57 protein-coding genes, 2 tRNA genes, 1 pseudogene and 1 riboswitch (1 of these 61 only partly in view) are annotated in these 55,590 nt (G+C 62.9%); of the genes and pseudogenes, 13 read left to right on the top strand and 47 right to left on the bottom strand.

The genetic code is table 11. The features are described from left to right. The 3 genes from smc to G502_RS0105265 form a co-directional block, all read right to left on the bottom strand. Positions 1–71 carry the beginning of a chromosome segregation protein SMC gene (gene smc / locus G502_RS0105275; protein WP_022727614.1) on the bottom strand. It extends 3,418 nt beyond the left edge of the window, so 71 of the gene's 3,489 nt are visible here — the first part of the coding sequence; its start codon is at positions 69–71; the stop codon falls past the left edge of the window. Positions 72–130: 59 nt separating this feature from the next. Continuing rightward, on the bottom strand, positions 131–751 hold the full coding sequence (locus G502_RS0105270) for a DsbA family protein (RefSeq protein WP_022727613.1): 621 nt from the start codon (positions 749–751) through the stop codon (positions 131–133). A gap of 187 nt (positions 752–938) precedes the next feature. Continuing rightward, positions 939–1,454 (bottom strand): DUF721 domain-containing protein, encoded by a 516-nt coding sequence (locus G502_RS0105265; protein ID WP_022727612.1) that lies wholly within the window; start codon positions 1,452–1,454, stop codon positions 939–941. 78 nt (positions 1,455–1,532) lie between these two features. On the opposite strand from G502_RS0105265, the gene mutY reads away from it, so the two are divergent. Next, complete coding sequence (gene mutY / locus G502_RS0105260) at positions 1,533–2,624, top strand: A/G-specific adenine glycosylase (protein ID WP_022727611.1); 1,092 nt, start codon at positions 1,533–1,535, stop codon at positions 2,622–2,624. Between the two features lie 29 nt (positions 2,625–2,653). Here the strand turns inward: mutY and G502_RS0105255 are convergent, their stop codons facing one another. The 8 genes from G502_RS0105255 to G502_RS0105220 all read right to left on the bottom strand — a co-directional run bounded on the left by G502_RS0105255 (position 2,654) and on the right by G502_RS0105220 (position 9,368). Then, positions 2,654–3,691 carry a site-specific DNA-methyltransferase gene (locus G502_RS0105255; RefSeq protein ID WP_051152075.1) on the bottom strand — a complete coding sequence of 346 codons (1,038 nt, stop codon included), beginning with the start codon at positions 3,689–3,691 and terminating at the stop codon, positions 2,654–2,656. Between the two features lie 173 nt (positions 3,692–3,864). Continuing rightward, a complete protein-coding gene (gene rnhB / locus G502_RS0105250; RefSeq protein WP_022727609.1) occupies positions 3,865–4,506 on the bottom strand; it encodes a ribonuclease HII in 642 nt (213 codons plus the stop codon). A 35-nt stretch (positions 4,507–4,541) separates the two neighbouring features. Further along, entirely contained in the window at positions 4,542–4,721 is a 180-nt protein-coding gene (locus G502_RS0105245) for a hypothetical protein (protein WP_022727608.1), read from the bottom strand. 163 nt (positions 4,722–4,884) lie between these two features. Continuing rightward, a complete protein-coding gene (locus G502_RS18735) occupies positions 4,885–6,009 on the bottom strand; it encodes a PA0069 family radical SAM protein (RefSeq protein ID WP_051152073.1) in 1,125 nt (374 codons plus the stop codon). Positions 6,010–6,153: 144 nt separating this feature from the next. Then, positions 6,154–6,351 (bottom strand): hypothetical protein, encoded by a 198-nt coding sequence (locus G502_RS0105235; protein ID WP_022727606.1) that lies wholly within the window; start codon positions 6,349–6,351, stop codon positions 6,154–6,156. Positions 6,352–6,757: 406 nt separating this feature from the next. Continuing rightward, positions 6,758–7,645 carry a LysR family transcriptional regulator gene (locus G502_RS0105230; RefSeq protein WP_022727605.1) on the bottom strand — a complete coding sequence of 296 codons (888 nt, stop codon included), beginning with the start codon at positions 7,643–7,645 and terminating at the stop codon, positions 6,758–6,760. A 180-nt stretch (positions 7,646–7,825) separates the two neighbouring features. Beyond that, positions 7,826–8,791, bottom strand: a complete 966-nt coding sequence (gene trxB, locus G502_RS0105225; protein ID WP_022727604.1) for a thioredoxin-disulfide reductase — start codon at positions 8,789–8,791, stop codon at positions 7,826–7,828. 214 nt (positions 8,792–9,005) lie between these two features. Then, positions 9,006–9,368 (bottom strand): helix-turn-helix domain-containing protein, encoded by a 363-nt coding sequence (locus G502_RS0105220; protein ID WP_026986581.1) that lies wholly within the window; start codon positions 9,366–9,368, stop codon positions 9,006–9,008. A 332-nt stretch (positions 9,369–9,700) separates the two neighbouring features. Here G502_RS0105220 and G502_RS0105215 point away from each other — a divergent pair, with 332 nt between their 5' ends. Beyond that, positions 9,701–10,201, top strand: a complete 501-nt coding sequence (locus tag G502_RS0105215; RefSeq protein ID WP_022727603.1) for an Lrp/AsnC family transcriptional regulator — start codon at positions 9,701–9,703, stop codon at positions 10,199–10,201. A gap of 72 nt (positions 10,202–10,273) precedes the next feature. Here the strand turns inward: G502_RS0105215 and greA are convergent, their stop codons facing one another. From greA to G502_RS0105195, 4 genes are all read right to left on the bottom strand, one after another. Beyond that, positions 10,274–10,750 carry a transcription elongation factor GreA gene (gene greA / locus G502_RS0105210; RefSeq protein ID WP_022727602.1) on the bottom strand — a complete coding sequence of 159 codons (477 nt, stop codon included), beginning with the start codon at positions 10,748–10,750 and terminating at the stop codon, positions 10,274–10,276. A 118-nt stretch (positions 10,751–10,868) separates the two neighbouring features. Then, on the bottom strand, positions 10,869–14,129 hold the full coding sequence (gene carB / locus G502_RS0105205; RefSeq protein ID WP_026989094.1) for a carbamoyl-phosphate synthase large subunit: 3,261 nt from the start codon (positions 14,127–14,129) through the stop codon (positions 10,869–10,871). Positions 14,130–14,295: 166 nt separating this feature from the next. Then, entirely contained in the window at positions 14,296–15,294 is a 999-nt protein-coding gene (gene dgcA, locus G502_RS0105200) for an N-acetyl-D-Glu racemase DgcA (protein ID WP_022727600.1), read from the bottom strand. Positions 15,295–15,320: 26 nt separating this feature from the next. After that, a tRNA-Gly gene (locus G502_RS0105195) sits at positions 15,321–15,394 on the bottom strand. Between the two features lie 176 nt (positions 15,395–15,570). Between G502_RS0105195 and apaG the strand changes: the two genes are divergently transcribed. From apaG to G502_RS0105180, 3 genes are all read left to right on the top strand, one after another. Next, positions 15,571–15,963, top strand: coding sequence for a Co2+/Mg2+ efflux facilitator ApaG/CorD (gene apaG / locus G502_RS0105190; protein WP_026989092.1), 393 nt, complete (start codon positions 15,571–15,573; stop codon positions 15,961–15,963). Positions 15,964–16,113: 150 nt separating this feature from the next. After that, entirely contained in the window at positions 16,114–16,743 is a 630-nt protein-coding gene (gene folE, locus G502_RS0105185) for a GTP cyclohydrolase I FolE (RefSeq protein WP_169513649.1), read from the top strand. Between the two features lie 88 nt (positions 16,744–16,831). Beyond that, on the top strand, positions 16,832–18,277 hold the full coding sequence (locus tag G502_RS0105180; protein ID WP_022727597.1) for a TrkH family potassium uptake protein: 1,446 nt from the start codon (positions 16,832–16,834) through the stop codon (positions 18,275–18,277). Positions 18,278–18,283: 6 nt separating this feature from the next. Here G502_RS0105180 and G502_RS0105175 read toward each other — a convergent pair whose 3' ends face one another. From G502_RS0105175 to wrbA, 8 genes and pseudogenes are all read right to left on the bottom strand, one after another. Then, positions 18,284–18,856 (bottom strand): hypothetical protein, encoded by a 573-nt coding sequence (locus G502_RS0105175; protein ID WP_022727596.1) that lies wholly within the window; start codon positions 18,854–18,856, stop codon positions 18,284–18,286. Then, entirely contained in the window at positions 18,853–20,004 is a 1,152-nt protein-coding gene (dapE, locus tag G502_RS0105170) for a succinyl-diaminopimelate desuccinylase (RefSeq protein ID WP_022727595.1), read from the bottom strand. The genes G502_RS0105175 and dapE overlap by 4 nt, the downstream gene beginning before the upstream one ends. Before the next feature lie 14 nt (positions 20,005–20,018). Then, positions 20,019–20,879 carry a 2,3,4,5-tetrahydropyridine-2,6-dicarboxylate N-succinyltransferase gene (dapD, locus tag G502_RS0105165; protein ID WP_022727594.1) on the bottom strand — a complete coding sequence of 287 codons (861 nt, stop codon included), beginning with the start codon at positions 20,877–20,879 and terminating at the stop codon, positions 20,019–20,021. Positions 20,880–21,005: 126 nt separating this feature from the next. After that, entirely contained in the window at positions 21,006–21,698 is a 693-nt protein-coding gene (locus G502_RS18730; protein WP_051152072.1) for a pyrimidine 5'-nucleotidase, read from the bottom strand. Positions 21,699–22,104: 406 nt separating this feature from the next. Further along, the gene (locus tag G502_RS0105155) at positions 22,105–23,076 is read right to left on the bottom strand and encodes a glutathione S-transferase family protein (RefSeq protein WP_022727592.1); all 972 of its coding nucleotides are present in this window, start codon (positions 23,074–23,076) and stop codon (positions 22,105–22,107) included. Positions 23,077–23,116: 40 nt separating this feature from the next. Beyond that, positions 23,117–23,419 carry a pirin family protein gene (locus G502_RS22930; RefSeq protein ID WP_437123810.1) on the bottom strand — a complete coding sequence of 101 codons (303 nt, stop codon included), beginning with the start codon at positions 23,417–23,419 and terminating at the stop codon, positions 23,117–23,119. Between the two features lie 87 nt (positions 23,420–23,506). Beyond that, positions 23,507–23,848 (bottom strand): annotated as a pseudogene (locus G502_RS22925) (pirin family protein); the annotation flags it as partial. A 29-nt stretch (positions 23,849–23,877) separates the two neighbouring features. Beyond that, positions 23,878–24,483 (bottom strand): NAD(P)H:quinone oxidoreductase, encoded by a 606-nt coding sequence (gene wrbA, locus G502_RS0105145; RefSeq protein ID WP_026989090.1) that lies wholly within the window; start codon positions 24,481–24,483, stop codon positions 23,878–23,880. A gap of 155 nt (positions 24,484–24,638) precedes the next feature. On the opposite strand from wrbA, the gene G502_RS0105140 reads away from it, so the two are divergent. Both G502_RS0105140 and G502_RS0105135 read left to right on the top strand, forming a co-directional pair. Further along, a complete protein-coding gene (locus G502_RS0105140) occupies positions 24,639–25,571 on the top strand; it encodes a LysR family transcriptional regulator (RefSeq protein WP_022727590.1) in 933 nt (310 codons plus the stop codon). A 235-nt stretch (positions 25,572–25,806) separates the two neighbouring features. After that, positions 25,807–26,355 carry a GNAT family N-acetyltransferase gene (locus tag G502_RS0105135; RefSeq protein WP_022727589.1) on the top strand — a complete coding sequence of 183 codons (549 nt, stop codon included), beginning with the start codon at positions 25,807–25,809 and terminating at the stop codon, positions 26,353–26,355. A 19-nt stretch (positions 26,356–26,374) separates the two neighbouring features. Here G502_RS0105135 and G502_RS0105130 read toward each other — a convergent pair whose 3' ends face one another. From G502_RS0105130 to aroA, 14 genes are all read right to left on the bottom strand, one after another. After that, positions 26,375–26,851 carry a TspO/MBR family protein gene (locus G502_RS0105130; protein WP_022727588.1) on the bottom strand — a complete coding sequence of 159 codons (477 nt, stop codon included), beginning with the start codon at positions 26,849–26,851 and terminating at the stop codon, positions 26,375–26,377. After that, positions 26,851–28,161: a bifunctional folylpolyglutamate synthase/dihydrofolate synthase gene (locus tag G502_RS0105125; protein WP_022727587.1), complete on the bottom strand. Its 1,311-nt coding sequence runs from the start codon at positions 28,159–28,161 to the stop codon at positions 26,851–26,853. Before G502_RS0105125 ends, G502_RS0105130 begins: the two co-directional genes overlap by 1 nt. Next, positions 28,145–29,173 (bottom strand): acetyl-CoA carboxylase, carboxyltransferase subunit beta, encoded by a 1,029-nt coding sequence (gene accD, locus G502_RS0105120; RefSeq protein ID WP_022727586.1) that lies wholly within the window; start codon positions 29,171–29,173, stop codon positions 28,145–28,147. Before accD ends, G502_RS0105125 begins: the two co-directional genes overlap by 17 nt. Next, positions 29,170–30,015, bottom strand: a complete 846-nt coding sequence (trpA, locus tag G502_RS0105115) for a tryptophan synthase subunit alpha (protein ID WP_022727585.1) — start codon at positions 30,013–30,015, stop codon at positions 29,170–29,172. Before trpA ends, accD begins: the two co-directional genes overlap by 4 nt. After that, positions 30,012–31,226, bottom strand: a complete 1,215-nt coding sequence (gene trpB / locus G502_RS0105110; protein WP_022727584.1) for a tryptophan synthase subunit beta — start codon at positions 31,224–31,226, stop codon at positions 30,012–30,014. The genes trpA and trpB overlap by 4 nt, the downstream gene beginning before the upstream one ends. Positions 31,227–31,410: 184 nt before the next feature. Next, positions 31,411–32,061: a phosphoribosylanthranilate isomerase gene (locus G502_RS0105105; RefSeq protein WP_022727583.1), complete on the bottom strand. Its 651-nt coding sequence runs from the start codon at positions 32,059–32,061 to the stop codon at positions 31,411–31,413. Continuing rightward, the gene (locus tag G502_RS0105100; protein ID WP_155957798.1) at positions 32,058–32,855 is read right to left on the bottom strand and encodes a hypothetical protein; all 798 of its coding nucleotides are present in this window, start codon (positions 32,853–32,855) and stop codon (positions 32,058–32,060) included. Before G502_RS0105100 ends, G502_RS0105105 begins: the two co-directional genes overlap by 4 nt. 89 nt (positions 32,856–32,944) lie before the next feature. Next, a complete protein-coding gene (gene pyrF / locus G502_RS0105095) occupies positions 32,945–33,661 on the bottom strand; it encodes an orotidine-5'-phosphate decarboxylase (RefSeq protein WP_022727581.1) in 717 nt (238 codons plus the stop codon). A gap of 62 nt (positions 33,662–33,723) precedes the next feature. After that, positions 33,724–34,662: a bifunctional Delta(1)-pyrroline-2-carboxylate/Delta(1)-piperideine-2-carboxylate reductase gene (gene lhpI, locus G502_RS0105090; RefSeq protein ID WP_022727580.1), complete on the bottom strand. Its 939-nt coding sequence runs from the start codon at positions 34,660–34,662 to the stop codon at positions 33,724–33,726. 36 nt (positions 34,663–34,698) lie between these two features. Further along, entirely contained in the window at positions 34,699–35,040 is a 342-nt protein-coding gene (locus tag G502_RS18720; protein ID WP_162140947.1) for a LapA family protein, read from the bottom strand. A gap of 55 nt (positions 35,041–35,095) precedes the next feature. Continuing rightward, positions 35,096–35,374, bottom strand: coding sequence for an integration host factor subunit beta (gene ihfB, locus G502_RS0105080; RefSeq protein ID WP_022727578.1), 279 nt, complete (start codon positions 35,372–35,374; stop codon positions 35,096–35,098). Positions 35,375–35,674: 300 nt separating this feature from the next. Then, a complete protein-coding gene (rpsA, locus tag G502_RS18715) occupies positions 35,675–37,486 on the bottom strand; it encodes a 30S ribosomal protein S1 (protein ID WP_281170020.1) in 1,812 nt (603 codons plus the stop codon). A 43-nt stretch (positions 37,487–37,529) separates the two neighbouring features. Continuing rightward, complete coding sequence (cmk, locus tag G502_RS0105070; protein ID WP_022727576.1) at positions 37,530–38,207, bottom strand: (d)CMP kinase; 678 nt, start codon at positions 38,205–38,207, stop codon at positions 37,530–37,532. Positions 38,208–38,238: 31 nt separating this feature from the next. Continuing rightward, positions 38,239–39,570 (bottom strand): 3-phosphoshikimate 1-carboxyvinyltransferase, encoded by a 1,332-nt coding sequence (aroA, locus tag G502_RS0105065; protein WP_022727575.1) that lies wholly within the window; start codon positions 39,568–39,570, stop codon positions 38,239–38,241. Positions 39,571–39,757: 187 nt separating this feature from the next. On the opposite strand from aroA, the gene G502_RS0105060 reads away from it, so the two are divergent. Together G502_RS0105060 and G502_RS0105055 are read left to right on the top strand one after the other, a co-directional pair. Then, positions 39,758–40,102 carry a TIGR02300 family protein gene (locus G502_RS0105060; protein ID WP_022727574.1) on the top strand — a complete coding sequence of 115 codons (345 nt, stop codon included), beginning with the start codon at positions 39,758–39,760 and terminating at the stop codon, positions 40,100–40,102. 124 nt (positions 40,103–40,226) lie between these two features. Continuing rightward, positions 40,227–40,302, top strand: a tRNA-Ala gene (locus G502_RS0105055). 64 nt (positions 40,303–40,366) lie between these two features. On the opposite strand, the gene G502_RS0105050 is transcribed toward G502_RS0105055, so the two are convergent. The 5 genes from G502_RS0105050 to G502_RS0105030 all read right to left on the bottom strand — a co-directional run bounded on the left by G502_RS0105050 (position 40,367) and on the right by G502_RS0105030 (position 45,205). Beyond that, positions 40,367–42,061: an acyl-CoA synthetase gene (locus G502_RS0105050; RefSeq protein WP_322098852.1), complete on the bottom strand. Its 1,695-nt coding sequence runs from the start codon at positions 42,059–42,061 to the stop codon at positions 40,367–40,369. Between the two features lie 12 nt (positions 42,062–42,073). Continuing rightward, entirely contained in the window at positions 42,074–42,874 is an 801-nt protein-coding gene (locus G502_RS0105045; protein WP_022727572.1) for an enoyl-CoA hydratase, read from the bottom strand. 56 nt (positions 42,875–42,930) lie between these two features. Beyond that, positions 42,931–43,380 (bottom strand): OsmC family protein, encoded by a 450-nt coding sequence (locus tag G502_RS0105040; RefSeq protein WP_022727571.1) that lies wholly within the window; start codon positions 43,378–43,380, stop codon positions 42,931–42,933. A gap of 29 nt (positions 43,381–43,409) precedes the next feature. Continuing rightward, positions 43,410–44,549: a glycine cleavage T C-terminal barrel domain-containing protein gene (locus G502_RS0105035; protein ID WP_022727570.1), complete on the bottom strand. Its 1,140-nt coding sequence runs from the start codon at positions 44,547–44,549 to the stop codon at positions 43,410–43,412. A gap of 164 nt (positions 44,550–44,713) precedes the next feature. Next, positions 44,714–45,205, bottom strand: coding sequence for an Lrp/AsnC family transcriptional regulator (locus tag G502_RS0105030; RefSeq protein ID WP_022727569.1), 492 nt, complete (start codon positions 45,203–45,205; stop codon positions 44,714–44,716). A gap of 214 nt (positions 45,206–45,419) precedes the next feature. On the opposite strand from G502_RS0105030, the gene G502_RS0105025 reads away from it, so the two are divergent. After that, entirely contained in the window at positions 45,420–45,788 is a 369-nt protein-coding gene (locus G502_RS0105025) for a Rap1a/Tai family immunity protein (protein ID WP_022727568.1), read from the top strand. A gap of 74 nt (positions 45,789–45,862) precedes the next feature. Here the strand turns inward: G502_RS0105025 and G502_RS0105020 are convergent, their stop codons facing one another. The 3 genes from G502_RS0105020 to thiC form a co-directional block, all read right to left on the bottom strand. Beyond that, a complete protein-coding gene (locus G502_RS0105020) occupies positions 45,863–46,603 on the bottom strand; it encodes an autotransporter outer membrane beta-barrel domain-containing protein (RefSeq protein ID WP_022727567.1) in 741 nt (246 codons plus the stop codon). Beyond that, positions 46,603–49,557: an autotransporter-associated beta strand repeat-containing protein gene (locus tag G502_RS18710; RefSeq protein ID WP_022727566.1), complete on the bottom strand. Its 2,955-nt coding sequence runs from the start codon at positions 49,555–49,557 to the stop codon at positions 46,603–46,605. Before G502_RS18710 ends, G502_RS0105020 begins: the two co-directional genes overlap by 1 nt. Before the next feature lie 485 nt (positions 49,558–50,042). Next, positions 50,043–51,848, bottom strand: coding sequence for a phosphomethylpyrimidine synthase ThiC (thiC, locus tag G502_RS0105010; protein ID WP_022727565.1), 1,806 nt, complete (start codon positions 51,846–51,848; stop codon positions 50,043–50,045). An 81-nt stretch (positions 51,849–51,929) separates the two neighbouring features. Next, a riboswitch (TPP riboswitch) is annotated at positions 51,930–52,049 on the bottom strand. Positions 52,050–52,744: 695 nt separating this feature from the next. Here thiC and G502_RS22920 point away from each other — a divergent pair. After that, on the top strand, positions 52,745–53,134 hold the full coding sequence (locus G502_RS22920; RefSeq protein WP_437123807.1) for an HVO_A0114 family putative DNA-binding protein: 390 nt from the start codon (positions 52,745–52,747) through the stop codon (positions 53,132–53,134). Here G502_RS22920 and G502_RS0105000 read toward each other — a convergent pair. Next, a complete protein-coding gene (locus G502_RS0105000; RefSeq protein ID WP_022727563.1) occupies positions 53,026–53,745 on the bottom strand; it encodes a putative quinol monooxygenase in 720 nt (239 codons plus the stop codon). The genes G502_RS22920 and G502_RS0105000 overlap by 109 nt on opposite strands. 156 nt (positions 53,746–53,901) lie before the next feature. Between G502_RS0105000 and G502_RS0104995 the strand changes: the two genes are divergently transcribed. Further along, complete coding sequence (locus G502_RS0104995) at positions 53,902–54,762, top strand: LysR family transcriptional regulator (RefSeq protein ID WP_245560729.1); 861 nt, start codon at positions 53,902–53,904, stop codon at positions 54,760–54,762. 124 nt (positions 54,763–54,886) lie between these two features. Here G502_RS0104995 and G502_RS0104990 read toward each other — a convergent pair whose 3' ends face one another. After that, entirely contained in the window at positions 54,887–55,213 is a 327-nt protein-coding gene (locus G502_RS0104990) for a type II toxin-antitoxin system PemK/MazF family toxin (RefSeq protein WP_026989085.1), read from the bottom strand. Positions 55,214–55,324: 111 nt separating this feature from the next. Here G502_RS0104990 and G502_RS0104985 point away from each other — a divergent pair. After that, on the top strand, positions 55,325–55,590 hold a 266-nt coding region (locus G502_RS0104985), incomplete at its 3' end, for an IS3 family transposase (protein WP_022726778.1).

Here is a 55,590-nt window from a genome sequence, read left to right as displayed (position 1 = left end):
TCGATCAGCAGCTCCGTCGGATCAACGAAGGACTTGAAGCCGCTCAATCGAAGCCTGACAAACTGGACCAAGGCGTCTGTGTCCTCTCAAGCTAGCGCCGGCCGCTGGTCCGTGAGGAGCTAAGGGCCGGTCAGGAGTCCTCCTGGACCTCTTCCAGGATCTCCGCAAGGTCTTCGTAGGAGCGATTGCCCTCGACCTTGCGGCCGTTAATGATGAAGGTGGGCGTGGACTGAACCTCGTAGGTCTCGCGCGCCTGCTCCAGCTTGCGAATGACCTGGTTCATGCCCGCCTCGTCCTCGATGCAGCTGTTGAAACGCTCTTCGCCGAGCCCGGCCAGCCGTGCATGCTTCTGCAAGGCGGCGATGGGATCCTCGGCTCGGGCCCACTGCTGCTGATTCTCGAACAGTGCGGACAGCAGGCCGAAGAAGGCGCGGTCCTGCTCCAGGCACTCGGTGACCATGGCGGCGCGCAGAGCCAGCCCATCCAGCGGATAATGACGATAGACGAGGCGGGCCTTGCCTTCGTCCAGCCACTCGCTCTTGAGCTCGGGCAGGGTGTCAGTATGAAAACTGGCGCAATGCGGACAGGTCAGGGAGGCATACTCGATGATCGTGATCGGCGCATCGGCATCGCCGATGATCCGTTCGCCTTCTTCCACGGTCGTGGCATCGGCCAACGCGGGATTGATGCGCGGCAACAGCGGCGTCAAGGCCAGGGCGGCTGCGGATAACAGTATATGCCTGCGGTTCATATTTCACCTACCATATCTAGTGGATGTTACGTGGAGCTTATCCGATTCTCAAGACTGCAGATATCCACAGCCCCGAATCCTTTCTGCGCGTTTGCTTCATGGTGACGGACTGCCGGCACGAAGCAAGGCAACGTTGTGTACGTCCTGTGTCAGGGAACAATCTGGCAAAAACAAGGTCAGGCTTGTGTCACTTCCGTTTCCGGGCCTCCACGGCCTCGGCCAGATGCTGGAGCGCGCTGCGCAGCTGGCCGTTGTCGATCTCCTGCAGTTGTTGCTCCAGACGGCTGTTCTCCTCACGGGGCAGGGGCGGGGGCAGCTGCGGCTCCTGTCGCCGGGTTTCCTGGCGCGCGCGCAACGGTGCCTGCTCCAGTTTCAGGCGGCTGATCAGGCTGTAGCCGAAATGGCTGTTCACGCGTTCGATGATCTGGGGCTCCTGGTGCTGGATATCCAGGGCATGGGCGGCATCGACACGCAGGAGCAGCGTGGCGCCACGGCGTTCGCCACGTCGCGGAAAGCTCAGGCGCACCGGCTGGGCCTTGCCGGCCAGGCTGGTCCCGATCACCGTCGCCCAGTCCAGGATCAGGCTGGCCTCGGCGCGACTTCGCTTTGACAGCGCCGGGGCCGTGACATCGCGTAGCAGGCGCGAAAGACTGCGCGGGCTTGCGCCACGTTCGGAGCGATCCTTGGAAGAGGCTGCGTTCACGCTGTGGGGCGTCCTTTGTTCGGGGTCACCGGTCTGACCGGACTTGCCTGTGTCGTCGTCTTAACTATAAGGGCCAGGATGTCGTCTTCAACCGCCACTGAAAGCCTGTCCCCCGCTATTGCCGAACGGATCGCCGGCAAGCTGCTGGCCTGGTACGATCGCCATGCCCGGGTGCTGCCCTGGCGCGCAGTGCCCGGACAGCGGCCCGATGCCTATCATGTCTGGCTGTCGGAAATCATGCTGCAACAGACCACGGTGGCGGCCGTCAAACCCTATTTCGAGGCCTTCCTGGAACGCTGGCCGACTGTTGCAGACCTGGCCGCGGCGGATCGGGAGGATGTTCTGACCGCCTGGGCGGGGTTGGGGTATTATGCACGGGCCCGCAATCTCCATCGCTGCGCCCAGGTCGTGACGGACACTCATGGTGGTGTCTTCCCGGAAACAGCTGACAAGCTCCAGGGACTGCCCGGGATCGGCCCCTATACGGCCGCCGCCATTGCCGCCATCGCCTTCGATCAACCAGAAGCCCCCGTGGACGGCAATATCGAGCGGGTGATCAGCCGGCTGTTCGCAATCGAAACCGAATTGCCCAAGGCAAAACCGGAGATCGGTGCGTTCATGCGGCGCCTTGTGCCGGTCGGTCGGCCCGGCGATTTCGCCCAGGCCATGATGGACCTGGGCGCGGGCATTTGTCAGCCGGCACGGCCGCGCTGCATGCTTTGTCCTCTTGCCGAGGATTGCTCCGGACGCGCTCGAGGTATTGCCGAAACCCTGCCGCGCAAGGCGGCACGGAAGGAAAAGCCCCTGCGCCAGGGCGTTGCCTTCTGGCTGATCCGTCCGGATGACAGTGCCGTGCTGCTGCGCCGTCGCCCGGAACGGGGGTTGCTCGGCGGCATGACCGAGGTGCCGTCAACGGACTGGACGCAAGTGCCGCCGGACGACGGGGAAGCCCTGGCCCAGGCGCCGCTGGCCACCGACTGGCAGGCCCTGCCGGGTCAGGTCTCGCATACCTTCACCCATTTCCGCCTGCAGCTTCGGGTCTGGGCGGCGCGCGGGCACTGTGACCTGCCCGGTGGGCGCTGGGTGACGCCGGAAGACCTGGACAACCAGGCCCTGCCCTCCGTGATGCGCAAGGTCATTGCCCATGCCATCAAGCAGGGCTGGGCCTGAGAGGGACGGTTCAGGGAACGGAGCGGCGATCAGTTGAGTTCGGCGCGCAGTTTCTGGCGCAGCATGTCGATGGGCACGGAGCGCCCCTCCACATTCAGGTGCCAGAAGGTCCAGCCGTTGCAGGCTGTCGCACCCTGGACTGCGGCCCCAACCTTGTGAATCGATCCGTGATGGTCGCCCTGGGGCCCGGTGCAGATCAGCGTGCCGTCCGCCCTGACCTTTGCGGTCAGCCGGCGATTGGGATCATGAAGGACTGTGCCGGGCTCCAGCAAGCCGCGTTCCACTAGCCAGCCGAAGGGGATGCGCGGTTCGGCGCGCTTCTGCTTGATCTCGAGCAGTTCCGGGTCAGCAAGCGGTTCGACACGGTCGATGCGTGTGCGGGCCAGTTCTGCATAGCCTTCCTCGCGCTCGATGCCGATCCAGCGCCGGCGAAGACGCTTGGCCACGGCGCCGGTGGTGCCGCTGCCGAAGAAGGGGTCGAGCACCAGCTGTTCGGGCTTGGTCGAGGCCATGAGGATGCGGTGGAGCAGGGCTTCGGGCTTCTGGGTCGAATGGGCCTTCTGGCCCTGCTTGTCGCGCAAGCGCTCCTGGCCCGAGCAGATCGGGATCAGCCAGTCGCTGCGCATCTGCAGGTCGTCGTTCAGGGCCTTCATGGATTCATAATTGAAAACGTAGCGCGAACGTTCCGACTTGGCGGCCCAGATCAGGGTCTCGTGGGCATTGGTGAAACGCCGGCCGCGAAAGTTGGGCATGGGGTTGGACTTGCGCCAGATCACATCGTTCAGGATCCAGAATCCCAGTTCCTGCAGGATGCTGCCTACGCGGTAGATGTTGTGATAGCTGCCGATGACCCAGAGGCTGCCATCCTCGCTGAGCGCATGGCGAGCAGCTGCCAGCCAGTCACGGGTGAAGCCGTCATAGGCTTTCAGGTCGTCGAACTTGTCCCAGGCGTCATCGACCCCGTCCACGCGGCTGTTGTCGGGGCGAGTCAGGTCGCCCCCCAGCTGCATGTTGTAGGGCGGATCGGCGAAGATCATGTCGACGCTGCCAGCGGGCAGCTCGCGCATGACCTCTGCGGAATCGCCGATGATCAGACGCCCATCGCCAGAGTCGCGCTCGATGTTGCGTCTTTTGCTGCTTTTTTCGGTAACCACGGACATGCCCCCGATACTCCCCCTTGGCCTGAAGTCCGGAGCTATCCTGAGTCACGCAGGATTCGCGGTCAAGTCTTTCGTGAGAATCAACTAGTTACAGTCTTGTTTTCAAGTCTGGACACAAGTTCTTGTATGGGGCGGAAGGAGCGACGGTGATATCTGCTGGGTCCGAGCTGCTCCAGTGCCTTGCGATGATCCGCGGTGCCATAGCCGCGATTGCGATTCCAGTGATAGCCGGGGCAGTCCTGGTCGAGCTGTTCCATCAGGCGGTCACGCGTGACCTTGGCCAGGATCGAAGCGGCCGCCACCGAGACGCTGAGGCTGTCGCCACGGGCCATGGCCCGGTGTGGACAGGGCAACTCCGGCGCGTGCAGGCCGTCGACGATGGCGCCGTCGGGAACGAAATCCAGGGCTGCCACCGCCCGCTGCATGGCCAGAAGGCTGGCCTGCAGGATGTTGAACTGATCGATTTCGGAAACACTGGCCTGTCCGATGCCGAAATGACATCGTTCCTGTATGGCCGTGCACAGACTGGCCCGTCGCTGTGCCGTCAGTTTCTTGGAATCGTTGAGGTGCTGAAAGGTGGGTTCGGTAAGGTCTGCCGGTGTGATACACACGGCTGCCGCGACAACCGGCCCGGCCCAGGGGCCGCGTCCAGCCTCGTCGAGGCCGACAATTTGGCGGTTGTCGCGGGCTCCGAATTCTGTTTCGAATGAATAGTCGGGCATGGGGACAGACGCGGCGGCGCTGTCCGCGCGCGGCCTCAGGCCGCCATACCGTGTCCGTCGCTCCAGGCCTGAGTCTGCTTGCAGGAGGGGCAGATACGCTCGCCAGGCCAGGCCGAGCTGAAGCTCTGGGCGCACATCAGGCACTTGCGCTTCTTGGTCTCGTGCTGGCGATCGCTTTCGGGTTTCTTCACGCTTTCACTACGGTTCCGGGCCATCAGATCTTCCTGTCGTTTCAGCTTCTGTCTAACTGTCAATGTGACGAATTTATCGCATTCATATAAAGGAAGCTGATGCGTCATGGAACCTACATCTTGCAGCGCAGCAATGCGTTTACAGCATGGCGGGCTGCGAAAAGGCCTGATTCCGTGACGTAAGCTCCTAGAAAAGCTCGAATTGCCGTGGATCACGGGGCGCTCGGAAGCGGTTGCAATCCATGGAATTTTCCGTCCGATTCAGTTTCAGGCGCCGGGTCGCGGTCTCGAAACGCTGGCGGAGAAGATCGGCATAGACACCCCGGCCCTTCATCCGCGTGCCCCAACGGCTTTCATAGAGATGGCCGGCCCGGGTTTCCTTGACAAGTTTCAGGACGCGATTTTTTCGTTCCGGCATGTGCGTATCGAGCCAGTTCTCGAACAGTGCTCCCAACTCGTGAGGCAGGCGCAGCAGGACGTAACCGGCCCTGTCGGCACCGCGCTCGGCGGCAGCTTCGAGAATGGCCTCCAGTTCACTGTCATTCAGTCCCGGGATCATGGGCGCGGAAAGCACGGTGACGGGAATGCCGGCCTGGTTCAGCTTCTGAAGTGTCGCGAGCCGCTTCATCGGAGTCGCGGCCCGCGGTTCCAGATTGCGTGCCAGCTTGCCGTCCAGGGTAGTGATGGACAGGCAGACCCGAACGAGATTCTGCTGCGCAAGTTCCTGGAGCAGATCCAGATCGCGCAGGACCAGTGTGGATTTGGTGATCAACGTGACCGGGTGACGGGCCTGGAGCAGCACTTCCAGGACCCCGCGGGTGATGCGCAGCTTCCGCTCCACCGGCTGGTAGGGATCGGTGTTCGAGCCAAGCGCGATGACCTCTGGACGGTAGGAGGGCTTGGCCAGTTCCTGGCGCAGCAACTCGGCAGCGGCGTGCTTGGCGAAGATGCGGCTCTCGAAGTCCAGGCCCGGCGAAAGGCCAAGATAGGAATGGCTGGGACGCGCGAAGCAGTAGATACAGCCGTGCTCGCAGCCGCGATAGGGATTGAGTGAGCGGGAGAGCGGAACGTCGGGAGAATCATTGTGCGACAGGATGGATCGTGCCGCGTCGGCATAGACTATGGTTTGCAGTCCCGGCTCCTCTTCCTCCGGATCCCATCCGTCATGCTCTCGGTGACGGCTTTCCGGATCGAAGCGTCCTTCCGGGTTTCCGACAGCACCGCGGCCCTTGCGCGGACAGTCGGGGACTGTCGTGCCGCTTTCCGGTGGGGGGTCTGCTTCCGGTTGGAACTCTGCGCGTTTCCTCTCCATGCGGAAAGGATAGGCCATTAATAAGAACAAAACAAGAACATTATTGTTCCTGAAGAACTCTTGTTACGGCAGAGTCCTTGACCACCAGAAGGGGGCAAGCTTCGCCTGCAGAGCAGGCTGCCGGCGAAGCTTGTGGATTTCCTGCTAGCCGGCGCTGCCGAGACTCGAGTCGGCCTTGTCCTCTGTTCTGGACAGAACGGCATCGCTGGTCTGGAAGGCCTTGTCGACGCGTTCCGGCCAGGTGACCGGTTTATCCTGGTTGCGTTCGAATTCCCGGAGTGCTTCGCGCAATTCCTTCAGGGTCTCGTAGAGCTCGCGCTCATTGGGGGTCAGGTTTTCCATGGATCGAAGTGTCCTTCTGCCTTGAGATGCTGGCAGGCAGGTGGGTCTGATCGCGGGACGATCAAGGAGACTTCATGGGCCGGTTGCGTGGCAATTTCCGGACGAAAAAAATGCCGGGAACCAAAAGGTTCCCGGCAAGTTGAACAGGGAGGCTTCACGTCTGGGAGACGTAGGACCTTCTGCGCGAGGGGCGCGCCCGAAGGCCCTGGGTCCGGAAGGGATTCCGGACCAGAGACCGGCGCTGGCGCCGGGCTCTCAGGGATGCTGCGTCGCAACATCGTCTGACAAGAAAAATGGGATTTTCCCCCCTGATTGTCTATGCACAAACGAACAAATGGGCCATGCGACTGTCGCATAGCTACACCCCTGTTGCTCAAAGGCAACAGCAGTTCTCCGTTCACGTGGATTACAGACGTGACTCTGCAACCTGACGGAGCAGGAAATCCCGGAAAACCTCGATACGCTGAGTTCCGCGTAATTCCTCGGGATAGACGAAATAGGCATCGATCCGAGGGCCTTCCAGGTCCGGGAGAATCTGAACCAGGTCACTGTCCTCCTGGATCATGTACTCCGGCAGGCTGCCGATGCCAGCGCCCATGGTGATGGCCTGCATGATGGCGTAGATGTTGTTGACGGTCAGTGCCGGCCGTCGCATGCCCGTCGCCGTGCCGCTGCGCAGCAGCCAGTTGACGTCGGGAACCGGGGGCCGCGTGTCCTGGCCGTAGACAACCAGACGGTGCTTGTCCAGTTCCTCCACGCTTTGCGGCAAGCCATGCTTCTTAAGGTAGGCCGGCGCGGCATAGGCTTGGATATGGACGTTCAGCAGGTGGCGCTGGATCAGATCGCCCTGGCGCGGCGGTGACATGCGAATGGCGACGTCGGCCTCGCGCATGGACAGGTCGAGTTCCCGGTCATCCAGGATCAGATGCAGCTCGATGTCGGGATAGAGGTCCATGAAATGGCGCAGGCGCGGCGCCAACCAGGTGGACCCGAAAGCCACGGTGGTCGTGACCTTCAACAAGCCGCGCGGCCGGTCACGGCTCTCGGTCAACTGGGCCTCGGTGATTGCCAGCTTAGCAAAGACCTCGTGTGCGGTGCGGTAAAGCAGTTCGCCCTGCTCGGTCAGGATCAGGCCGCGCGCGTGGCGGTGAAAGAGGGGCACCTTCAGGCTGTCTTCCAGCGCGCTGATCTGGCGGCTGACAGCCGACTGGCTGAGGTTCAGGACCTCGCCGGCGTGGGTGAAGCTTCCCGCTTCGGCAACGGCGTGGAAGATACGCAGTTTATCCCAATCCATTACACAGACGGCCCGACGCCTCTGCGGACGGACCTCCCCCCTTTATTGCAAATTCAAGCCAAGCGATTGCCGCTGGCCAAGACTACCTCAGGCCCGGGAAGAAATCCTAAAGGAAAATTCTTCGACTCGCGATCTGTTTTAGAAGGAAAAAAGCTAAAATGCCGCTGCGGAAAAGCAGAACTATTCCGCAGCCGCGCTTGTCACTTCCTGGGTCGCCAGGAAGCGTTCGGCCTCAAGGGCGGCCATGCAGCCCATTCCTGCTGCCGTGACAGCCTGGCGATAGACCTTGTCCTTCACGTCGCCCGCCGCAAAAACGCCGGGCACTCCGGTGTCCGTGGAATCGGGAGCGGTGATGATGTAGCCCTCGTCATCCATAGGCAGTTGGCCCTGGAACAGCTTCGTGGCCGGGTCATGCCCGATGGCGACGAACAGGCCATCGGTCTCGAGTTCACGGGTGCTGCCGTCCTTGAGGTTACGCAGGCGCAGGCCGGTCACCCCCGGCGGGTTGTCCTCGCCCAGCACTTCCTCGACCACACTGTCCCAGATGCACTCGATCTTGGGATTGCGGAACAGTCGTTCCTGCATGATCTTTTCGGCACGCAGTTCATCGCGGCGATGGATCAGCGTCACGCTTTCCGCGAAATTGGTCAGGAACAAAGCTTCCTCGGCGGCCGTGTTGCCCCCGCCAACCACGGCAACCTTCTTTCCGCGGTAGAAGAAGCCGTCACAGGTGGCGCAGGCGGAAACACCCGCCCCCATGAAACGCGTTTCGCTTTCAAGGCCCAGCCAGCGCGCCTGGGCGCCTGTGCTGATGATCAGGGTATCGCCGGTATAGATCGTTCCGGAATCGCCGTGACAGCGGATCGGCCGGCTGTCGAGCTCGACCTCGACGATGATGTCGCTGACCAGTTCGGTGCCCACATTCCGGGCCTGTTCCTGCATCTGCTCCATCAGCCAGGGGCCCTGGATCGCGTCGGCAAAACCGGGGTAGTTCTCGACATCGGTCGTGATGGAGAGCTGTCCGCCTGGCTGCAGCCCCTGGATCAGCATTGGCTCCATATTGGCGCGCGCAGCATAGACGGCCGCTGTATAACCGGCCGGGCCGGATCCCAGGATCAGAACCTTGCTGTGTTTCGTCTCGCTCATTTTCGCTGTACTCGTGTCTGCTGGTTGCGCCGCGCAAAAGAAAGCGGCCTGTGCGGACCCTCGATCGGCCGTTGTTCACGGCAATCTAGTTCCTGCACAGGCCGCTAACAACCCGTGGCGTCGAGTGTAACTGTCTTTTCTTCTTCTCATGTGCACGGCACTTGGCCGTGCAGGACAGGTCACTGCGCGAAGCTACACTCGAACGTCTGAGGGCTCAGGCCGACTTAGCGAAGGCCTTGACCAGCTTGACCACCTGGTTCTTCAACTCGCCTTCGGGAATCGCGTTGATGGCCCGGGCCAGTTCAAGGCTCTGGCGGCTGAGCGGCGGTTCCTTGGGCATGGGGGCCTTGTTCCCCGGGCCGGACAGGCCCTCGAAGAAATAGGTCACCGAAACGCCAAGCGCCTTGCTCATGTCCCAGAGGCGGCTGCCCCCAACGCGGTTGGCACCGCTTTCATATTTCTGGACCTGCTGAAAAGTAATGCCCAACGCCTCTGCCAGGGCACTCTGGCTCATGCCGAGCGATACGCGCTTTTCGCGTATCTTGCGGCCGATGTGAACATCTGTGGGATGATACATGATTGTTTATCCTAAGTTGGTGTCTTCCATTTCATGATTGTGCGCACAGTGACATACACGACCTGTTTACTATACAACCTTTCGATGACAAACGGCAAGCCGCCCTGCGGAAAATTCTTCGAATAGGCGTATTCGCGAAGCGGCCTGTTGGCGACGCGCGTATTATAAAGTCACTCAAAAAACGATACAGTCTAACGACTTCGCTTGCGTAACCCATGGGTAAAGTAATATTCTTGCGCAACGCGTTTCTTGGTGAGACTTGCTGCAACACCAACAAGCCGTGCAGTGCGCCCCGGGCGCCGATCGCGCAACACCTAATGGGAGAACCCTCCATGCCCCGCGTCAAGCTGGACCGCATCGACATGCGGATTCTCAAGGACCTTCAGGCCGAGGGGCGCATGACGAATGTCGACCTGGCCAAACGGGTGGGTATCTCGGCGCCGCCCTGCCTCAGGCGTGTGCGCGCCCTGGAGGAGGCTGGCTACATCAAGGGTTATCATGCCGAGGTGAATGCCGAGGCCCTGGGGTTCGAAGTCATGTTCTTCGCGCTGGTAGGGCTCGACAGTCAGAGCGAGGCCGTCCTGCAGGAGTTCGAGGAGACAATGGCGGCCTGGCCGGAAATCCGCGAATGCCACATGGCGCGCGGCCCGCACGATTTCCTCCTCAAGGTTGTGGCGCGCAACACGGCGCATGAGAACGAGCTGACCCAGCGCCTGACTTCGGCGCCGCATGTCTCAACCGTCCTGACCGTCCAGGTGATTCGCACCTCGACCGACCGCCCGGGGGTTCCCATCGACGAGATGGAGGCACCGCCGGCGGATGAAGGCGAATAGCCTTCAGCATAATATGCCCCACAGATGCACGCCCCACGGATACGGGACTCGTCATTGCAGGCGGCCGTCGCCTCAGATGTAGCGAATCTTCAGGATTTCGTAGGCCTTGGCACCCTTGGGCGTCGTGACCTCGACGGAATCGCCTTCCTGCTTTCCGATCAGAGCACGAGCCAGCGGACTGGTCACGGCGATGCGGCCTTCCTTCACCTCGGCCTCGGTTTCGCCCACGATCTGGAAGGTGGATTCCTGGTCCGTGTCCTCGTCGGCCACGTCCACCGTGGCGCCGAACATGACGGTATCCCCGGACAGCTTGGAGGGCTCGATAACCTGGGCGCGGGAGATCTTGTCCTCAAGTTCGGCAACACGCCCCTCGATGAAGGACTGGCGCTCGCGCGCGGCGTGGTACTCCGCATTCTCGGACAGATCGCCATGCTCACGCGCTTCGGCAATGGCCTTGATGACCTCGGGCCGCGCCACACTGCGCAGGTGCCGCAATTCTTCTTCCAGCCGGGCGTAGCCGCTGGCTGTCATGGGAACCTTTTCACTCATCTCGACGACAAAAACCTCCGCAAATTGCAGTGGAAAACCTCCACTGGCCCCGCCGGGCAATCTGCCCCGCAGGGGTGATGACTCGCTGTTTCGGCCGGTTTCGGAGTTCCCGAAGCCCCTAGAACGATCCCTTAAAGTACGATTGCAAGGGGGCAACTTCAAGATGACCGGTGCGCGCCGCTTCAATTGCCTGCACGGCAGCTTCGGCCCCGGCCATGGTGGTGTAATAGGGAATCTGGTTGGTCAGGGCCGTCCGGCGCAGCGAGAAGGAATCCGCGATGGCCTTGCGTGTGGCCGTGGTGTTGAAGACCAGCTGGATGTCACCATCGATCATACGATCCACCACATGCGGCCGGCCTTCGCGCACCTTCTGTACCCTTTCCACTTTCAGCCCACGCTCTTCCAGCCAGGTGGCCGTGCCGCTGGTGGCCACGATATCAAAGCCCAGCGCGATCAACTTGCTGGCCAGTTCGGCGCTCAGGGGCTTGTCCTCGTCACGTACGGAAACGAAGACCTTGCCGCTTTGCGGCAGCTTCACGCCGGCGCCCTGCTGCGCCTTCAGGAAGGCCCGGGCGAAATCGCGGTCGATCCCCATGACCTCACCAGTCGATTTCATCTCGGGGCCCAGGACAACGTCGATACCCGGGAAGCGGGCAAAGGGGAAGACCGCTTCCTTGACGGCCACGTGGTTGCGTTTTGAACGCTCCAGATTGAACTGCTCCAGATCCGCGCCGGCCATGACCCGGGCAGCCACCTTGGCCACGGGCACGCCGGTCGCCTTGGCCACGAAGGGCACGGTCCGGCTGGCGCGCGGATTGACTTCCAGGATATAGATATCCCGGTCCTGCACCGCGAACTGGACGTTCATCAGGCCGACCACATCCAGCCCGCGGGCCAGTTCGGCGGTCTGGCGCTCGATCTCGGCAATCAGTGCGTCATCCAGCGTATAGGGCGGCAGCGAGCAGGCCGAATCGCCGGAGTGGATGCCGGCTTCCTCGATATGCTCCATGATACCCGCCACATAGACCTGGTCTCCGTCGCAGATGGCATCCACGTCGATCTCGGTCGCCTCGCGCAGGTAGCTGTCAATCAGCACAGGGTTGCTGCCCGAGACCTTCACCGCATTGCGGATATAGTTCCGCAGCTCCGCCTCGTCATGAACGATCTCCATGGCGCGCCCTCCGAGGACGTAGGAAGGGCGCAGCAAAACCGGATAGCCGATCTGGTCTGCCCAGCGCACGGCTTCCTCGAGCGTACGTGCGGTGCCATTGGCCGGCTGCTTCAGGTCCAGCTTGCCCAGCAGCTGCTGGAAGCGATGGCGGTCCTCGGCCAGGTCGATGGCATCGGGCGAGGTGCCGAGAATGGGCACGCCCGCCGTTTCCAGGGCCTGGGCCAGCTTCAGGGGCGTCTGACCACCGAACTGGACGATCACGCCGCAGAGGCGGCCGCGGCTCTGCTCCTTGCGGGCAATGGCGATCACGTCCTCCTCGGTCAGCGGCTCGAAGTAGAGCCGGTCCGAGGTGTCGTAGTCGGTGGAGACCGTTTCCGGGTTGCAGTTGACCATGATGGTCTCGTACCCGGCGTCCTTCAGGGCATAGGCGGCATGGACGCAGCAGTAGTCGAACTCGATGCCCTGCCCGATGCGGTTGGGACCACCGCCCAGGATCATGATCTTGTCGGCGGCGCTGACGTCGGATTCGCACTCGGCCGTATGACCGTCACCGCCCTCGTAAGTCGCGTACATGTAAGAGGTCTGTGCCGGGAATTCGCCGGCACAGGTGTCGATCCGCTTGTAGACCGGGCGGATCTCCATATCCTCGCGAAGGGCCGTGACCTGGGGACGGCCCTGGCCGGTGATCTCGCCCAGGCGCGCATCGGAAAAGCCCTTGCGCTTCAGGCTCAGCAGGCCGGCGGCATCGTCGGGCAGGCCGCTCCGGCGCAGCTGCTCCTCGTCGCGCACCAGATCGGCAATCTGGGCCAGGAACCAGGGATCGATATGGGTGGCGCGATGCACCTCTTCTTCGTGCAGGCCGTAGCGGAAGGCCTGGGCGACAGCCAGCACCCGCTCCGGAATCGACTTGGTCAGGTGGGTCAGGATGGCTTCGCGGTCTATCTTGCCGTCTTCGGTGACGGCACCGGGAATTTCGACTTCGTTGAGCCCGGTGAGGCCGGTCTCCATGGAGCGCAGGGCCTTCTGGAAGGATTCCTGGAAGCAGCGGCCGATGGCCATGGCCTCGCCGACGGACTTCATCGAGGTGCTCAACAGGGCCTCGGTTCCGGCGAACTTCTCGAAGGTGAAGCGCGGGATCTTGGTGACCACGTAGTCGATGGTCGGCTCGAAGGAGGCCGGTGTCACCTTGGTGATGTCGTTCTGCAGCTCGTCCAGGTGATAGCCCACGGCCAGCTTTGCCGCGATCTTGGCGATCGGGAAACCGGTTGCCTTCGAGGCCAGTGCACTGGACCGCGAGACGCGGGGGTTCATCTCGATGACCACCATCTCGCCGGTTTCGGGATTGACCGCGAACTGCACGTTGGACCCGCCGGTGTCCACCCCGATTTCGCGCAGGCAGGCAATCGAGGCATTGCGCATCAGCTGGTATTCCTTGTCGGTCAGCGTCAGCGCCGGTGCGACTGTTATGGAATCCCCGGTGTGGATGCCCATGGGGTCGATGTTCTCGATGGCGCAGATGATGATGCAGTTGTCCGCATTGTCGCGGACCACCTCCATCTCGTATTCCTTCCAGCCAAGGACCGACTGCTCGATCAGCACCTCGTTGGTGGGGCTGGCGCGCAGACCGTTCTTGACGATCTCCTCGAATTCTTCGCGGTTGTAGGCGATGCCGCCGCCGGTTCCGCCCAGGGTGAAGGAGGGGCGTATGATGGCCGGCAGGCCGACCAGATCCAGGGCGTCCAGGGCCTCGTCATAGCTGTTGATCATGCGCGAGGCGGGGCTTTTCAGGCCGATGGCATCCATGGCCTCGCGAAAGCGCTGGCGGTCCTCGGCCTTGTCGATGACATCGGCATCCGCTCCGATCATCTCTACGCCGTACTTCTGGAGTACGCCGTACTCGTACAGCTTCAGCGAGGCATTGAGCGCTGTCTGTCCGCCCATAGTGGGCAGCAGGGCATCGGGGCGCTCGCGCTCGATGACGCGCTCCAGGAATTCCGGCGTGATCGGCTCGACATAGGTGGCGTCGGCCAGACCGGGATCGGTCATGATGGTCGCCGGATTGGAGTTCACCAGGATGACCCGATACCCCTCCTCCTTCAGTGCCTTGCAGGCCTGGGCGCCGGAGTAGTCGAACTCACAGGCCTGGCCGATGATGATGGGGCCGGCCCCGACGATGAGAATGGATTGGATGTCTGTTCTTTTCGGCATGCGCGCACTCGAAAGCTGCGCCGTGTTGTCACGGCGCGAGGACAATGGATCTGAAGACTGTCTGCTGAAGCAGGCTATGTGCCAGAAGACACCCCGAAAGGAAAGGCCTTAAGCCGGCGCGGTGGCATGAAAGACGCTTTTGATCGCTGTCCGGCCGTTCTCCGGCTCATCCCCAAAGGGCATGAGGCGGCGGCAGGATTCGGCTGCCCTCGAAGACCAGGCCGGGTGAGCAGTCCTTGCTGAGCAGCAGCGGGCCATCCAGGTCGACGATCTCGGCGCCCTGGCCCACAAGCATGGCCGGTGCCATGGCCAGCGAAGAGGCCAGCATGCAGCCCACCATGATCTCGAATCCATCGGCCCGTGCCTTTTCGCGCAATGCGAGCGCTTCGCTGAGGCCGCCGGTCTTGTCCAGCTTGATGTTCACCATGTCGTACTTGCCCCGCAGATCGGGCAGGGAGGCCGTGTCATGGCAGGACTCGTCCGCACAGACCCGGACAGGACGCGGCAGGTTGCGCAGTACGGAATCCTGCTCTGCCGGGAAAGGCTGCTCGATCATGTAGACCTGCAGGGCGGCCAGTTCGTCCACCAGCGCGTGGTAATCCTCGGCCGACCAGCCTTCATTGGCATCGACGATCAGGCGGCTGTCCGGGGCATTGGCGCGCACGGCGCGCACGCGTTCCAGGTCGCCTTCGCCGCCGGCCAGCTTCAGCTTCAACAGGGGCCGCGCGGCATTGTTCGCGGCGGCATGGCCCATGGCATCGGGGCTGTCCAGGGACAGGGTGTAAGCGGTGGTGACGGCCTCGGGCTCCGCCAGCTCGCAGAGCTTCCAGACGGCCGTTCCGCTCTTCTTGGCTTCCAGGTCCCAGAAAGCGCAGTCAAGGGCGTTGCGCGCCGCGCCGGCCGGCAAGGCTTTCTGAACGGCCTGGATATTCGCGATCTCACCTGCCGCAAGCGCGGGGGTCAGGGCTTCGAGCTGTTCGGTGACGGAGTCCAGGCTTTCGTCGTAGCGGGCATAGGGCACGCATTCGCCACGCCCGCGCACGCCGTCCTCGAAAAGCTCGGCAATGACCACTTCGGCGGCGGACTTGCTGCCACGCGAGATTCGGAAGCTGCCGCGGATGGGCCAGGAAGCACGATGGGTATGGAGGGTGATGGAGCGAGTCATGGCCGGCTTTCAGGAAAGAGGAAAACTGGAGCGGGTGAGGGGAATCGAACCCCCGTCGTCAGCTTGGGAAGCTGCTGCTCTACCATTGAGCTACACCCGCAGCGCACCATCTTGGAAGAGCTACAACAAGATTGGGCGAAAGGCAACGATAGAGCGGTGTTGACGGGTGGTGCAGCACACCCCCTTCATTCTGCCGTATCAGATGCCCACTTGCGCAAACAGGCATGAAAGGTCATGCCTGTGGCAAAGCGATGCCGAGCAATGGAAGCGATAGCCATGTACAGCCAGACGACAGGTACCATCACGGTTTCCGTCACGCCACATTTCATCGAGGAGCAGTCGGCCCCGGACCAGAACCACTATGTCTGGGCCTATCACGTGACCATCAGCAACGAGGGCACGGAGACGGTGCAACTGCTGAACCGCTATTGGCAGATCACCGATGCCAACGGTCATGTCGAGGAGGTGCGCGGCCCCGGTGTGGTGGGAGAACAGCCGGTTCTCGAGCCGGACGCCAGCTACGAGTATACCAGCGGCGCGCCCCTGGCCACGCCCAGTGGCATCATGGTCGGCAGCTATGAAATGGTGACCCGGGACGGCGAGCGGTTCGAGGTCGCGATTCCGGCCTTTTCCCTGGACAGTCCCTATGAGCAGATGCAGGTCAATTGACTTGCCCTCTCCAAAAGCCTGTAATCCTTTCAGCGTTTCTGTGCGTATATCCGGCGTATCTGAACCAGATATCCGTCCAGCCTGCCACTAGAAGTATACAAGGGCAGGTTCCATGCTGTGCCAAGGAGTGAGTGCGTGAACAGCAGCCAGATTTCCCGGGTCAAGGAAGCCGATGGCGATTTGACCGTCACACCCAGCCGTCCCACGCGTGCAGAGGCGGAGAAGGCGGTGGAAACCCTGATCCGCTGGGCCGGGGATGATCCTGCACGTGAAGGCCTGAAGGACACCCCGCAAAGGGTGGTGCGCTCCTATGAGGAGTTCTTCTCGGGCTACGAGCTGGATCCCATGGAAATCCTGGGCCGCACCTTCGAGGAGACCGATGGGTATGACGAGATGGTCCTGTTGAAGGACATCGATTTCGAGTCCCATTGCGAGCACCACATGGTGCCGATCATCGGCCGGGCGCACGTGGCCTATCTGCCCAAGCGCCGCGTCGTGGGAATCAGCAAGCTGGCCCGCGTGGTCGAGGCCTATGCCAAGCGCCTGCAGATCCAGGAGAAGATGACGGCTCAGATCGCCAACATCATCCAGGATGTGTTGGAACCACGCGGTGTGGCCGTTGTGGTCGAGGCCGAGCACCAGTGCATGACCACACGCGGCGTGCACAAGCCCGGCGTGGGCATGGTGACCAGCCGCATGCTGGGGGCCTTTCGGAACAACACGGACACCCGGCGCGAGTTCCTGTCGCTGGTCGGTCTGCCCCGGACCCATTCCGGTTGAATCCCGATTCCATTCCAGGCTGACAATTCGTGGCGAGCGGCTTACGATGCCGGCGAGTGTTCTTTGCGGTTTGTCTTCAGGATAGCGCATGCTTGACCTGCGGCCGGTATTCTTCGTCAACGGCCTGATCCTTTCCGTCCTGGCCCTGGCCATGATTCTGCCGGCTCTGGTGGACCTGGGCGATGGCAGTCCCGACTGGCAGGTCTTCGCAGCGACCTCGGCGCTCACGCTTTTCGTCGGCATAAGCCTGATCCTGACCACGCGCAGCAACTGGCGGGAAATGGGGCTGCGCCAGGCCTTCCTGATGACCACCATGATCTGGCTCGTGATCGCGATCTTCGGCGCCCTGCCGTTTACCTTTACCTCCGCAGGGCTCAGCTATACTGACGCCTTCTTTGAATCCATGTCGGGAATCACGACCACCGGTGCCACGGTGATGAGCGGCCTGGATGAGACGTCACGCGGCATCCTGATCTGGCGCGCCCTGCTGCAATGGCTGGGGGGTATCGGTATCATTGTCACGGCCATCTCGATTCTGCCGATGTTGCGGGTGGGCGGTATGCAGCTCTTCCGCATCGAAGCCTTCGACACCGACAAGGTCCTGCCGCGCGCCGCCCAGATCGCGGGCGAAATCCTGCTGATCTACATGGGCTTCACGCTGCTGGCGGCACTGGTCTACTGGTTTCTGGGCATGAGCGGGTTCGACTCCATAGCGCATGCCTTCACCTCGATCGCCACAGGCGGCTATTCCACCCATGACGACTCCATAGGCCATTACGATTCGGCCGCCCTGGACTATGCTGTCAGCGGCGCCATGATTCTGGGCAGCATTCCCTTCGTGCTTTACGTTCGGGCGATGCACGGCAACCTGTCGACTTTGCTGCACGACTCGCAGGTCCGCACCATGCTGGGGATCATGGCGGTCTCCATCCTGTCGCTTGCGGCCTATCTGTTCCTGGAATCGGGCCTGGCGCCCCTGGAAGCCCTGCGCTTTACCACCTTCAACGCCATATCGATCATGACCGGCACAGGCTATGCGACGGCGGCTTTCGATCTGTGGGGCGGATTCGCCCTGGCCGTGTTCTTCCTGCTGATGTTCATCGGCGGCTGTGCCGGCTCCACATCCTGCGGCATCAAGGTCTTCCGTTTCCAGATCCTCTCTGCCACGGCCCGCACCCAGTTGAAACGCCTGATGCAGCCCAACGGCATCTTCATTGCCCGCTACAACGGACAGCCCATCACCGAGCAGGTCTCCCTGTCGGTCATGAGCTTCTTTTTCCTCTATATCGCCAGCTTTGCCGTTCTAGCGGCGGTGCTGGGCTGGACAGGTCTGGACTTCATTACGTCGCTGTCGGGTGCGGCCACTGCGATTTCGAACGTGGGCCCCGGCCTCGGGGAGACCATCGGGCCGGCCTCGACCTTCGCCAGCCTGCCCGATGCGGCGAAGTGGATGCTGGCGGCCGGGATGATCCTCGGCCGTCTGGAGCTTTTCACCGTCCTGATTCTCTTCACACCGCATTTCTGGCGCGGCTGAGGCGCATCAGTTCAGCAGCGCGCTGTCGGCCCAGACGGTGATGACGACTCCGAGGAAGAAATCCAGGAAAACCAGGGCAGAGGCGGTGCCCCAGCCCACCTGCAGGGCCTGGCGTGCCACAAAGCCGTGATAGACCAGCACGGCCAGCAGGACGACGAAGGTCAGGCCGACCGACAGGTTGCCGGGCAGCAGCAGTCCCACGAAAGTGGCCGCGGCAAAGACCAGGGTCTGGACCACGCGGATCCAGTTGAAGGCGGTGATGTAGTGGAAATAGTGCGCATCTCGGTCAAGCTGCTGGCAGAGGCTATCCATGATCACGGGATAGAGCGTCCAGGAGATGACATAGGCGGGCAGCTGTATGGACAGGATGGCGGGCCAGCCGGCGGTGATCTCCAGTTCCTGCACATGCAGTTGCAGCAGGATCAGCCAGACGGGCAGGACGATGACGGCCGCGAAGAAGGACTTGATGAAGTCCGTGGCGCTGTTGCCCAGGAAGGACAGGCCCTGCGGATCGAACCGTGCCAGGCGCCAACTGCCGTAGAGGGCCTGGAGGATTTCACCCAGGGCCGGCGGCTTCACGTGAAGTAACCCTGCAGGATCCGGTGGTAGATGCGTGCCAGGTTCTCCAGGTCCGCGGCCGGTGTGCGTTCATCGATCTTGTGCATGGTCTGACCGACCAGGCCGAACTCGGCAACCTGGCAATAGTCCTTGATGAAACGCGCGTCCGAGGTGCCTCCGGTCGTGGAAAGCTCGGGCCGGCGACCGGTTTCCGCCTCGACCGCGTTGGCGATCAGTTCGCTGAAGGGCCCCGGCGGACAGAGGAAGGATTCCCCGGACAGCTTGATCTGCAGGTCATAGTCCCCGCCCACGCGGTCGAGCGTTTCGCGCAGCCAGGACTCCAGCGCTGCCCCGCTGTGCAGGTCGTTGAAGCGAATGTTGAAGGTTGCCCTTGCTTCGCCGGGAATGACGTTGGTGGCCGGGTTGCCGACGTCGACGGTGGTGACCTGGAGGGTCGAGGCCTGGAAGTGCTCGCTGCCCTGGTCCAGAGGCGCGGCCGTCAGGGCCGAGAGCATGGTGACCAGCCGATGGACAGGGTTGTCCGCCAGGTGCGGATAGGCGGTGTGCCCCTGAACCCCGCGGACGGTTAGCCAGCCGCTCATGCTGCCGCGCCGGCCGATCTTGATCATGTCCCCCAATTCACCGGGGTTGGTGGGCTCGCCCACCAGACAGGCGTCCAGCTTTTCGCCTTGTTCGGCCAGCCACTGGAGAACCTTGCGGGTGCCGTTGATGGAGGGGCCTTCCTCGTCGCCGGTGATCAGCAGGCTGAGGGAGCCGGTGGGCGCGCCCTGTTCGCGCAGATAGGCCGATACGGCGGCGACGAAGGCGGCCACCGCCCCCTTCATGTCCGAGGCGCCGCGCCCGAAGACCATGCCGTCGCGCAGCTCGCCCGAGAAGGGATCGCAGCTCCAGGCCTCCGGATCGCCGGTTGGCACCACGTCGGTGTGTCCGGCAAAGCAGATGTTTGGTGCCGCGGTGCCCAGGCGGGCATAGAGGTTGTCGACGTCCGGCGTCCCATCCTCGGAGAAGACCAGGCGGTGGCAGGTGAAGCCCAGAGCTTCCAGCTCCGCCTGCAACAGGTCCAATGCGCCACCCTCGGCAGGTGTCACGCTGGGACAGCGGATCAGCCGCTGGGTCAGTTCGACGGGATCCAGGACGCCGGTCGTCATGGCAGCCTCTTGTCTCAGGTGCGCAGCAACTCGTTGATCGAGGTCTTCGCGCGTGTGCCTTCATCCACGCGCTTGACGATCACGGCGCAGTAGAGGCTTGGGCCGGGCGAGCCGTCCGGCAGGGGCTTGCCGGGCATGGAGCCGGGCACCACCACCGAATAGGAGGGGACCTCGCCGCGGAACTTCTCGCCGGTTTCGCGATTGATGATGGTCGTGGATGCGCCGAGATAGACGCCCATGGAGAGCACCGAGCCCTCGCGCACGATCACGCCCTCGGCCACTTCGGAGCGCGCGCCGATGAAGACGCCGTCCTCGATGACCACCGGGTTGGCCTGCAGCGGCTCAAGCACGCCGCCGATACCGGCACCGCCGGAGATGTGGCAATTCTTCCCGATCTGGGCGCAGGAACCGATGGTGGCCCAGGTGTCCACCATGGTGCCGCTGTCCACATAGGCGCCCAGGTTGACGAAGGAGGGCATGAGCACGACGTCCGGCGCAATGTGGGCCGAGCGGCGCACCGTGCAATTCGGCACGGCGCGGAAACCCGCTTCGCGGAAATGCTCTTCGGTCCAGCCGGCAAACTTCGAGGGGACCTTGTCGAACCAGACCGCCTCGCCGTGGTTCACGTCACGCGGGCCGCCCGGCATGACGGTCATGTCGTTCAGGCGAAAGGACAGGAGCACGGCCTTCTTCAGCCACTGGTTGACATGCCATTCGCCGTCCTCGTGCCGTTCTGCAACCCGGAATCGGCCGTTGTCGAGGCCTTCCAGGGCCAGTTCGACGCCATCGCGGACGACGCCTTCGGTCTTGGGGCTGATCTTGTCGCGCTCTTCCCAGGCGTTCTCGATGACGCTCTTCAGGTCTTCTGTCTGCATTGTCTTGACGTCTCTGCTCACGGGTTGGGCCAGGCGGCCGGTTGATCGGGCGCGGCAGAAGATGCGGCAGGCCCCGGGTCAAGTCAATCGCTCCGGCGGGGTTCCGTGACAGCTCGAGAGTCGCGTTCAGTCCTTCTGCAGGGCTTCCAGCCAACTGGCCAGGTCCTCGGTGTGATGATGGATGTAGTCGCCATCATCGGGCGGTGCGCTCCAGTTGGCCTCGTGCCGCACCCAGACGGTGGTCATGCCGCGGGCATGGGCGGGCTTCAAGTTGCGGGCCGAGTCCTCGAAGAAGACGGTGCGCTCGGCGGCCAGGCCGTGGTTATCCAGAATTTGGTCATAGGGACCTTCATCGGGCTTGGGCACGAAATCTGCTGCCCGGATATCGAAAATGGCCTCGAAATGATGGGTCAGTGCCAGGCGTTCCAGGACCCGCTCGGCGTGGCCGGTATCGGCATTCGTGAAGATCACCTTGCGGCCCGGAAGGGCGGAGAGGGCGGCATCCAGCCGCGGGTTGGCCTCCAGTCCCGACAGATCGATGTCATGGACGAAGTCCAGATAGTCGTCCGGCGTGATGGCGTGCTCCGTCATCAGGCCGCGCAGGGTGGTTCCGTGGGAATGGAAGAAAGACTTCTGCATGCGCCGCGCCTCTTCCGCGGACAGGCCGAAGCGCTGCTCGATGAACAGCCCCATGCGGCGATCGATCTGGTCGAACAGGCGGCAGGAAGCCGGATAGAGCGTGTTGTCCAGGTCGAACAACCATGTTTCAACCTGACGCGGATGCGGCGGCGGGGTCTGGGGAGCGTCTTTCGTCTGCATGGCAGAGAAGGTGGCGCAAAGGAGCGGCGGGGGCAAGGGCCAGACAGCCGTTCTCGCCCTTCAACCGCGTATCACCGACGCGCCTGGAGGCACGTTCTCGTGAATCTCGTGGCAGGGCCCGGGAGGAGGCTGTTGACCCGCCGGCCGGTCAGGGTGCCAGATCCGGCACTCGCCCGGCGGCGGCATGTGGCCATAGGGCACACGATCTTCGGCCCAGCCCCCGGAGCTCCCGCAGCCCACAAGGAGGAATACGGACGCCACACAGGCCAGCTGTAGACTGGTTTTCCCTATTCCTGTAAGTGCCATCAAATACGATCCCGTCCTGTTCCAGGTTGTATCTGAGGTAAGCCTACTGCAGATCGCGGCCTGCCCGCATCGGTCAATTTCCGGGCGGGCGCCAGTTCCCTCAACCCCGCCCGTGCGGTGTCGTGTAGTCGAGGACCGGGCCTTTGGGCACCACGCCGGTGGGATTGATCATGTCGTGACTGACGTAATAGTGGTGCTTGATGTGGTGCAGGTCCACCGTCTCGGCCACGCCGGGCATCTGGTGGAGTTCGCGGGTGTAGGCCCAGAGATTGGGATAATCCACGATGCGGTGCAGGTTGCACTTGAAGTGGCCGACATAGACCGGGTCGAAGCGGATCAGGGTCGTGAACAGCCGCCAGTCGGCCTCGCTCAGGTGATCGCCCACCAGGTAGCGGTTCCGCGACAGGCGCTCTTCCAGCCAGTCGAGGCTTTCGAACAGCGGAACCACTGCTTCCTCGTAGGCCTGTTGCGTGGTGGCGAAGCCCGACTTGTAGACGCCGTTGTTCACAGTGTCGTAGACGCGTGCGTTCACGGCGTCGATTTCCTCGCGCAGCTCCGGCGGGTAGAAGTCGTGATCGACGTCGGTGTAGTCCTGGAAGGCCGTATTCAGCATGCGGATGATCTCGGCCGATTCGTTGCTGACGATGGTGCCCTTCTTCTTGTCCCAGAGGGTCGGAACGGTCACGCGCCCGGTGTAATCCGGCTTGGCCTTGGTATAGAGCTGGTGCAGGTAGTCGAAGTCGAACAGCGGGTCGCCCGTTGCGCCGTCCTCTTCACGGAACTCCCAGCCATTCTCGCCCATGTACCAGTGCACGACGGACACGGGCAGCAGGTCTTCGAGTTTCTTCAGCTTGCGGAAAATCAGGACGCGGTGCGCCCAGGGACAGGCCAGCGAAACATAGAGGTGATAGCGGTCGGGTTCGGCCTGGAAACCGCCTTCACCTGACGGGCCGGGGCTGCCATCGGCAGTGATCCAGTTGCGGAACGCACTGGCATCACGCTCGAAGCGGCCACCATGCTTGTCCGTATCGTACCACTTGTCGTGCCATTGACCGTCGATCAACAGTCCCATTGTCTTTCCTTTCCTTGTTCGCCGGCGTGTCCCGCGCCGCTTACTGTGCGGTGGGCAGGTCGGCCAGCAGCACTTCTCTGTCTTCCCGGGCCGTGAGTTTCACCCGGGGAGTTGCGGAAATGACCGCCCCGTCGCGGGCTTTCAGAGTTTCGCGGCCCCCGACTGTATCCCCGGTGTCATCCTCGACGTCCACCTGCCCCGTGGCCAGGACCATGTAAGCCTGCCGGTCGGGTTCGAGTGTTATCTCCAGCTCCTGCCCGGCCTGCAACAGGCTGCCGAACAGGGTGGCGTCCTGATGGATTTCCAGGGCGTCTGCATGTCCGCGGCCCGAAGCCAGCGGCACCAGTTCGCCGGCCCGCTCCGCCCGCGGGAAACTGCGTGTTTCCCAGCGCGGCCGCAGGCGGGCCTGGTCCGGCAGGATCCAGATCTGGAACAGTGTGGTCGGCCTGTCTTCGTAGTTGTATTCGGCATGCAGGATGCCCTTTCCCGCGGACATGACCTGAACATCGCCTGCCTCGGTGCGTTCCGCGTTGCCCAGGTGGTCCTAGTGAGTGATCGCACCTTCGCGGACGTAGGTGATGATCTCCATGTCGCGGTGGCCGTGCATGTCGAACCCCCGGCCCGGCGCGACGGTGTCGTCGTTCCAGACGCGCAGGGGACCGACCCCCATGCGGGAGGGATCATGATAGTTCGCGAAGCTGAAGTGATAGTTCGCGTCCAGCCAAGTGGTCTCGAAATGGCCCAGCTTCTCGAAAGGGCGTGCCTCAATCATGACCGCATCTCCTCGTAAGCCGGCTTGGTTCAGCCGTGCAGCTTCTGGGCAATCTCGGTTACGTGGCGGCCCTGAAAGCGTGCGATGTCCAGTTCGTTTTCGCTGGGCAGACGGCTGCCGTCGCCATCCGTTATGGTGCTGGCTCCGTAAGGTGTGCCGCCAGTGATTTCCTTCATGTTGTTCAGCCCGGAATGGCTGTAAGGTACGCCAACAATGACCATGCCATGATGTATGAGCGTGGTATGGATCGAAGTCAGCGTGGTTTCCTGGCCGCCATGCTGGCTGGCGGTGGAGGTGAAGGCGCTGCCCACCTTGCCGATCAGCGAACCGTTGAACCAGAGCCCGCCGGTTTGGTCCCAGAGGTTGCGCATCTGGCTGGTCATGTTGCCGAAGCGTGTGGGTGTGCCGACAATGATCGCGTCGTAGTTTTCCAACTCGCTGACATCCTGCAGGACATCGCCGGCCTGATCGATCTTGTAGCCCGATTTTTCGCGAACCTCTTCCGGCACCAGTTCCGGAACACGCTTCAGGCTGACGTCGGCGCCGTCCACCTGCTTGACCCCTTCGGCAACCGCCTGGGCCATGGTTTCGATGTGGCCGTAACTTGAATAGTAGAGAACGAGGACCTTGGTCATTGCTGTCTCCATGCGTTGAGGTGAAATCCCGTGCCGCTGTCTTGAACGGCTGCCTTTATTATATGTTTGTTTCCCTAGGTGTGATAAGAGCGTAAAAATTCAATTCATCGTTTCTCCAGGAGAAACTTGCTTCGATTCAACAGGCGGTTTGAGCAATGTTTGACTTCCTGTCTTCCATGGCAGTTTTCGTGAATGTGGTCGAAAGCGGCAGCTTTTCCGCAGCGGCTCGCAACCTCAATCTTTCCAAATCCGCCGTGTCCAAGACGATCTCGCGCCTGGAGGAGGGGCTGGGGACGCGGCTGCTGAATCGCACCACGCGCAAGTTGTCCCTGACCGAGGCCGGCCGCAGCTACTACGAGGGCTGCCGGCGGATGCTCAACGAGGCAGAGGCCGCCAACCAGGCCGTCCATCGGCTGTCGGACGCGCCGCGCGGTACGCTTCGCGTCAACCTGCCCATGTCCTTCGGCACCCTGCAGGTGGCCCCCCTTCTGCCCGACTTCCTGGAGCGCTATCCGGAGATCGATCTGGATGCCGCCTTTGACGATCGCCCGGTGGACCTGGTCGAAGAGGGCTATGACCTGGCAATCCGGATCGGAGTCCTGTCGGATTCCAGCCTGATCGCCCGCCGACTGGCCCCGAACCGGCGCGTGCTCTGTGCGGCGCCAAGCTATATCGCGGAACAGGGCGCGCCCCAGAGTCCCGAAGCCCTGGCGGCACATTCCTGCCTGCTTTATAGCTATCAGGCCTCGGGCGACAGTTGGCGCATGATCGGTCCCGACGGCGAACGCCGGGTCCGGGTCAGCGGACGCTTGCGCCTGAACAATGGAGAGGCCATCCGGGCGGCCGCCGTAGCCGGCCTGGGCATTGCCTACCTGCCGACCTTCATTGCCGGCGCGGACCTGCAGACCGGGCAGCTTGTGCCGGTCCTGCCGGACTGGATGGACGATGGGCTGGGGGCCGTTCATGCCGTCTATCCAGCCGGCCGCCACCTTTCGCCCAAGGTCCGGGTCTTCATTGATTACCTGGCGGAGCATTTCGGCAAGGAGCCGAGTTGGGACCAGGCTCTGCGGGAAGCCTGCAAAGAGTAGGCTTCTGTGCCGCACGCAAGGCTGTCCTGTTCGCCTTTCGGTGGATTCCGCAAAAACACCGTGCTATATGACGAAAAGTCACGCCGTTACGGAAGCCAAGAAGATAGCGAGATGACACGTACGTTCGAACGACGAAGAGCGAGCCGGTGAACAACCGGCGGGACCCAGCGGCGCCAGGTGGTGCGCGTTGTGGCATGCCCCTGTCTTCTTCAGAGTTTCGAACGGATTGCCTCAAATGACCTATCAATTCATGCCCGAACGGCCTTCAGACGGCCCACTGATCGATCCACTGCTCGACCGGACCTTTGGTCTCGAGCGTCATGGCAAGACGGTCTATCGCCTGCGTGAGGACATACGGCCTGTCGAGACGCTGTCCTATGTGGCCGTGCATGAGGATGACAGCCTGCTGGCCTCCATCCGCTACTGGCCGATCCGCATCGCGCAGATGCCTGCGATCCTTCTGGGGCCGCTGGCCGTGGAACCGGCCCAGCAGGGCCGCGGGATCGGCAAGGGGCTGGTCTATCACAGCCTGACGGAAGCACGGAAACAGGGGTACAGCATCTGCGTTGTCGTGGGCGACCCCGGCTATTACGTGCCCTTCGGTTTCCAACCTGCCGTCAGCTATGGACTGATCCTGCCGGGTCCTGTGGACCCGCCGCGTTTCCAGGTGCTGGAGCTGAAACCCGGAGCCCTGGATGGTGTCCAGGGGCTGATCGGGCGTGAGGAGAACGCGGCCCTGTCCGCCGGGGGAGAGGACCAGGACAGCGTCCGCCAGGTTTCCTGAAACGGCCTGTGGGCCGGGCTCAGTTCAGCCGCCAGATCTCGAACGTCAGAGCGATCGCATAGCCGGTCCAGAGCAGGTAGGGCACGAGCAGCCAGGCCGCCGCCCGGCTGTGACGATCGAAGGCCACCAGGGTGGCAACCAGCACCAGCAGCAGAACGATGGCCTCCAGCAAGGCCAACCCCGGGCTGCGCATGCCAAAGAACAGGAAGGTCCAGAGCAGGTTGAGCGCCAGCTGCAGGCCCCAGAGGCCCAGGGCGCCGCGGCTCCTGCGCCAGCCGCCCCGGCACCAGACCAGCCAGGCGGCTACGGCCATCATGATGTAGATCAGGGTCCAGACAATGGGAAAGGCCAGGTCCGGCGGCGTGAAGGCGGGTTTCACGAGACCAGGATACCAGCTTTCCAGTGCGGCCCCCGTGGGCAGGCTGCCGATCTGGCCGACCGCAAGGGTCAGGACCAGGAAGCCCGCCAGGGCCAGCCATTTGCGTCGTGCCTGCATCAGACCCTTTCCCCTTCGTTCTGCCTGAGCACTTCACCGGCCAGGTAGAGCGATCCGCAGATCAGTATGCGTCCCGGTTGCGCACTGCAGTGTACCAGATCCTGCAGGGCCTGGGAGAGGCTTGCGGCCGGTGCGGCTTGAAAGCCGCAGGCGCGGGCATGGTGGGCCGCCTCGTTGGCGCTCAGGGAATTGGGTTCGCCCGGAATTTCCACGGCGCGAAGCTGCCGGACCAGAGGAGACAGGGGGTCCAGGAAGGCCGCGGCCGTCTTGCTGTTCAACATGCCATAGACCAGGTCCAGGGGCTTGGTTTCCGCGCTTTCGGGCCAGTCCTTCAGGGCGCAGGCCAGAGCCTGTCCGGCAGCGGCATTGTGCCCCCCATCCAGCCAGAGTTCCCAGCCCTGCGGCAGGGTGTCGGGCAGGGTCCCTGCGCTCAGGTGCTGCAGGCGGGCCGGCCAGTTGGCTTTCCTCAGTCCCTGGCCGACAAAAGCGGGGTCCGGCAGGAAGCTGTCCAGCTTCTGGGCGGCGGCCAGGGCCAGGCCGGCATTCTGGACCTGGTGTGGGCCGAGCAGGCCCGGCAGCGGCCAGCGTGTCTCGCCGGAGGACTGGCGGAAGAGGATCTCGTTGCCCTGTCGCTCCACCTCGAAGTCGCGTCCCTGGATGATGAGTGGTGCGCCGACCTCCTGGGCTTTCTCCTGGATGGCCTGCAGGGCTTCGGGAGGCTGCAGGCCTATGATGGCCGGTACGCCGGACTTCAGGATACCGGCTTTTTCCCGGGCGATCTTCTCCAGGCTGTCGCCCAGGTACTGCATGTGATCCATGGAGATCGGGGTGATGAGGGTCAATTCCGGGCGCGCGATGACATTGGTGGCATCCAGGCGGCCGCCCAGTCCCACCTCCAGCAGCAGGATGTCCGCCGGCCGGCGCGCGAAGGCCAGGAAGGCCGCAGCCGTCGTGACCTCGAAGAAGGTGATGGGCGCTTCGCCGTTGGCGGCTTCGCATTCCTCGAGCAGCGCCAGAAGCTCGGGCTCGGAAATCAATTCGCCGGCCAGGCGGATGCGCTCATGGAAGCGCGCCAGGTGCGGCGAGGTGTAGACATGCACGGCGCGACCGCTTTCCTCCAGCATGCCGCGCAGCATGGCCAGGACCGAGCCCTTGCCGTTGGTGCCGGCCACATGGACGACGGGAGGAAGCTGCCGCTCGGGATGGCCGATCGCAGCGAGCAGACTCTCTACCCGGCCCAGCGAGAGATCGATGATCTTGGGATGCAGCCGATTCAGACGCGCCAGGACGGCGTCACTGTTCTGTGACACGCTCCGCCTCTGGCTTGGACGCCTTCTTCTCGGAGGGTTTCTCGTCCTTTGCGGCGGCCTTATCCATCTCCGAAGTGCTGCCGGACTTGGTGGTGCCGGATGCAGCCGCCTTGGAAGCGGCTTTCTTGCCCTTGCCGGACGCGGGCAGAGCCTCGCCCAACAGGGGCTCGCGAAGCAGCTTCAGGACACGACCCAGCGTTTCCTGAAGCTCACCGCGCGGCACGACCATGTCCAGCATGCCGTGCTCCAGCAGGTATTCGGCCCGCTGGAATCCGGGCGGCAGGGTTTCGCGGATCGTCTCCTCGATGACGCGGGCACCGGCAAAGCCGATGACGGCGCCGGGCTCGGCAATCTGAATGTCGCCCAGCATGGCGAAGGAGGCCGAGACACCACCCGTCGTCGGATCGGTCAGGAGCACGATGTAGGGCAGGTTCTTTTCCTTCACCATCTCTACCGCAATGACGCTGCGCGGCAGCTGCATCAGGGACAGAATGCCTTCCTGCATGCGCGCACCGCCGGAGGAGGGAATGGTGATGAGTGCTGCGTCCTTTTCAACGGCCAGCTTCGCGGCCGCCAGCAGGCCTTCGCCCACGGCCACGCCCATGGACCCCCCCATGAAGGAAAAGTCGAAGATGGCCGTCACGGCCTTCTGGCCGCCAATGGTGCCGTGGGCCACCTGGATGGCATCCTGCTGTCCGGTCTTGGAGCGTGCCTTCTTCAGGCGTTCGCTGTAGCGCTCGCGGTCACGGAACTTCAGGGGGTCCTGGATGGTATCCGGCAAATCGATGCGGCTGTACTTGCCCTCGTCGAACAGCAGATTCATGCGCGTGGCGGGGCCTATGCGCATATGATGGCCGCAGTTCGGGCAGACGCGCAGCTGCTCCTCCAACTCGCGGTGGAAGATCATGTGCTCGCAGGCCGGGCACTTTTCCCAGAGGTTGTCGGGAACCTCGTTCTTGGAAGAAACCAGCGCCTGAAGTTTCGGGCGCACATAGTTCGTGATCCAGTTCATCGATCCAGTCCCGTTCGCAGATTGCGCACCAGCTCCGTGACGTTGTCGACCAGGTCCGCTGTGGCCTTGCCATTGTCGTCCAGGCTTTCGGCGATGCGTTCGACGATCGCCGAGCCCACGACAGCGGCATCCGCCACCTTGCCGATGGCAGCGGCATGCTCCGGAGTGCGGATGCCGAAACCGACGGCCACGGGCAGCTTGCTGTGGCGTTTGATGCGTTCGATGGCGGCGCCCACTTCCTCGGTTGCCGCGGCGCGTGTCCCGGTTATGCCCAGGATGGACACGTAGTAGAGGAAGCCGCTGGTGTGCTCCAGCACCTTGGGCAGACGCTTGTCATCGGTGGTCGGCGTGGCCAGGCGAATCCAGTGCAGGCCGGCCTGTATGGCGGGCAGGCAGAGTTCGCGGTCCTCTTCCGGCGGCAGGTCGACGATGATCAGGCCATCGACGCCGGCTTCGCTGGCCAGCGTCAGGAACTTCTCGACACCCATGTGATGAATGGGGTTGTAGTAACCCATCAGTATGACCGGTGTCTTGCTGTCCTCGGCCCGGAAGCGCCGCACAATCTCAAGTGTCTTGGCCAGCGTGATGCCGTTCCTGAGCGCGCGCTGGGAACTGGCCTGGATGGCCGGACCGTCCGCCATGGGATCAGAGAACGGCATCCCGACCTCGATCAGGTCGGCGCCGGCTTCCGGCAGGGACCGCAGAAGCTGATAGGTGGTTTCGGCGTCGGGGTCCCCGGCCGTGATGAAGGTGACCAGCCCGGCGCGCCCTTCCTGCTTCAGTTCGGCAAAGCGGGCGTCGACGCGGCTTTCGGCTATCTGGACGGAGGTCGCGGTGCTCACAGTTCCACCCCCAGCTTCTCGGCGACGGCAAAGATATCCTTGTCCCCGCGTCCGCAGAGATTGACCACCAGCAGGTGGTTGCGCGGCAACTCGGGGGCGACCTTGATCACCTGGGCCAGGGCATGGCTCGGCTCCAGGGCCGGGATGATGCCTTCCGTGGCGGTGCAGAGCTTGAAAGCCTCCAGCGCCTCGTCGTCGGTGACGGCGGCGTATTCGACCCGGCCGCTTTCATGCAGCCAGGAGTGCTCTGGCCCGATTCCGGGATAGTCGAGGCCGGCCGAAATGGAATAGGCGTCGATGATCTGGCCATCGTCGTCCTGCAGCAGATAGGTGCGGTTGCCGTGAAGCACCCCGGGCTCGCCGCCGTTGAGGGAAGCGGCGTGCTCGCCGCTGTCCAGGCCGTGTCCGGCGGCTTCGACCCCGATCATCTTCACGTCCGGTTCGTCCAGGAAGGGATGGAACAGGCCGATGGCGTTGGAGCCGCCGCCGATGCAGGCCACCAGGGTATCCGGCAGGCGTCCCTCGGCCTGCAGGATCTGCTCGCGCGCCTCGCGCCCGATGACCGACTGGAAATCACGCACCATGGCGGGATAGGGGTGCGGACCGGCCGCTGTGCCGATGATATAGAAGGTGCTGTCCACATTGGCGACCCAGTCGCGCAGGGCCTCGTTCATGGCATCCTTCAGGGTGCCGGTGCCGCTTTCCACGGGAATGACCTCGGCACCCAACAGCTTCATGCGGAAGACGTTGGGCGCCTGCCGCTTCATGTCGGTGGCGCCCATGTAGACCACACAGGGCAGATTGAAGCGAGCGCAGACCGTTGCCGTGGCCACGCCGTGCTGGCCGGCGCCGGTTTCCGCGATGATGCGCGTCTTTCCCATGCGCCGCGCCAGCAGGATCTGGCCCAGCGTGTTGTTGATCTTGTGCGCGCCGGTATGATTGAGCTCGTCGCGCTTGAAGTAGATCCGCGCGCCGCCCAGGTACTCGCTCAGCCGCTCGGCATGGTAAAGTGGGCTGGGACGGCCCACGTAATGCTGCGCGAAGTATTCGATTTCGCGCTTGAATTCGGGATCGGCACTCGCCTCGTTATAGGCGTGCTCAACCTCGAGCACCAAAGGCATGAGGGTTTCGGCGACGAAGCGCCCGCCGAATTTTCCGAAGTGGCCAAATTCATCCGGCCCGGATCTGTAGGTGTTGAGCGGTTTGGTCATTCTGACTGTCTGTAAAACGAGTTCAAGAGCGAGCCGGGACCCTGTCCCGTCCGGCCGACACAAGGTCGGAAGATAGGCCTGCACTCTGCCCCATTACGCCCTCAGCCGCAACGCCAGAAGCCGCGGTTTGCAGCTTGTCGGTCCCACATTCTGCCGGAGCGATTCTCTCCGGCCGTGATCGGCTCTAGAGGCTGCGTGCCTTCTCGAGAAATCTGCGGATGAGATCGGGGTTCTTCTGTCCGGGACTGTCCTCCACGCCGGAGGAGACATCGACGGCTGGGGCCCGGCTGATGGAGACGGCTTCCGCCAGGTTGTCGGGGTTCAAGCCGCCCGAGAGCATCCAGGGCAGTCGCCCCGTCCGGCCGGACAGCAGCCGCCAGTCGAAGGCCAGCGCATTGCCGCCCGGCAAGGCATTGGTCATGGATTTCGGGGCCTTGGCGTCGAAGAGGATCATGTCGGCGGCCGCCTCGTAGCCGGCCACCTGCTCCAGGTCCGCGTGCTGTGCCACCTTAACGGCCTTCATCACCGTACGTCCGTGACGGCTGCGGATCTCCGCCACACGCTTGGGGGTTTCGCCGCCGTGCAGCTGGATCATGTCCAGGGGCACCTGCTGCAGGATCTCGTCGAGCTGGCTGTCGTCCGGATCGACGAACAGGCCGACCTTCAGCAGGCCTTCCGGCAGGCGGTGGGCCAGCGAGGCAGCCTGTGCCTTGTCCACGGAGCGGGGGCTGGGCGGATAGAAGACCAGCCCGACGTAGCGCGCGCCATGGCGGGCCGCAGCATCGGCCGCCTCGGGCGAATTGACTCCGCAGATCTTGACCTCGGGTCGGCTCATGTCGTGCTCCTCTCCACACGCAGCGCCCAACCGGTACGCCGGGCAAAGACCACGGAGAGCACGGTGGCGGCTACGGACAGCGAGACATAGTTTGCCACGGCCGCGAAGACAATGCCCGGCATGGACAGGCCGGCGCCCTGTTCAAGGGACAGCAGCAGGAAGTTGATCAGGCTCAATCCCAGGTCCACCGGCAGGATGGTGATCAGCAGCAGGCCGCAGAAGGGCAGCAGGATGCCCTTGGCCTCCTGCACGGCGCGCAGGTAGCTGTAGCCCGTTCCCAGCGCGGCCGCCGGTAGAACGAACGAGAAGGCAACCGCCACCACCAGTCCGGCAAGGATGCCCAGGACCAGTCCCGGTCCCAGCGCCGGCAAGCCGCTGGCGGTCCCTGCAAAGCCGCCAAAGGCCATGAGAGACAAGACGACGACGCCGGAGATCATGAAGAACAGGCCCACGGCGCGGAAGAAGAACCGCAGTTCGCGGCCGCGCCAGGTGGGAATGTAATCCTGGCGTCCGCCCGGCGCGGCGATGAACCAGTAGCGATAGACGGCCACCGAGAACCAGACCGACAGGAACAGATCCACCCCCAGGATGAAGAAGCTGGCCGGGCCGCCCAGTCCCATCAGGGTGAAGGCGCCGGCGAGGCCAAAGCTGATCAGAATCGGCAGCAGGGCCAGCTCGGCCAGCTGGCGCCAGTGCGTCTTCAGCAGGGCAATGACCTGCGGCAAGGCCTGGCCCAGGGCCAGTGGCTGCAGGGGCCGCTGGTCCGGCAGGCTGGTGAAGTCGAATTCTTCCATGGGGTCAACTATTTCTTCGCGCAGGGCCAGCGTCACGGAAAAAGTGCAAGGGGCGATTCATTTCCGCGCACGTGCTGATGATGCGGCCTTCAGGCCAGGTCCTCCGAAAGGCGCTGCAGGGCTTCCAGAGGATCGCGCGCCGCCGTGATCGGGCGTCCGATGACCAGGCGGTCGGCCCCGGCATCCAGGGCTTCACGGGGGGTCAGGGTGCGCTTCTGGTCGCCGCTGACCGCCCAGTCCGGACGAATGCCCGGGACCACAAGGCGGAAATCGGGGCCGCAGTGATGACGCAGGTCCCCGATCTCGCGCGGGCTGCAGACCACACCGTCCAGGCCGCAGTCCTGGGCCAGCCTGGCCAGGCGGACCACCTGGTCCAGAACCGGACCTGTCTGTCCCACGGCCTGCAGGTCTTGATCATCCAGGCTGGTCAGAACGGTGACTGCGACGACCCAGGGCGTTGGCATTTCCTGCCGTTCTGCTGCCTCGCGCGCCGCTTCGGCCGCAGCCCGCATCATGGCCGGGCCGCCCGAGGCGTGGACATTCACGATGGATGGGCGCAGTTGCAGGCTGCTGCGTATGGCGCCCGCAACGGTGTTGGGGATGTCGTGGAACTTCAGGTCCAGAAACAGGGGGAACTGGTCGGTGACTTCACGCGTGCCGATCGGGCCATGCGCGGTGAAGAACTCCTTGCCGATCTTGTAGCCCGCCGTGCGCGGGCCCTGGCCCAGCGTGCGCACGAGTTGTCGCGCCCGAAGCGGATCCGCCGTGTCGAGGGCAATGAAAACAGACTCCAGTCCGTCCGTCATGACAGGGTCTCGCTGTGGGGACCGGGACAGGTCAAAGGGCCTGTCCTGGCCGCTCGGGTTTTTCAGGCCAGGCGCTGCAGCACCTGTTGCGCGGCGGCATAGTCCTCGAGGGCCGTGCCCACGGACTTGAAGAGGGTCCGTTCATCCTCCGAACGGCGGCCCGGCGATTCGCCCCGCGCCAGTTCGAAGAGATCGGCAACCACATCGGACTTGCTGATGGTTCCGGCCTCCAGCGGCTGAACGAGGTCGCCGCCTTCCTTGAGCGCGCCCGCGTGGGTGTCGACGAAGATGCGGCAACCCTTGACGGCGGCATCGTCGGTCTCGCGCATGTCCGGCTTGAAGGCGCCCACCAGGTCCAGGTGCTGGCCCGGCTGCATCCAGTCGCCGCGAACGAGCGGTTCACGGCTGAGCGTGGCGCAGGAGATGACATCGGCCCATTCGACGCCGGTCTGCAGATCCTCGACCGCTTCGACCTTCATTTCATCGCTGCCCAGGTCATCGGCCAGCCGCGCGGCCTTGTCCGGATTCCGGCCCCAGATCCTGACCTCCCGGATGGGGCGGACACTGGCATGGGCTTCGATCAGGTGCGGTGCCAGGGCCCCGGTGCCAACCATCAGCAGGCGGCTGCTGTCCTTGCGGGCCAGGAAATGCGCCCCCAGTCCCGAAGCCGCCGCGGTTCGGCGCACCGTCAGCATCTGGCCGTCGATCATGGCTTCCGGTTCGCCCGTGACCTCGTTCATCAGCAGATAGACGCCCATGATGGCCGGCAGGCCGCGCTCGGCGTTGCCCGGGGTGACGCGCACGATCTTGATGCCGGTGGGGCCGTTCGTGTCCCAGGCCGGCATCAACAGCAGGGTCGCATCCTGCTCGCCCGGACGGGGAATGGAGTGATGATGGCGCACCGGCACTTCGGCATCGCCGGCAAAGGCCTCTTCCAAGGTGCGGACCAGCGCGGGGAAGTCCAGGCTGTTGCGCGTCTCTTCCGCGGATACCATGCGCATCGGGCGGATGTCTCCTTCCAGTCCAGTCGAGCTTGTCTAGCGGTTGGTGGTGTCCGAGGCGGACAGTTTCTGCGAACTGCCGGCGGGGGTGCTGTCACGTCCGCGGCGCAGGTCTTCGAGCTGGCGTTCAAGCGAACGTATCTGTTCGTTCTGGCGGCGTTTCTGGCGGCGGCGTGCGGCCTGTGCGGAAAACCAGGTCAGCAGCCCGCCGATCAGGAAGCCTACGAACAGCGCGATCAGGATGACCAGGAACAGGGGCGCCTGCAGTTCAATGCCGAGGGGCCAGATCAGCACATCCACGTTCTGCCGGTTCACCACGGCAAAGACGACGCCTATGACGAGCAGGGGGATGGAAATGATCCAGCTCAAAAGCTTCACGGTCAATCTACCTTGTTCTGGGATGCGCACCCACGGAGTTTCGAAGGACGCGCAATCACTCGTTCAGCCGCTCGCGCAACTGCTTTCCGGTCTTGAAATAGGGAACGGACTTGGCCTCGACCTGGACCGCCTCGCCCGTGCGCGGATTCCGTCCAACTCGGGAATCGCGCTTCTTGGTGGAAAAGGCACCGAACCCGCGCAGCTCGACCCGATCTCCGTGCGAGAGGGCCTCGGCAATTTCCTCGAAGATCGTGCTGACGATGCGTTCGACGTCGCGATGATAGAGATGCGGATTCATCTCCGCTATGCGTTGGATCAGCTCGGATTTTGTCATGCTTCGTTCCGCCCCCAGTAACGCCAGAGTGCCGCATACCCGTAAAAATGGAAATCCTACGAGGCTCCTGTTAAAAGGTGCCAGAGGCTTGAAAAGAGGTCAAGGAATATCCTTGCATAACAAGTAGATAGTTTGTCGAGGCAGGGGGCTTTCGTCCGGGTTCGGATGTCGCCGGCAATTGACGGTTAATCGGCTCGACGTCTGGGTTCCGGCTGTGGATATCGGCCCTTCCGGAATGAAAAAAGGGGCACGAACCCAAGGTCCGTGCCCCTTTGCTATCGGGCGGGATGAAGGCCAGCCTCAGCTGTCCTTCTTCTCGTCCTCGTCTGCGTCTTCACCCTCGTCCGTCTTGGGGGTGTCTTCGGTCTTCGAACTGTCTTCGGCCCCGGCCTTGGCCTGAGAGAGGGCCGCACCCAGGATTTCGCCCAGGCTGGCTCCGGATTCGGTGGAGCCGTACTCGGCCATGGCCTGCTTCTCCTCGGCGATCTGCAACTGCTTGATCGAGAGGTTGATGCGGCGGGTCTTCTTGTCGACCGTCGTGACCTTGGCATCGACCTTTTCGCCAACGGCGAAGCGGTCGGGACGCTGGTCGGCGCGGTCGCGGGATAGCTCCGCCTTGCGGATGAAGCCGGTGGCCCCATCGGCCAGCTCGAGTTCGACACCGTTGTCGTTGACCTCGGTCACCGTGCCGGTGACCGTGCTGCCCTTGCGGATGCCATCGCTGGCACTCTCGAAGGGGTCGGATTCAAGCTGCTTGACGCCCAGCGAGATACGTTCCTTCTCGACGTCCACTTCCAGCAGCTTGACCTTGATGACCTGGCCCTTCTCGTAGTCCTGGATGGCTTCCTCGCCCGGACGGTTCCAGTCCAGATCGGACAGGTGGACCATGCCGTCGATTTCGCCCGGAAGGCCGACGAACAGACCGAATTCGGTGATGTTCTTGATCTCGCCTTCCATTTCAGAGCCGACCGGATAGTTCTCCAGCAGCTCTTCCCAGGGATTGGCCTGGACCTGCTTGAGGCCCAGCGAGATGCGGCGCTTTTCCTCGTCGACGTCCAGGACGACCACTTCCACCTGCTGGGAAGTGGAGACGATCTTGCCCGGATGGACGTTCTTCTTGGTCCAGCTCATCTCGGAGACGTGCACCAGGCCCTCGATGCCGGCTTCCAGCTCCACGAAGGCACCGTAGTCGGTGATGTTGGTGACACGGCCCTCGAACTTGGCGCCGACCGGATACTTGGCGGCCACGCCTTCCCAAGGGTCGGCTTCCAGCTGCTTCATGCCCAGGCTGATGCGCTGGGTCTCCGGATTGAAGCGGATGATCTGCACCTGCACCTGCTGGCCGATGGCAAGCGCCTCGGTCGGGTGATTGATGCGCTTCCAGGAGATGTCCGTGACGTGCAGCAGCCCGTCGACGCCGCCCAGGTCCACGAAGGCGCCGTAGTCGGTGATGTTCTTCACGACGCCGGTCAGGATCTGGCCTTCCTGCAGGTTGGCGATCAGCTCGCTGCGCTGCTCGGCGCGATCCTCCTCGAGCACCGCACGGCGCGAGACGACGATGTTGCCGCGTGCCCGGTCCATCTTGAGAATCTGGAAGGGCTGCGGGGTGTGCATCAGCGGGGTGACGTCGCGCACCGGACGGATGTCGACCTGGCTGCCGGGCAGGAAGGCCACGGCGCCGGAGAGGTCGACGGTGAAGCCGCCCTTGACGCGGCCGAAGATCGTGCCGGTCACGCGCTTGCTGTCGTCGAAGGCCTTCTCGAGGTGGTTCCAGGATTCCTCACGGCGGGCCTTGTCGCGGCTCAGCATGGACTCGCCGTTCTTGTCCTCCATGCGCTCCAGATAGACCTCGACGTCGTCGCCGATCTTGAGCTCGGCGTCTTCGCCGGCCTTGGCGAATTCGCGCAGCGCGACGCGGCCTTCGGACTTGAGGCCAACATCGATGATGACGCTTTCACCTTCGATGTTGACGACACGCCCCTTCAGGACCGTGCCTTCCAGGGAGCCGACCTCGCCGAGGGATTCCTCGAGCAGGGCGGCGAATGATTCTTTCTCTTGCGGCTGTGCCGCAGTGTTGGTGGCCATAGTGGTTCCTTTCGGTTCAGTGTTCAGGCCTGCCGGTTGGGTCCGGCGGTCTTCCCGAAATCTTTCGGGCTTATCGTTGCTGGATGGCTGTTCTTCCCGTTGTTTCCGCGATGATCCGCAGCGCTTCTGCGAAGACCTCGTCGGCGTTCAGGGCCGTCGTATCCAGTGCTACGGCATCCTCGGCCGGTTTGAGCGGCGCCGCCGTACGGCGGCTGTCCCTTTCATCGCGGGCCTTTATATCTTCCAGGACGCGCGCGTATATAGACTCCACACCGCTTTCCTGCAACTCCTTATGCCGTCGGTCGGCCCTTGCCTCGGGGCTGGCGGTCAGGAAAAGCTTGGCATCCGCGTCCGGGCAGATGACCGTTCCGACGTCGCGGCCGTCCAGGACGGCACCTGCCTTGCCCTCTGGCGGGTTGGCGGCAAAGTGGCGCTGGAAGTCCAGCAGAGCCTGCCTGACAGCCGGCTGGACCGCAACCTCCGATGCAGCGCTCGAGACCGCCTCGCGGCGCAAGTCGCTGCGTTCCAGGTCGCGCGGATCCAGGTTGCGGGCCGCCTCCAGGGCGGCATCGGTGTCACTGGCTGCGGCGCCGGCATCCAGCAGGCGCGCGGCCACCGCACGATAGATCGCCCCGGTGTCCAGGTAAGCATAGTCGAAGGTCTCTGCCAGGCGGCGGGCCAGTGTGCCCTTGCCGGCGCCGGCCGGTCCGTCGATGGCGATGATCACGCTGTCCTGTCTCCCTGTCATGCTGTGGAGCAGCCTTGCACGCGCAGCCCAGTCATGCGCTGTCACTGGGGCGCAAGTCGGCGCCCAGGGCGCGCATGGCCTCGGTGAAGCCGGGAAAGGAGGTGTTGATGGGGCCGGCATCGTCCACCGTGACGGGGTGTTGCGCGCAGAGCCCCATGACCAGGAAGGACATGGCGATGCGGTGATCCAGGTCGGCCTCGATGGTGCCGCCACCGGGCGGCGGACCACCGGCCCCGTGGATGGTCAGGCTGTCCTGTTCTTCTTCTACCTTCACGCCACAGGCCTGCAGGCCACGCGCCATGGCTGCCAGGCGGTCGCTTTCCTTGACGCGCAGTTCGGCCAGTCCCTCCAGGTGGGTGACGCCCTCCGCGCAGGCGGCGGCGATGGCCAGGATGGGATATTCGTCGATCATCGAGGGCGTGCGTGCCGCGGGAACCGTCACGGCCTGCAGCCGGCCGGCGCGGATGCGCAGATCGGCCACGGGTTCGCCGGCCTCCTGGCGGGTGTTCTCCTCCACCAGATCGGCGCCCATTTCGCGCAGGGTGGTGAGCAGGCCGGTGCGCAGGGGATTCATGCCCACAGCGGGCAGGGTGATCTCCGAGCCCGGCAACAGCAGTGCGGCCACCAGCGGGAAGGCGGCCGAGGACGGGTCGGCCGGGATATTGACCGGCGCCGCCGTGAGCTCGGGCTGGCCGGTCAGGATGACATGGCGGCCGTCGTCGCGATCACTCACCTCTATCTCGGCGCCAAAGTGACTGAGGATGCGCTCGCTGTGGTCGCGCGTGGGTTCGGGTTCGATCACCGTGGTCTTGCCGGGCGCGGCGATCCCCGTCAGCAGGATGGCGGACTTCACCTGGGCCGAGGCCACGGGCAGGCGATAGGTGATCGGGCGCAGGGTCTCGGGGCCGCTGACCGTCAGGGGCAGGCGTCCGCCCTCGCGGGCCATGAACCTGACGCCCATTTCCTCCAGTGGCCGCATGATGCGCGCCATGGGCCGCCGGCGCAGCGAGGCATCGCCGGTAAAGACGGCATTGAGTGGCTGGCCGGCGACCAGCCCCATGGCCAGACGTGCCCCCGTGCCGCTGTTGCCGAAGTCCAGGACATCCTCGGGCTCGCGCAGCCCGCCTACGCCGCGGCCCCAGACCTGCCAGACGCCATCCTCCTGGCGGGTGACCTCGGCGCCCAGGGCACGCATGGCGGTGGCGGTATTCAAAACGTCCTCGCCCTCCAGCAGGCCGGTGATCCGGGTCTGTCCCACGGCCAGGGCACCCAGCATCAGAGCACGGTGGGAAATGGACTTGTCGCCGGGGACCTGAAGGCGGCCGGCGAGGGCCTGAGAAGGATGAGCGGTCAGCGAAGCCACGCGTTTTCGGATCCGGTTCGGTTGATGGATTGCCTCGCGCGGGTCTTTAGCATGACCGCAGGCGCAGCCCAAGCCCTCCGCATCGCGCGGTGAGGAAATGCTGCTTTCCCGCAGGAAGGGGTTTGACAGGCCACGGGGAGCATGGCAAATGCCCGCAACCTGATTACCAGACGTCACGGAGGTAGGTGTGGCCAAACCGGAATGGGGCACGAAACACCAGTGCCAGAGTTGCGGGACGAAGTTTTACGACATGCTTCGCACACCCATCGTCTGCCCGTCCTGCGGCACCGAGTTCGACCCGGAGGCGCATCTGCGCGGCAAGCGCGGCAAGGGCGCCAGTCGAGCCAAGGCGGCCGAAAAGGAAGCGCCGGCAGCAGCCCCGGCCCCCGAGCCGGCGAGTGACGAGCTCGAGCTGTCCGAAGACCTGGACATCGAGGTTGAGGACGACACGCTCGAGGATGCCTCGGACTTGGGCGAAGAGGACGATATCGCCAAGGTCGGCGGCGATGATGACGATGAGGACAAGGGCTGAATTCCGGGCCGTTTCACGGCAGGGCAGCCCGGCGGTGCGGGCATGATTTTTCCCTTGCCAAGACCCGGAACGCCTCTTAGTTTCCCAGCCCGTCGCGCCGCATAGGCGGGCATATCCCAAAGATGGGGCCGTAGCTCAGTTGGGAGAGCGCTACAATGGCATTGTAGAGGTCAGGGGTTCGATTCCCCTCGGCTCCACCATCCCACATTTTTTGATCCGAAGAGATAGGGCTCTAGGCTCTACCCCTTTAACTGGGGAGGGGCTTCACTGGCTTGCGAGTTCTCGCGCCTGCTCGCGCAGGGCGAATTTCTGGATCTTTCCGGTCGATGTTCGCGGGATCGCCATGAAGACGAAGCGGCCGGGCACCTTGTAGCGGGCCAGGTGGCTGCGGCACCAGTCGCGGAGCGTTTCGGCATCAGCCTGTTCGCCGGCTGTCAGTTCAACGAAGGCGCAGGGTGTTTCGCCCCATCTGTCGTGCGGCATGGCCACGACAGCGGCAACCTCGACGGCCTGGTGCCGGTAGAGCACCTCCTCGACCTCGATGGAGGAGATGTTCTCCCCGCCCGAGATGATGATGTCCTTGGACCGGTCCTTCAGCTGGATATAGCCATCCGGGTGCATGACGCCCAGATCACCGGAGTGGAACCAGCCGCCCGCAAAGGCCTTCTCCGTGGCTTCGGGATTGCGGAAGTAGCCCTTCATCACGACATTGCCGCGGAACATGACCTCGCCCATGGTCTGGCCGTCGCGCGGCACCGGCTGCAGGGTTTCGGGATCCAGGATATCCAGTTGCTCCAGGGGCAGGTAGCGGACGCCCTGGCGCGCCTTGAGCCGGGCCTGGTCGGGGGCGGGTAGGTCCTCCCACTCCTCATGCCATTCGTTCACGACGGCCGGGCCGTAGGTTTCCGTCAGGCCATAGAGGTGGACCACATCGAAACCGGCGGTCTTCATCTCCGTGAGAAGCCGTTCGGGCGGGGGCGCGGCCGCGGTGAGGAACTGCACGGGATGATCGAGGCTTCGTTTGAGGCTCTCCGCAGCCGAGACCATCAGTGACATGACGACTGGCGCCCCGCAGAGGTGGGTGACGCCTTGGTCGGCCAGGGCATTCCAGATTGGTTCGGCGCGCACCTGGCGCAGGCAGACATGGGTCCCGAAGACCGCCGAGAGCGTCCAGGGAAAGCACCAGCCATTGCAATGGAACATCGGCAGCGTCCAGAGATAGACGGCATGCCTGCCCATCGAGGTTGTCAGTGCGTTGCCCTGGGCCAGAAGATAGGCGCCGCGGTGGTGCGAGACCACACCCTTGGGGTCGCCGGTGGTGCCGGAGGTATAGGTGATCGAGATCGCATCCCACTCGTCCTCGGGCATGAGCCAGGCAAACTCCGGGTCGCCGGCCGCCAGGAAGGCTTCGTAGTCGGGGAAGGCTTGGGAATCAGGGGCCTCAGCGGGGTTGCCGGTGTCATCTGACTGACGGCCGGTGAACTCGGGATCCTCGTACTGGATCACCAGTGGCTTCGCCTCGGCAAGCGCCAGGGCCTCCTGCAACAGCGGCATGAACTCGCGATCCACGATGACGACCTTGGACAGGGCATGATCGAGCTGGAAGGCGATGATGGCGGCATCGAGCCGGCTATTGATCGCGTGCAGGACAGCGCCGCACATCGGGACGCCGTAGTGGCATTCCAGCATGGCCGGCGTGTTTGCCAGCAGGGCGGAGACGGTATCACCGCGTCCGAATCCCTTCTGCGCCAGCGCAGAGGCAAGCTGGCGCGACCGGCTGTAGAAGCTGGCATAATCGCGCCGAAGGGCGCCGTGGACGATTGCCGTGTGATCCGGAAAGACGCTGGCCGCGCGCTCCAGGAAGGTCAGGGGCGTCAGGGGCTGATGGTTCGCGGGGTTGCGATCCAGCCCGATATTGTAGGGATTCGACGCCATCCGATCACCTTTCCCGCCGCTCATGAATCCTGCCCCTCATGAATCCTGCCAGTGCGGTTCACGCTTTTCGATGAAGGCCTCGATGCCTTCCCGGGCGTCGTTGGCCAGCATGTTCTCGACCATGATCCTCGAGGCGTAGTCATAGGCTTCCGCCAGGGGCATTTCGCGCTGCGCATAGAAGGCACGCTTGCCCGTGGCCAGCGTCATGCTGGACTTGGAGGCGATCTTTCGTGCCATGGCCAGGGTGGCCGCGCGCAGGTCATCGGGCGACACCGCCCGGTTGACCAGGCCGATTTCGGCGGCGCGGTCTGCCGGGACCATGTCGCCGGTCAGCAGCATTTCCATCGCATGCTTGTTGCCGACATTGCGCGAGAGGGCGACCATGGGTGTGGAACAGAACAGGCCGATATGCACCCCGGGGGTGCTGAACCGGGCCGTGTCGGCGGCGACGGCCAGGTCGCAGCTGGCCACGAGCTGGCAGCCGGCCGCCGTCGCCGTGCCCGTCACCTCGGCGATGACCGGTTGCGGACAGTTGACGATCGCCTGCATGACGCCGGAGCAGCTGTTCATGATCCGCGTGAAGAGGGCCCGCCCGCCGTCCGGCGCGGCGCGGCCGGCCGTCATCTCCTTCAGGTCGTGACCGGCACAGAAGGCCGGGCCCCTGGCGGAGAGGATGATGACCCGGACAGAGGCGTCGGAAGCGGCCTCGGCAAAGGCCGCGTCCAGCGCCGCCAGCATGGTTTCGGACAGCGCGTTGCGCTTGTCGGGGTCGTTCAGGGTCAGGACCAGGACGCCATCCGCATCCAGCTCACGGGAAAGGATTTCGCTTTGGGCCAAGGTTCGGCTCCTTCGTCGAGACAGGTAAGGGCGACGGAACGCGGAGTGCGTCGGACCTAGTGAATGTTGATCTCGACGCTGTCCGCCAGAGTGTTCGCGATAAAGCAGTAGCGGTGCGCACGCTCATGCATCTCTTCCAGTTTTCCCGACTCTAACGTGAAACCGCTGTCGAAGCGAACAACCGGGTGCAGGTCGATGCGGGTGACCGACATCTGTCCCCTGGCATTCTTGCCCAGCTGGGCGACGGCCCGGTCGTGGTAGGTGGCCACCGGCCAGCCGGCCTTGGCCGCCAGTGCCAGGAAGGTCATCATGTGGCAACTGGCCAGCGACGAGGCGAGCGCCTGTTCGGGGTTGGTGTTGGCGGGATCCCCGCCCCAGTCGGGCGGGGAATCCACATGAAGCTCGTTGTGGCTGTTGAACTGCACGGAGTGCGCGTTGGTATAGTTTCCAGGCGCCAGGTGCGGTTCTCTGCGCTGCCAGTGCAGCTGGATTGAAAGATCAGACATTGCGGGGTCCTGTTCATCGGCCGGTGCGGTCAGGCGGCGGCCAACCGTTTCCTGGGATCATAGAACGGCTTTTCGACGAGGGTTGCGCCGGTCGAGCCTGTGCGTGTCTCGATCTCGACCCGGCCGCCGATGTGGGCGCAGTCCACCGACACCATGGCCAGGGCGATGTTCCGGTCCAGCCGCGGGGAATAGATGGCCGAGGTGACCTTGCCGATGGTCTGGCCTGCCTGCTTGATGGGCCAGAAGGTGGTGTTCGGCCCCTTCAGGGGGTCGCCGTCCAGGACCAGGCCCACCTGCTTGCGGTGCACACCCTGGTCCCGGATGCGGGCAAGTGCGGCCTTGCCGATGAAATCGGCCTCCATGTCCAGGTTCACCAGGCGGTCCAGGCCCAGCTCGAAGGGGTTGGTGCTGATGTCGGCATCGGCATGATAGGACAGCATGCCCCCTTCGATCCGGCGGATGGACGAGGTGTGGCCGGGCTGCAATCCGAAGGGTGCGCCCGCCTCCATGATGCGTTCCCACAGTTGGTCGCCATAGGCCGAATCGCGCAGGTAGATCTCGAAGCCCAGCTCGCTGGACCAGCCGGTGCGCGACACGATCAGCGGAATGCCGTCCAGTTCGACCTCGCGCAGCCAGTAATAGCGCAGATCCATGATCTCCTCGCCGAACAGGGCCTGCATGATCATGCCCGACTTCGGGCCCTGCAGCTGCAGGGGCGACACGTCCGGCTCGACAATGGTGACATCCAGGCCGGAATGCACGGCCAGGCCCTGTGCCCAGAGCAGGATGTCGCTGTCCGCTAGAGAGAACCAGAAGTGGTTCTCGGCCAGGCGCAGCAGAATCGGATCGTTCAGAAGGCCGCCCTCGGCATTGGTGAGCAGGACATACTTGCACTGCCCGACCGCCATCTTTGAAAGATCGCGTGTGGTCAGCATCTGGACGAAGCGCGCGGCATCGGGTCCGGTGACCTCGACCTGGCGCTCGACCGCCACATCACAGAGGATCGCATCGTTCACCAGGTTCCAGAAGTTCTGTTCCGGACTGTCGAAACAGCGGGGAATGTACATGTGATTATAGACGGAAAAGGCCTTTGCGCCCCAGCGCAGGGTGGCGTCGAAGTAAGGGGATTTCCGGATCTGTGTTCCAAAGCCAAAGTCGTCTGTGTGCATCCTGTCCGCCCTCTCTGCGGCCCGGCCCCACCTGGCGCCGGGATCGATTGAACCTTCTGCCGATATACGCTTCACACCGCTTTGGATGGTGTCCAAATTCAGGCTGCTTGCGGACCAAACAGGCCAATTATCTGCCGGTTTTCAGTCTGTCCGGTCCACAGGCTTCACGGCCTGGCGGCTGTGGCCAGTTTCTGAAGATTCGGGCGGCCGGATTTGACGGTCCGGCTTGCGATGTAGGTCATGTAGCGGTCGATGCCGAGTTCGGCCTCCTGCATGGCCTGCATCAGGGACTGGAAGGCGGCCAGATTTGCGGTCACTGTCTTCAGGACGTAGTCCATGCCGCCGCCCGTGGCGATGCATTCGGTGATCTCGTCGCGGCCCTGGACGAAGGTCTCGAAGCGGGCGAAGTCCGCCCGTCCGTGGTGTCTCAGGGACACCGTGACCACGGCCTGGGTGAAATCACAGATCCGCTCCAGGGCGATCTCTCCGTGGTAACCGCGAATGAAACCCGCCGCCTTCAGACGGTTCAGGCGCTCCAGGCAGGGCGTCGGTGAGAGGTTGGCGATCTCGGCCAGGCGGGTCTTGCTCAATTGCCCGTGCTCTTGCACTGCGCCGAGGATTCGTATGTCCGCCGCATCAAGACCAGGCTTCTTCATCGCTGCGAAATCCCTCCTGCGTGTGGTCGATGGTCGGGAATTCCTGTGCGGTCAGGCATTCCTGTGCGGTCAGGTCGGGCCTGCACGCCATCCGTGTCGGTATAGATTGGCTGAATGTTCGGGGGCGGGCAATATGTCCAGCGCGGTTTCCGGACGTCCGGTCTCGATCATGGGGCCGCGCCGACACCTCCGGGTGTGTAAGGGAGGACGGTCCATGATATCGGGGCTGGATCGAACGAGTGAGGGCATGCCCATGAAACACCTGCTGGCCAGCATGACCGCAGCCATCGTCCTGTCTCTCGCCAGCGCGGCGGGGGCGGAGGATGCGCAACCGCTGACGGGGGAGAACCTGCTGCTGGATTTCAATGCAGATGCCGTGGCGCGTGCGACCGCGATCAATTACGTGCTCGGCATCCTCGATACCCTGATCCTGATCGAGCATATCTGCCCGCCGGAAGAAACCATGACCATGGGAGAGGCGGCCGAGACCGTGATCCTGACACTAGAGGCGAACCGACACTTGCGGGAGGCGGAGATCCCTGCCGCGGCCATTGCGGCGGCCAGGAGGTCTTTTCCCTGTTAGAGGTGACGAGCCATCCTCATGGATGGATGGCCTCGCTTTGGCTCACCCCAGGTGATGAGATCATGGGGTTCCACTCAGAACCGTACCGACAGCTCCAGGCGTCCGGTATGCTCCTGGGCGTTGGGCGAGAGCTGGCCGTCGTAGTCGAGGGAGAGGGTCGTGGTCTCCGACAGCTCCAGGTCCAGGCCGGTCTCCAGAAGGGCGGCGTCGCGGTCGATGGGGGCGCCGGAGATCGAAAAGCTCTCGCCGCCGGCAAAGCGCTGCTCCACCGTGGGGGTGACGTCCCCGAAGGCATGGCGCCAGCCGAGCCCGCCGCGCAGGGTGAGAGAGCGCTCGTCCTCGAGCGCGAAGGAGGTCTCGCCGCGCAGGCCCAGCGTGGCGTAGTAGGTGTTGCGCGTGGAGCTCTCGCGGATGAGGGCAGCGGAACCACCCTTCTCTTCGTAGCCTTCCGTGTCCTGGCGCAAGTAGGACAGACCGGCATAGGGCTCCAGGGCCCCAGCCTCGCTTTCCATGCGGTAGCCCAGCTCCGAGAAGAGCTGATAGCTTTGGGCGGAATAGTCGGCGCTCAGGTTCTGGGTGTCGCCCGGCAGATTGACCCGGCGCTGGGCCTCGGTCTCGTGCCAGGTGAAGCCGGCGCCGAGGTTGAGGCCCAGGACACCGGGGCCGCCCACCTCGAAGCTGCGCCCGCCATAGACGCCGGCGTGGTAGCTGTCCACGTCGCTGCCGGCCCCGGCGCGGTCGCTGTCGATGTCCGAGCGGCTGTAGCCGGCAAAGCCGCCCAGGGTCCAGCCGTCCAGGTTGGTGTCCAGGCCCATCAGGAAGCCGCCCGTGAGATATTCGTTGCCGGGGCATTGTCGTCGCCGTCGTTCTTGCCCCAGGTCCCGAAGGCCCGGCCCCAGGCACGGCTGTTCAGCGCCTGCTGGGTGCCGGACGCCTGGTCACGGGTGCCGCCCCGGGACGAAGTGCTGCCCAGCGTGGCGTACTGGTTATCTCTGGGCGAGCGGGACAGCTGCGTGCCGCCGAAGACCCGGCCGCGGCTGTGGGCACGCACGAAGGATCCGATGAGCTGTGTGGCCTGGCCCATGGCCGTCTGGCTTGAGGCATGGCTGTCGCCCGAGAGCTGCGCCAGGATCTCCTGGAGCTTCTGCGGGTCGCCGACGTAGGTGACGATGGCGTCATAGAGCGGATTTCCGGGGCCCAGGCTCTCGATGGCCGACCCGGTGCCCTGTTGGTTGCGGCTCTGGCCGATTTCGCTGAAGCTGATGTCGTTACGGGTCAGCTCCAGCGCGACCGAGTTGCCGCTATAGGACAGCTCCGTGTCCAGGAAGTTAAACTCGGAGCCGACATCATCGAATTCACCAATAATGCCGCTGTCAGCCGTCAGGATCGTATGACTGCTGTCGGGGTCGTATTCGCCGTCCAGGCCTACATGCAGGACAGAGCCCGCAAGTGTGGCCTGTCCGTCTACATGGACAGTGTCGCTTCTATTGTTCGTGGGGTCCACATCCACCTCGTAGGCCGAACCTGCCTTGAAGGTCAGGTCGCCGGTCAAAGAAAGGCTCCCTACCGGGTCGATATTGCTGCCTGGCTGGAGCAGGGAACCGTCTTCCAGGTTGACCGTGCCAAGGGTCCCCGCCCCGGAAAGGTGGGCGTCGTTATGAATCAACGTGGTTCCGCCAAGGGCAGCCGCATCGCTCAGGACAAGCGAGCCACCCCGGATGTCGCTCTGCCCGGAAAAACCGGTGGAATTCCCGGTAAGAACCAGAGCTGCGCTTCCCGTCTTTTCGAGGTTGCCGGCGCCCTGAAGGTTGATGTTCGGGCTGTATGTCATCCCGGCAGGGGATGCGACGACAAGTGTGCCGTTATTGTTGAGCGTGATGTCCCCCTCCAGGGTGGCTTTCCCAACAGCCAGTGTGCCTTCGTTCACCTCCCAATCCAGATAGGAGGCGCCCGCGAGCGAGAGCGTGCCGCTGCCGGCCTTCACCATGTCGCCGGAAGTCCCGTTGAGACCTGTGAATGCCCCAGTATAGGTGTCGTTTGCAAGCTGATCGAAAACGGCCGCACCGGACGCGCTGACTGCGATGTCGCCGCTCAGCGCATTCGCGTCACCAACGAGGGTGCCATCATGGACATAAGCGCCGTCGTAATTGTTCTGCCCCGTCAGGTCGAGGGTCCCTGAACCCCGTTTGTGCAAAGAACCGCTTCCGGCGACAATGCCTGCAATTTCCGCCGTGTTGCTCGCCTCAACAACAGTAACGGTGCCGTTGTTGACTCCAATCGAGAGGTCACGCTCAATATTCGGGTTTTCATTTCCCGCAATACGCAGGTTGCCTCCATCAAGCAAAAGGGAAGAACCGGTCGCGCCAAGGTTCGCGTCCTTTTGAATCTCGAGACTGCCTTCCTTGATCGAGGTTCCTCCCGAATAATCGTTGTTAGCATTGAGGACCATGGTGCCGGCACCGGCCTTCGCAAGGGAGCGGGTGCCCGATACATCGCCGTTTACGACAAATCTGACGCCGGGGTCGCCGGGTCCGATGAGAAATTCGCCGCCGTCGGCGAGGATGATGCTGCGCCCGGTGGTCACATTGTCCGTAACCTCCAGTGTGCCTCCGCTAAGCGTGAGATCCCCCGTGACATCGCCCAGATTGCTGTCGTCAGAAACGGAGAGAATTCCCCGCTCGATAGTCGTGCCTCCGGTATAGCTATTGACAGCCCCGAGGGTAAGCTTGCCTTCACCGGCCTTTACGACCGTGCCAGAGCCGGAGATAGCGTGAGAATAGCTGCCGTCGCTGTCCTGATTGAACAGCAGGGTGTCTTCGACAGTGATACTGCCGTTCAGACTCAGGGCGGTCCCCTCCAGGGTGCCTTCGCTGATGGTGATGCCACTGCCGAAGCGGCTTCTGCCGCCAACGACCAGGGTGCCGCTGCCGGTTTTGAACAGGCCGAGAGCGCCATCGGAAGCGACGTCCGACGCGAGGGTGACGCTGTTCCCGTCACGTACGGCGTAGTTCAGGACGCCACCACCCATGAGGAATAGCGCGCCGCCCTCGCCAAGGCCGGCGCTCCCGCCGTCGGCGCCGGAACCACCGCTGGCCTGGTTCGTGTCAGCAAAGCCGGAATCGATGACCGTGACCGAGCCACCATCGCGCACGAAGACGGCGCCGCCCAAACCGGCCCCGCCACCACCGCCGGAATAGCGGTCACCGCCGTCACCACCTCCATAGCCGCCGCCGCTGGAGTCGAATTCGATCCCGAGTTCATTGCCGCCGTCTCCGCCTTGAGCAGCATTGTCGGAGAAGGAGACCGAATCGAGCTGCAGAGCTCCGTTGTCGTCGACGTAGATGGCGCCTCCGAGCCCCGCGCCACCGCCGCCGCCCACGTTGCCGCTGCCGCCATTGCCGCCTGCGGCCCGGCCGTCCACGATTTTCAGGCCGCGCAGCGTCACGTTGCCGGGGGAAGACCCGCCGATCCGGACAATGCGGTCGCCGTCGCCGCTGATCGTTAGCCCGCCTAAGCTGGTGGCATCGATGGTGATATCACCAGTGATGCTCAACGCACTGGAGAGGGCGATGGTTTGGCCAGACAGCGCGCTGCTGAACTCGATGGTGTGAGGGCCGGCGCCCCCAGCCACTGCATTCTGAACGGATTGGCGAAGCGATCCGGTGCCAGCATCGTTGGTGTTGATGACGGTAAAAACTGCGGCCAGAGACGGTGTCGCCGTGATCGTGAGCAGGGGGGCAAGAACAAGGAGGCGGGCTAGGTGGGACATGAACACTCACGAACAGATGTGACGGTCTTGGAAAGCGCATGGGCTGCCAGTGGTAGGTTGCATCTGTAGATAATTCAAATAAAATTATAAGAAATAGACGAATTATCTTAGATTTAGTTCATTAATTCGAAAGCAGGCTCTACCGCATAAAGGGGAATTAAGCGGTAATCATTGAACTTGTTTTGCGAGGGAAATGGCGGAGCGGAAGGGACGGCCGTCGAACCTTCTCTGCCTCGGTTGGCTGGGGCTCCAGCTCCGAACGGGATTAATATTCGCCTTGTCGAAATTTCAAAACCGACATAGTACGATAGAAATCGTGTCACATGTTTCGGGAGTTTTTCGATAAGGTCGGTGTGTTGTGGGACCTCAGACTCGTAGAGATCAATCGCCTTCGTCGCGCGTTCTTCCATCCGTTTTCAGCACATCAATACACGTAGTATGCGGCCTCACATACGGGTGAGGCCGCATAAGAGACTGGTAGCCACTCAGCCTTTCTCACTGGTCGGCATGTAGAGATCACCGCCGTCACGGTATTTCAGTGCCATGGCGGCCATACCTTCTTTTCGCGTCTCGGCACGGATGTCGTGGGAGATCCGCATCGAGCAGTACTTCGGCCCGCACATAGAGCAAAAATGCGCGACTTTATGCGCCTCTTTCGGCAGTGTCTCGTCATGGAAGGCTCGCGCCGTCTCGGGGTCCATCGACAGATTGAACTGGTCCTCCCATCGGAACTCAAAGCGGGCGCGGGACAGCGCGTCATCGCGAAGCTTGGCCGCCGGGTGCCCCTTGGCCAGGTCAGCGGCATGGGCGGCGATCTTGTAGGTGATGACGCCGGTCTTCACGTCATCGCGGTCCGGCAGGCCGAGATGTTCCTTTGGCGTGACATAGCAGAGCATCGCCGTGCCGAACCAGCCGATCATCGCCGCGCCGATGCCCGAGGTGATGTGATCATAGCCTGGCGCTATGTCGGTCGTTAGCGGCCCGAGGGTGTAGAACGGCGCTTCGCCACAGACGGCAAGCTGCTTGTCCATGTTTTCCTTGATCTTGTGCATCGGTACATGGCCAGGGCCTTCGATGATAACCTGGCAGTCCTTGGACCAGGCGATACGGGTCAGCTCACCCAAGGTTTCCAGTTCGGCGAATTGCGCCGCGTCGTTGGCATCGGCGATGGAGCCGGGGCGTAGCCCGTCGCCAAGGCTGAAGCTGACGTCATAGGCGTGCATGATGTCGCAGATCTCTTCGAAACGTTCATAGAGGAAGCTTTCACGGTGATGATGCAGGCACCATTTTGCCATGATTGAGCCACCGCGCGACACGATGCCAGTAACGCGATCCACTGTCAGCGGGATCATGTGCAGCCGGACCCCCGCATGGATGGTGAAATAATCCACACCCTGCTCAGCCTGCTCAATCAACGTGTCGCGAAAGACCTCCCATGTCAGGTTCTCGGCGATGCCACCGACCTTTTCCAGCGCCTGATAGATCGGCACCGTGCCGATGGGCACGGGCGAATTGCGGATGATCCATTCGCGGATATTGTGGATGTTGCGACCTGTGGACAGATCCATCACTGTGTCGGCGCCCCAGCGGGTCGCCCAGACCATCTTGTCGACCTCCTCTGCCATCGAGGAGGTAACTGCCGAATTGCCGATATTGGCATTGATCTTGACCAGAAAGTTGCGCCCGATGACCATTGGCTCGGCTTCGGGGTGGTTGATATTGGCCGGGATTACTGCCCGCCCGCGCGCCACCTCGTCACGCACGAATTCGGGGGTGACGAAATCGGGAATCGCCGCGCCAAAATTCTGCCCGTCTCGAGCCAGCTCCTCCTGCACGGCCTCGCGGCCAAGATTTTCGCGTATGGCGATGAATTCCATCTCGGGAGTGACGATGCCCGCTCGGGCATATGCAAGCTGGGTGACCGCCTTGCCGTTCCGCGCCCGCAAGGGCTGGTGCCGGACAGGGAATTCGGGCGTCAGCCGGTCGCCCGAGACGAAGCCGTTATCCTCGGGCTTCACATGCCGTCCTTCGTAGGTTTCTACGTCGCCGCGCGCCGTGATCCAGCCTTCGCGGAGGCGCGGTAACCCGCGTTCGATGGCGATCTGGGCCGCCGGATCGGTATAAGGCCCCGAGGAATCATAAACAGTCACCGGCGGCTCATCTGCGCTTGGATGTAGGGCGATCTCGCGCATGGGCACGCGGATATCGGTGTGTAGTACGCCGGGCTTGAACACCTTCGTCGAGGCGGGCAGCGGTCCGGTGGTGACCGTCAGGGTTTGCTTGGTTGTCATGTCGAGGCTCCTCGCGTCGCAGCAATGGAGACCCAGGCACTGACGGGAAGGAGAATGCGCCCGTCCTAGCCGCAAGCGACCCGCGAGGCATCCACACCGTCCCTACGCCAGTATGAACTGGATCAGGTTCGTAGGGTCACTGCGCTGCCTTGCGGCCCAGCAGAATCTCAGCCCCTTGTCGGGACCCCCCTGGTGGAAAACGAAGGGTGCCCGGCAGTGTCTTCATTGTCAATGGAGCTAATCGTGGCGATGCCTTCGTGGCAGGATCGGTTCAATTTCTCAGCTTCGCAATGCTCCTAAGTTTCGTGACAAAACTGCCAGCGTTCAATTCTCAGGGAAATCTCTGGTGCAAAAGTCGTGTGGAAAAAACCGCCTTAAACCTCCTCAATCCAGAAGCCGCCGTTCTGGTTTCATCCCAAACTTGTCAAGGAGCTGCGCTCGAGGGTGCCGCCAGCGCATAGGTGCAAATTCGGCACGCTACAGGGCCACCGACTTCCCTCCATGATTCGATTGATGGCGGGGCCGTGACGCCCCGGAGCCACCATAATCAGGGAGGTTTCCATGTGCGCAGGGCACCACCGCATCCGGCGAAGGCGACCGAGACGACCGATCCACAAACCAATTCCTGACGATCTGTACGACTACGCTGACGATGCTGCGCTTCGTATAAGTCCTCAGCGAGGAAGCCCGTCTCATGTCTTCGACGTCGAAAGGCTTCCCGTCATCGATGACTGGCCGGAGAACGTACCGATTGCCGAGGCCGAGATTCAAGTTTTCGAGCGTTGGTTCGGCGATGTGTTGGACGAGATGTTCGGTCCGGTTGATCTACCGGATGGCTTAAGGAAGTTATCGTACTATGATAATGAAAAGCCTTAACCGGATGATCGGGCGATGCAATGTCAACATTGAAGGTCGGCATTGCCGACCCGGAGGAAATGAAAGCGAGAACCATGCGGGTCGCCAAAGGCGAGGAAGCGCCCGCGCTTGGCGAGCCAACTGTGTGGTTTGCTTCTACCATGTCATTCGCGAAACTCCTCTCACCAGCCAATTGCGAGTTGCTTCGCATCGTACGTGAACAGGAGCCGGAATCGCTGGAGGAACTGGCACAGATCACGGGGCGCGCGAAGTCCAACCTGTCCCGGACACTCAAGGCGCCTCTTGTTCCTGTCACATCGCGTTACTTGATGGCGAGGATGTCGAAGTTGTGGACGTTAGCGACCACACCGTCGTTCCACCCGCCAGCGACCAACTCCGCTGCCCGTTCGTTCAGCAGCCCGGCGACTTGACCGGCAAAGTGTGCTTCACGGCCAGCATTGTTGGTGAAGATGTCGAAGATTGCGAAGGATGTTTCGTCAATCTGCAGCGCCGCCCAGAACAATGTGCCGGGTTCGGTTTCTTCGACGATGGGACCAGCAGCGGTCAGCAAGGCTGCCAATTCCGGCCCTCTGCCGGGTGCTGCTTCGAGCGTGATGTACGTGGCTGTCGTGGCCGAGTAGAGGTCAACCGGTTCCCTCATCGACAGGACATCGGAATTGTTGATATTCGCGACAACACCATCGTCCCAGCCTCCGGCGACCAGCGCGTCGGCATTTTGGTTCAAAGCCGCGGCCACAGCACCGGAGAAATGCGCATTGCGCGCTTCTTCATCCACGAAGATATCAAAGATCGCGAGCGTATCGTCGGCTTGTAAGGCAAACCAAAGCACGGTGCCTGGTTCGGTGTCCGCGACAATCGGGGCGGCTCCGGCCAGAAATTCGGCGAATGCTTCGGTCTGGCCTTCAGCGGCGGGCATGGCGATGTAGCTGGCAGTGTGATTTTCCATTGGGGTTTCCTGTGCGGCTGCTGATGTCGTGATCAAGGCGAAAGCGGCGAGTGCCTTGAGAATTTGGGCTTTCATGGTCGCCTCCTGATTGAGAGGTTGTTGTGTTTGGTTTCGATGCACCCTTTTCTCATGCCGAATGCCTCAGGCACCAATCCCGAACTTCTATTCTTTGATAGACATGTGCTATGGTGAACCTCATGGCGGAAAGTGACGGAGACTGTGGCAGTGGAGATGAACCAGATCAGGTATTTTTTGGCTGTCTGCCAGCATCGCAACTTCACCCATGCCGCTAGCGCCTCAAATGTTTCCCAACCGTCCTTGACGACCGCGATCAAGAAACTTGAACACGAGCTCGGGGGTGATCTGTTTGTCAGGGACCGCGCGGGATGCAGGTTGACGGCACTCGGAAAACTCATGCAGCCAAGGCTACAGAAAGCGCATGACGAAACGCAGGCAGCTAAGGCAGAAGCCGTCCGCCACACGCGACTAGAGCGGGTTCCTATTTCTGTCGGTGTTGGCGAAACGATTGGTCACAACCGGATTTCAGCCGCCGTGGAACGCTTCCGTACACGATTGCCGCAAGCCGAAATAGAGTTGATCGTGGCGTCTGCCTCCAAGCTTCTGGCCGGATTGCGAGAGGGTGAATTTGACGTCGTTGTCACAGCGGCGACGGTCAGTGAAGACCTCTATCGAATAGACCAGCTCTATGACGAGTCCTACAAGGTTGTGGTGTCCAAGTCGCACCCGTTGTCTGAACGAGACGCTGTTTCTCTTTCGACACTCGCTGAAACTGACATGCTCGATCGACCCAATTGCGAAATGCGCGATGCGTTGCATCGGGCATGTGCAGACCAAGGTCACGAACTCTACGCGGCCTATCGGTCAAATCGCGTGGATTGGTTAGTCGAACTCGCGCGGCAGGGATTAGGCGCGGTGATTTTGCCAACCACGGCAATTCCAGCAGACAGGGGCCTCGTTTCGATACTCATCGACGGCCTTGAAATTTCGCGAACTGTTTCTGCTCTTCGTTATCGGCACCAAACGACGAGACCGGAGACAAATGATCTGATCCGTGAGATTGCGCGTGTGTAGGCGTAGTATCATTGATGGCCGACATTCGCGCATAGTGCAGTAACTGGTACTTTGGGCTCCAAGTGGACCTTCGTTGCAATGAAGTCGAACGGCAGCTCTGGGGCCGATCGCGCGGCCCACTGCTTTATCCTGCCAGGCCGAGAAACAACGCTAGTGAGCGGCTAACGCCGATCATGGCCAGATCATCGAGATGCCCAAAGGAGGGTCCAATTTTCTCAGCTTTTACCGTCATGGGCTTGTCCAGCATGATCTGGGACGGCGCGTGAAGCCTATTGCCCGGCGATGGTTCGACCGTCGGGCGGAGAAGCGGCGCGTCAATCAAAGTTGAGGTAAGCGGCAGGATCATCACCGTTCCGAGATTTTCGAATTGATCGGCTTGGATGATCAGCGCCGGCCGCGGTTTGCCATAGTCTCCCTGAAGGGTGACCGTCACAAGATCGCCACGCCTCACTGCCAATCATCCAGATCATTCAAGGCCGTGACGTGCCTCCCGAAAACTGGACCGTTTGGAGTGAGAGGATTCTCGGTTTAGGCTTTTTGGACTGAACCGGGGAGATTGTTGATGAAACGCTCGAAGTTCAGCGATCAGCAGATCGCTTTTATCCTGCGCCAGGCCGAGGAGGGCGTACCGGTGGACGAGGTTTGCCGCAAGGCAGGGATTTCGCAGCAGACCTATTACCGCTGGCGCCAGAAGTACGGCGGATTGATGCCTTCGGAGATGAAGCGCATGAAGCAGCTGGAGGAGGAGAACCAGCGCCTGAAGCGTCTTGTTGCGGATTTGAGCCTGGACCGGGAGATGCTGCAGGAGGTGGTGCGAAAAAAGCTTTG

The organism is Fodinicurvata sediminis DSM 21159 (assembly GCF_000420625.1).
Taxonomy (GTDB): domain Bacteria; phylum Pseudomonadota; class Alphaproteobacteria; order Kiloniellales; family DSM-21159; genus Fodinicurvata; species Fodinicurvata sediminis.
This window is presented reverse-complemented; position numbering and strand designations above follow the sequence as displayed.

Excerpts from the sequence above, each read along its gene's own strand:
- G502_RS0105255 (WP_051152075.1), bottom strand. The coding sequence starts at position 3,691 with ATGCGCGAGCTGCCCGCTGGCAGCGTCGACATGATCTTCGCCGATCCG.
- G502_RS0105220 (WP_026986581.1), bottom strand. The coding sequence starts at position 9,368 with ATGTATCATCCCACAGATGTTCACATCGGCCGCAAGATACGCGAAAAG.
- apaG (WP_026989092.1), top strand. The coding sequence starts at position 15,571 with ATGTACAGCCAGACGACAGGTACCATCACGGTTTCCGTCACGCCACAT.
- rnhB (WP_022727609.1), bottom strand. The coding sequence starts at position 4,506 with ATGCCCGACTATTCATTCGAAACAGAATTCGGAGCCCGCGACAACCGC.
- G502_RS0105105 (WP_022727583.1), bottom strand. The coding sequence starts at position 32,061 with ATGAGCCGACCCGAGGTCAAGATCTGCGGAGTCAATTCGCCCGAGGCG.
- G502_RS0104995 (WP_245560729.1), top strand. The coding sequence starts at position 53,902 with ATGAACCAGATCAGGTATTTTTTGGCTGTCTGCCAGCATCGCAACTTC.
- G502_RS0105050 (WP_322098852.1), bottom strand. The coding sequence starts at position 42,061 with ATGAGCGGCGGGAAAGGTGATCGGATGGCGTCGAATCCCTACAATATC.
- G502_RS0105180 (WP_022727597.1), top strand. The coding sequence starts at position 16,832 with ATGCTTGACCTGCGGCCGGTATTCTTCGTCAACGGCCTGATCCTTTCC.
- G502_RS0105030 (WP_022727569.1), bottom strand. The coding sequence starts at position 45,205 with ATGAAGAAGCCTGGTCTTGATGCGGCGGACATACGAATCCTCGGCGCA.
- dapD (WP_022727594.1), bottom strand. The coding sequence starts at position 20,879 with ATGCAGACAGAAGACCTGAAGAGCGTCATCGAGAACGCCTGGGAAGAG.
- G502_RS0105100 (WP_155957798.1), bottom strand. The coding sequence starts at position 32,855 with ATGGAAGAATTCGACTTCACCAGCCTGCCGGACCAGCGGCCCCTGCAG.
- accD (WP_022727586.1), bottom strand. The coding sequence starts at position 29,173 with ATGAACTGGATCACGAACTATGTGCGCCCGAAACTTCAGGCGCTGGTT.
- G502_RS0105000 (WP_022727563.1), bottom strand. The coding sequence starts at position 53,745 with ATGAAAGCCCAAATTCTCAAGGCACTCGCCGCTTTCGCCTTGATCACG.
- wrbA (WP_026989090.1), bottom strand. The coding sequence starts at position 24,483 with ATGACCAAGGTCCTCGTTCTCTACTATTCAAGTTACGGCCACATCGAA.
- cmk (WP_022727576.1), bottom strand. The coding sequence starts at position 38,207 with ATGACAGGGAGACAGGACAGCGTGATCATCGCCATCGACGGACCGGCC.
- G502_RS0105135 (WP_022727589.1), top strand. The coding sequence starts at position 25,807 with ATGACCTATCAATTCATGCCCGAACGGCCTTCAGACGGCCCACTGATC.
- ihfB (WP_022727578.1), bottom strand. The coding sequence starts at position 35,374 with ATGACAAAATCCGAGCTGATCCAACGCATAGCGGAGATGAATCCGCAT.
- greA (WP_022727602.1), bottom strand. The coding sequence starts at position 10,750 with ATGAGTGAAAAGGTTCCCATGACAGCCAGCGGCTACGCCCGGCTGGAA.
- G502_RS0105140 (WP_022727590.1), top strand. The coding sequence starts at position 24,639 with ATGTTTGACTTCCTGTCTTCCATGGCAGTTTTCGTGAATGTGGTCGAA.
- G502_RS0105270 (WP_022727613.1), bottom strand. The coding sequence starts at position 751 with ATGAACCGCAGGCATATACTGTTATCCGCAGCCGCCCTGGCCTTGACG.
- dapE (WP_022727595.1), bottom strand. The coding sequence starts at position 20,004 with ATGACGACCGGCGTCCTGGATCCCGTCGAACTGACCCAGCGGCTGATC.
- G502_RS0105130 (WP_022727588.1), bottom strand. The coding sequence starts at position 26,851 with ATGCAGGCACGACGCAAATGGCTGGCCCTGGCGGGCTTCCTGGTCCTG.
- G502_RS0105230 (WP_022727605.1), bottom strand. The coding sequence starts at position 7,645 with ATGGATTGGGATAAACTGCGTATCTTCCACGCCGTTGCCGAAGCGGGA.
- G502_RS0105235 (WP_022727606.1), bottom strand. The coding sequence starts at position 6,351 with ATGGAAAACCTGACCCCCAATGAGCGCGAGCTCTACGAGACCCTGAAG.
- mutY (WP_022727611.1), top strand. The coding sequence starts at position 1,533 with ATGTCGTCTTCAACCGCCACTGAAAGCCTGTCCCCCGCTATTGCCGAA.
- thiC (WP_022727565.1), bottom strand. The coding sequence starts at position 51,848 with ATGACAACCAAGCAAACCCTGACGGTCACCACCGGACCGCTGCCCGCC.
- G502_RS18735 (WP_051152073.1), bottom strand. The coding sequence starts at position 6,009 with ATGGAGAGGAAACGCGCAGAGTTCCAACCGGAAGCAGACCCCCCACCG.
- carB (WP_026989094.1), bottom strand. The coding sequence starts at position 14,129 with ATGCCGAAAAGAACAGACATCCAATCCATTCTCATCGTCGGGGCCGGC.
- pyrF (WP_022727581.1), bottom strand. The coding sequence starts at position 33,661 with ATGACGGACGGACTGGAGTCTGTTTTCATTGCCCTCGACACGGCGGAT.
- G502_RS0105245 (WP_022727608.1), bottom strand. The coding sequence starts at position 4,721 with ATGGCCCGGAACCGTAGTGAAAGCGTGAAGAAACCCGAAAGCGATCGC.
- trxB (WP_022727604.1), bottom strand. The coding sequence starts at position 8,791 with ATGAGCGAGACGAAACACAGCAAGGTTCTGATCCTGGGATCCGGCCCG.
- G502_RS0105035 (WP_022727570.1), bottom strand. The coding sequence starts at position 44,549 with ATGCACACAGACGACTTTGGCTTTGGAACACAGATCCGGAAATCCCCT.
- G502_RS0105025 (WP_022727568.1), top strand. The coding sequence starts at position 45,420 with ATGATATCGGGGCTGGATCGAACGAGTGAGGGCATGCCCATGAAACAC.
- trpB (WP_022727584.1), bottom strand. The coding sequence starts at position 31,226 with ATGACCAAACCGCTCAACACCTACAGATCCGGGCCGGATGAATTTGGC.
- G502_RS0105155 (WP_022727592.1), bottom strand. The coding sequence starts at position 23,076 with ATGGGACTGTTGATCGACGGTCAATGGCACGACAAGTGGTACGATACG.
- G502_RS22920 (WP_437123807.1), top strand. The coding sequence starts at position 52,745 with ATGTCAACATTGAAGGTCGGCATTGCCGACCCGGAGGAAATGAAAGCG.
- G502_RS18710 (WP_022727566.1), bottom strand. The coding sequence starts at position 49,557 with ATGTCCCACCTAGCCCGCCTCCTTGTTCTTGCCCCCCTGCTCACGATC.
- lhpI (WP_022727580.1), bottom strand. The coding sequence starts at position 34,662 with ATGCGCATGGTATCCGCGGAAGAGACGCGCAACAGCCTGGACTTCCCC.
- G502_RS0105215 (WP_022727603.1), top strand. The coding sequence starts at position 9,701 with ATGCCCCGCGTCAAGCTGGACCGCATCGACATGCGGATTCTCAAGGAC.
- G502_RS0105040 (WP_022727571.1), bottom strand. The coding sequence starts at position 43,380 with ATGTCTGATCTTTCAATCCAGCTGCACTGGCAGCGCAGAGAACCGCAC.
- G502_RS18730 (WP_051152072.1), bottom strand. The coding sequence starts at position 21,698 with ATGCAGACGAAAGACGCTCCCCAGACCCCGCCGCCGCATCCGCGTCAG.
- G502_RS0105020 (WP_022727567.1), bottom strand. The coding sequence starts at position 46,603 with ATGGGCCTGGACACCAACCTGGACGGCTGGACCCTGGGCGGCTTTGCC.
- dgcA (WP_022727600.1), bottom strand. The coding sequence starts at position 15,294 with ATGACTCGCTCCATCACCCTCCATACCCATCGTGCTTCCTGGCCCATC.